Annotated in this window: 44 protein-coding genes (2 of these 44 running past the window's edge); 31 read left to right on the forward strand and 13 right to left on the reverse strand. The window is 69.3% G+C overall.

What is annotated here, in order from left to right; genetic code table 11:
- Both AB8810_RS03050 and AB8810_RS03055 read right to left on the reverse strand, forming a co-directional pair.
- On the reverse strand, positions 1 to 392 hold the 5' end (the start) of the coding sequence (locus AB8810_RS03050; protein ID WP_369915523.1) for a dipeptide epimerase. The gene continues 712 nt to the left of window position 1, outside the view; the window shows 392 of its 1,104 coding nt (coding positions 1-392); the start codon lies at positions 390 to 392; its stop codon lies beyond the left edge, outside the window.
- Positions 389 to 1,783, reverse strand: coding sequence for an SH3 domain-containing protein (locus tag AB8810_RS03055; protein WP_369915524.1), 1,395 nt, complete (start codon positions 1,781 to 1,783; stop codon positions 389 to 391). Before AB8810_RS03055 ends, AB8810_RS03050 begins: the two co-directional genes overlap by 4 nt.
- A gap of 386 nt (positions 1,784 to 2,169) precedes the next feature.
- On the opposite strand from AB8810_RS03055, the gene AB8810_RS03060 reads away from it, so the two are divergent.
- The 8 genes from AB8810_RS03060 to AB8810_RS03095 all read left to right on the forward strand — a co-directional run bounded on the left by AB8810_RS03060 (position 2,170) and on the right by AB8810_RS03095 (position 14,282).
- Positions 2,170 to 4,962 (forward strand): TonB-dependent receptor plug domain-containing protein, encoded by a 2,793-nt coding sequence (locus tag AB8810_RS03060; protein ID WP_369915525.1) that lies wholly within the window; start codon positions 2,170 to 2,172, stop codon positions 4,960 to 4,962.
- 95 nt (positions 4,963 to 5,057) lie between these two features.
- Positions 5,058 to 6,665, forward strand: a complete 1,608-nt coding sequence (locus tag AB8810_RS03065; RefSeq protein ID WP_255432699.1) for a serine hydrolase — start codon at positions 5,058 to 5,060, stop codon at positions 6,663 to 6,665.
- Positions 6,666 to 6,761: 96 nt separating this feature from the next.
- On the forward strand, positions 6,762 to 7,571 hold the full coding sequence (locus tag AB8810_RS03070) for an N-acetylmuramoyl-L-alanine amidase (protein ID WP_179567818.1): 810 nt from the start codon (positions 6,762 to 6,764) through the stop codon (positions 7,569 to 7,571).
- A 131-nt stretch (positions 7,572 to 7,702) separates the two neighbouring features.
- On the forward strand, positions 7,703 to 8,620 hold the full coding sequence (locus tag AB8810_RS03075; protein ID WP_179567816.1) for a hypothetical protein: 918 nt from the start codon (positions 7,703 to 7,705) through the stop codon (positions 8,618 to 8,620).
- 403 nt (positions 8,621 to 9,023) lie between these two features.
- Positions 9,024 to 9,809, forward strand: a complete 786-nt coding sequence (locus tag AB8810_RS03080) for a hypothetical protein (RefSeq protein WP_369915526.1) — start codon at positions 9,024 to 9,026, stop codon at positions 9,807 to 9,809.
- A gap of 167 nt (positions 9,810 to 9,976) precedes the next feature.
- Positions 9,977 to 11,953 carry a peptidoglycan-binding protein gene (locus AB8810_RS03085; protein ID WP_179567812.1) on the forward strand — a complete coding sequence of 659 codons (1,977 nt, stop codon included), beginning with the start codon at positions 9,977 to 9,979 and terminating at the stop codon, positions 11,951 to 11,953.
- A 354-nt stretch (positions 11,954 to 12,307) separates the two neighbouring features.
- Positions 12,308 to 12,847: a lysozyme inhibitor LprI family protein gene (locus AB8810_RS03090; protein WP_369915527.1), complete on the forward strand. Its 540-nt coding sequence runs from the start codon at positions 12,308 to 12,310 to the stop codon at positions 12,845 to 12,847.
- A gap of 49 nt (positions 12,848 to 12,896) precedes the next feature.
- Positions 12,897 to 14,282 carry a peptidoglycan-binding domain-containing protein gene (locus AB8810_RS03095; RefSeq protein WP_179567808.1) on the forward strand — a complete coding sequence of 462 codons (1,386 nt, stop codon included), beginning with the start codon at positions 12,897 to 12,899 and terminating at the stop codon, positions 14,280 to 14,282.
- Between the two features lie 293 nt (positions 14,283 to 14,575).
- Here AB8810_RS03095 and AB8810_RS03100 read toward each other — a convergent pair whose 3' ends face one another.
- Entirely contained in the window at positions 14,576 to 15,487 is a 912-nt protein-coding gene (locus AB8810_RS03100; protein WP_369915528.1) for a LysR substrate-binding domain-containing protein, read from the reverse strand.
- A 109-nt stretch (positions 15,488 to 15,596) separates the two neighbouring features.
- On the opposite strand from AB8810_RS03100, the gene AB8810_RS03105 reads away from it, so the two are divergent.
- The 9 genes from AB8810_RS03105 to AB8810_RS03145 all read left to right on the forward strand — a co-directional run bounded on the left by AB8810_RS03105 (position 15,597) and on the right by AB8810_RS03145 (position 23,666).
- Entirely contained in the window at positions 15,597 to 17,279 is a 1,683-nt protein-coding gene (locus tag AB8810_RS03105; RefSeq protein WP_369915529.1) for an MFS transporter, read from the forward strand.
- 91 nt (positions 17,280 to 17,370) lie between these two features.
- Entirely contained in the window at positions 17,371 to 18,150 is a 780-nt protein-coding gene (locus AB8810_RS03110) for a M15 family metallopeptidase (RefSeq protein WP_369915530.1), read from the forward strand.
- Positions 18,151 to 18,181: 31 nt separating this feature from the next.
- Entirely contained in the window at positions 18,182 to 18,379 is a 198-nt protein-coding gene (locus AB8810_RS03115) for a CPXCG motif-containing cysteine-rich protein (RefSeq protein ID WP_369915531.1), read from the forward strand.
- A 179-nt stretch (positions 18,380 to 18,558) separates the two neighbouring features.
- Complete coding sequence (locus AB8810_RS03120) at positions 18,559 to 18,948, forward strand: hypothetical protein (RefSeq protein WP_179567800.1); 390 nt, start codon at positions 18,559 to 18,561, stop codon at positions 18,946 to 18,948.
- A 225-nt stretch (positions 18,949 to 19,173) separates the two neighbouring features.
- Entirely contained in the window at positions 19,174 to 19,536 is a 363-nt protein-coding gene (locus AB8810_RS03125; RefSeq protein WP_179567798.1) for an EF-hand domain-containing protein, read from the forward strand.
- Between the two features lie 273 nt (positions 19,537 to 19,809).
- Positions 19,810 to 20,190: an EF-hand domain-containing protein gene (locus AB8810_RS03130; protein ID WP_369916608.1), complete on the forward strand. Its 381-nt coding sequence runs from the start codon at positions 19,810 to 19,812 to the stop codon at positions 20,188 to 20,190.
- A 22-nt stretch (positions 20,191 to 20,212) separates the two neighbouring features.
- Entirely contained in the window at positions 20,213 to 20,980 is a 768-nt protein-coding gene (locus tag AB8810_RS03135) for an HAD family hydrolase (RefSeq protein ID WP_369915532.1), read from the forward strand.
- Between the two features lie 320 nt (positions 20,981 to 21,300).
- Positions 21,301 to 21,843, forward strand: coding sequence for a hypothetical protein (locus AB8810_RS03140; protein ID WP_369915533.1), 543 nt, complete (start codon positions 21,301 to 21,303; stop codon positions 21,841 to 21,843).
- 461 nt (positions 21,844 to 22,304) lie between these two features.
- Positions 22,305 to 23,666 (forward strand): VOC family protein, encoded by a 1,362-nt coding sequence (locus tag AB8810_RS03145; protein ID WP_369915534.1) that lies wholly within the window; start codon positions 22,305 to 22,307, stop codon positions 23,664 to 23,666.
- A 322-nt stretch (positions 23,667 to 23,988) separates the two neighbouring features.
- Here the strand turns inward: AB8810_RS03145 and AB8810_RS03150 are convergent, their stop codons facing one another.
- From AB8810_RS03150 to AB8810_RS03165, 4 genes are all read right to left on the reverse strand, one after another.
- Complete coding sequence (locus AB8810_RS03150) at positions 23,989 to 27,120, reverse strand: efflux RND transporter permease subunit (protein WP_179567788.1); 3,132 nt, start codon at positions 27,118 to 27,120, stop codon at positions 23,989 to 23,991.
- A gap of 148 nt (positions 27,121 to 27,268) precedes the next feature.
- A complete protein-coding gene (locus AB8810_RS03155) occupies positions 27,269 to 30,511 on the reverse strand; it encodes an efflux RND transporter permease subunit (protein WP_369915535.1) in 3,243 nt (1,080 codons plus the stop codon).
- 63 nt (positions 30,512 to 30,574) lie between these two features.
- A complete protein-coding gene (locus tag AB8810_RS03160) occupies positions 30,575 to 31,018 on the reverse strand; it encodes a hypothetical protein (RefSeq protein WP_369915536.1) in 444 nt (147 codons plus the stop codon).
- A gap of 112 nt (positions 31,019 to 31,130) precedes the next feature.
- Positions 31,131 to 32,375, reverse strand: coding sequence for an efflux RND transporter periplasmic adaptor subunit (locus tag AB8810_RS03165; RefSeq protein ID WP_179567782.1), 1,245 nt, complete (start codon positions 32,373 to 32,375; stop codon positions 31,131 to 31,133).
- A gap of 288 nt (positions 32,376 to 32,663) precedes the next feature.
- On the opposite strand from AB8810_RS03165, the gene AB8810_RS03170 reads away from it, so the two are divergent.
- The 7 genes from AB8810_RS03170 to AB8810_RS03200 all read left to right on the forward strand — a co-directional run bounded on the left by AB8810_RS03170 (position 32,664) and on the right by AB8810_RS03200 (position 41,716).
- Positions 32,664 to 33,974 carry a M20 family metallopeptidase gene (locus AB8810_RS03170; RefSeq protein WP_179567780.1) on the forward strand — a complete coding sequence of 437 codons (1,311 nt, stop codon included), beginning with the start codon at positions 32,664 to 32,666 and terminating at the stop codon, positions 33,972 to 33,974.
- A gap of 201 nt (positions 33,975 to 34,175) precedes the next feature.
- Entirely contained in the window at positions 34,176 to 34,994 is an 819-nt protein-coding gene (queF, locus tag AB8810_RS03175) for an NADPH-dependent 7-cyano-7-deazaguanine reductase QueF (protein WP_206229819.1), read from the forward strand.
- Between the two features lie 105 nt (positions 34,995 to 35,099).
- Positions 35,100 to 35,393 carry a LysM peptidoglycan-binding domain-containing protein gene (locus AB8810_RS03180; RefSeq protein ID WP_369915537.1) on the forward strand — a complete coding sequence of 98 codons (294 nt, stop codon included), beginning with the start codon at positions 35,100 to 35,102 and terminating at the stop codon, positions 35,391 to 35,393.
- A 51-nt stretch (positions 35,394 to 35,444) separates the two neighbouring features.
- The gene (locus AB8810_RS03185) at positions 35,445 to 35,954 is read left to right on the forward strand and encodes a hypothetical protein (protein ID WP_369915538.1); all 510 of its coding nucleotides are present in this window, start codon (positions 35,445 to 35,447) and stop codon (positions 35,952 to 35,954) included.
- A 604-nt stretch (positions 35,955 to 36,558) separates the two neighbouring features.
- The gene (locus AB8810_RS03190; protein WP_369915539.1) at positions 36,559 to 38,790 is read left to right on the forward strand and encodes an NADP-dependent isocitrate dehydrogenase; all 2,232 of its coding nucleotides are present in this window, start codon (positions 36,559 to 36,561) and stop codon (positions 38,788 to 38,790) included.
- A gap of 216 nt (positions 38,791 to 39,006) precedes the next feature.
- Entirely contained in the window at positions 39,007 to 40,749 is a 1,743-nt protein-coding gene (gene aceK, locus AB8810_RS03195; protein ID WP_179567770.1) for a bifunctional isocitrate dehydrogenase kinase/phosphatase, read from the forward strand.
- Positions 40,750 to 40,822: 73 nt separating this feature from the next.
- Entirely contained in the window at positions 40,823 to 41,716 is an 894-nt protein-coding gene (locus tag AB8810_RS03200) for an energy transducer TonB (protein ID WP_369915540.1), read from the forward strand.
- Between the two features lie 87 nt (positions 41,717 to 41,803).
- Here the strand turns inward: AB8810_RS03200 and AB8810_RS03205 are convergent, their stop codons facing one another.
- The 3 genes from AB8810_RS03205 to trxA all read right to left on the reverse strand — a co-directional run bounded on the left by AB8810_RS03205 (position 41,804) and on the right by trxA (position 45,150).
- Positions 41,804 to 42,556 (reverse strand): hypothetical protein, encoded by a 753-nt coding sequence (locus AB8810_RS03205; protein ID WP_369915541.1) that lies wholly within the window; start codon positions 42,554 to 42,556, stop codon positions 41,804 to 41,806.
- 166 nt (positions 42,557 to 42,722) lie between these two features.
- Complete coding sequence (gene rho / locus AB8810_RS03210) at positions 42,723 to 44,570, reverse strand: transcription termination factor Rho (RefSeq protein WP_369915542.1); 1,848 nt, start codon at positions 44,568 to 44,570, stop codon at positions 42,723 to 42,725.
- 238 nt (positions 44,571 to 44,808) lie between these two features.
- Complete coding sequence (gene trxA / locus AB8810_RS03215; RefSeq protein WP_003465432.1) at positions 44,809 to 45,150, reverse strand: thioredoxin TrxA; 342 nt, start codon at positions 45,148 to 45,150, stop codon at positions 44,809 to 44,811.
- Between the two features lie 201 nt (positions 45,151 to 45,351).
- Here trxA and rhlB point away from each other — a divergent pair, with 201 nt between their 5' ends.
- The 6 genes from rhlB (at position 45,352) to rpoH (ending at position 51,532) form a co-directional block, all read left to right on the forward strand.
- Positions 45,352 to 47,133, forward strand: coding sequence for an ATP-dependent RNA helicase RhlB (gene rhlB, locus AB8810_RS03220; RefSeq protein WP_369915543.1), 1,782 nt, complete (start codon positions 45,352 to 45,354; stop codon positions 47,131 to 47,133).
- Positions 47,134 to 47,206: 73 nt separating this feature from the next.
- Complete coding sequence (ftsE, locus tag AB8810_RS03225; RefSeq protein ID WP_047324490.1) at positions 47,207 to 47,893, forward strand: cell division ATP-binding protein FtsE; 687 nt, start codon at positions 47,207 to 47,209, stop codon at positions 47,891 to 47,893.
- The gene (gene ftsX / locus AB8810_RS03230) at positions 47,890 to 48,837 is read left to right on the forward strand and encodes a permease-like cell division protein FtsX (RefSeq protein WP_179567760.1); all 948 of its coding nucleotides are present in this window, start codon (positions 47,890 to 47,892) and stop codon (positions 48,835 to 48,837) included. Before ftsE ends, ftsX begins: the two co-directional genes overlap by 4 nt.
- 7 nt (positions 48,838 to 48,844) lie before the next feature.
- Entirely contained in the window at positions 48,845 to 49,687 is an 843-nt protein-coding gene (locus AB8810_RS03235) for a response regulator (RefSeq protein WP_179567758.1), read from the forward strand.
- A gap of 18 nt (positions 49,688 to 49,705) precedes the next feature.
- Positions 49,706 to 50,434 carry a uracil-DNA glycosylase gene (gene ung / locus AB8810_RS03240; RefSeq protein ID WP_191825120.1) on the forward strand — a complete coding sequence of 243 codons (729 nt, stop codon included), beginning with the start codon at positions 49,706 to 49,708 and terminating at the stop codon, positions 50,432 to 50,434.
- A gap of 219 nt (positions 50,435 to 50,653) precedes the next feature.
- Complete coding sequence (gene rpoH, locus AB8810_RS03245; protein ID WP_003469114.1) at positions 50,654 to 51,532, forward strand: RNA polymerase sigma factor RpoH; 879 nt, start codon at positions 50,654 to 50,656, stop codon at positions 51,530 to 51,532.
- Between the two features lie 129 nt (positions 51,533 to 51,661).
- Here the strand turns inward: rpoH and AB8810_RS03250 are convergent, their stop codons facing one another.
- Positions 51,662 to 52,282: a trimeric intracellular cation channel family protein gene (locus AB8810_RS03250; RefSeq protein ID WP_191825121.1), complete on the reverse strand. Its 621-nt coding sequence runs from the start codon at positions 52,280 to 52,282 to the stop codon at positions 51,662 to 51,664.
- 55 nt (positions 52,283 to 52,337) lie between these two features.
- Positions 52,338 to 53,645 carry an NAD(P)/FAD-dependent oxidoreductase gene (locus AB8810_RS03255; protein WP_369915544.1) on the reverse strand — a complete coding sequence of 436 codons (1,308 nt, stop codon included), beginning with the start codon at positions 53,643 to 53,645 and terminating at the stop codon, positions 52,338 to 52,340.
- Positions 53,646 to 53,908: 263 nt separating this feature from the next.
- Here AB8810_RS03255 and AB8810_RS03260 point away from each other — a divergent pair, with 263 nt between their 5' ends.
- On the forward strand, positions 53,909 to 55,564 hold the full coding sequence (locus tag AB8810_RS03260; RefSeq protein WP_369915545.1) for a VanW family protein: 1,656 nt from the start codon (positions 53,909 to 53,911) through the stop codon (positions 55,562 to 55,564).
- A 28-nt stretch (positions 55,565 to 55,592) separates the two neighbouring features.
- On the opposite strand, the gene AB8810_RS03265 is transcribed toward AB8810_RS03260, so the two are convergent.
- Positions 55,593 to 57,671 carry the 3' portion of a primosomal protein N' gene (locus AB8810_RS03265; RefSeq protein ID WP_369915546.1) on the reverse strand. It continues 111 nt past the right edge of the window, so only the last 2,079 of its 2,190 coding nucleotides appear in the window; the start codon falls outside the window, past its right edge; its stop codon occupies positions 55,593 to 55,595.

Raw genomic sequence — 57,671 nt, forward strand, 5'->3', positions numbered from 1 at the left:
GTGATGGCCGGCGTACCGCCGCCGAGCATCCTGTACAGCGGTGCGCCGTACAGCTGCGCCCACAGGTCGTAGACCGCGATCTCCACCGCGGCCTTGGCGCTGCTGTTGCGCTCCAGCGCGCCCTGGATCCGCCCGGTGATCCGGTTGAGGTCGGCCACGTCCTCGCCGATCAGGCGCGGTGTGATGAAGCGGTCGATCGCCGCGATGATCGAACCGTGGGTGTCGCCGGTGATCGGCGCCGTGGCCGGCGCTTCGCCATAGCCGATGTGGCCGCTGTCGGTATGCACCAGCACCACCACGTCTTCGACCGTCTCCACGGTCCGCAACGCGGTCTTGAACGGAGTCTTCAGCGGCACGCGCAGCATGCCCAGTTGGATGTCGGTGATCTTCATTCGATAGATAACGGGCGGACGCGTTGGATGCGGGTGATGCGGTCGATGAAGGGCGTGCCGTCGCCCAGCAGCATCGGCTCCAGCGGCGTCACCGAGACGCCGTTGAGGCGCACGCGCTGCAACTGTCCGGACGCGTCGCGGTAGCCGGCGCCGGCCACGTCGTGGATCACCCAGGTGTGGCCGCGGTCGTGGCCGATCACCATCATCACGTGGCCGGGGATGTACACCAGATCGCCGACCTGCAGCCGCGCCAGCGTTCGCTGCCGTTGCGCCAGCGGCGCGTCAGCGACGTAGGACACGCTGGCGAGAGTGGGGCTGCGCGCCTGGTCGCCGGTATTGCGCGGCAACGCGATGCCCAGGCTGCGGTAGACGTCGGAGACGAAGCCGCTGCAGTCGCGCGCGTCGTAGTCGTTGCCCCAGCCGTAGCGTTCGCCGAGGAACTTGAAGGCCTGCCGCAGTAGGTTGCGTTGCGTCGCCGCCAGCGGCGCGGCGGCGACGTCGGCACCGCGCGGCACCAGCGCAGGCGCCAGCCGCAGTCGGCCATCGTCGTCGCGCAAGGGCAGTTGCACCACGTAGGCGGCCAGCGGCGACTGGCCGTTGACCGCCTGTTGCGCCGGCCAGTCCTGCAGCAGCGGCAGGCTGCTGCCCATGTCCAGCGACAGGTGCGACGCTGCGGGCAATTCCGGGGTGAAGGCGGTCAGCGTGCGCGCGCCGGTCGCCACCAGCCGCGGCGTGCGCTGCGCGTAGTCCAGCACCGTGGCGCGATCGCCTTCGGCCACGCGTTCGCGTGCGATCCACGCCGCGTAGTTCGGCGCCAGCACGAACAGCCACTGGCCGTCGCGGCTGGCATGCAGGATCGCCACCGCGGTGCCGGGATACAGCGCCGATTCCTGGAAGCGATCGATGTCGTGGTCGTCGCGGGTGCTGAAAACGCGTTGCCGGGTCGGGAAGGTACGCAGATCGGCGCGGCGCACCACCAGCGCGTAGCGCGGCGCGACCTGCGCGGGAATCGCATCCAGGGCGAGCGCCGATTGCAGGGCGTCCAGCTGCGCGGCGTCGAGCGCGGCGCCGTGCGCGTCGTAGAGCGTGCGCGTCGGCGGTGCCGACAGCGCCAGTACTTGCGCGCGCACCTGCGCTGCGCTGTAGCGCTCGGGCAGCGCCTGCAGGTCGTGCATCGAGGCATCGTGGCGCAGCAGGTGCGCGTTGAAGGCCTGCACCTGCGCCGCGTCGAGCAGCGGGCGCGGCGCATCGGGCAAACGCGCGATCCAGTACTCCGCCTGCAGTTGGCTGGCCTGCAACTGGAACGGCGCCTCGCTGGCGACGCTGGCCGCGGCGATGGGCGCGCTGAATGCGGCGGCCAGTAACAGGCACAGGCCACGCATCGTATTCATCGGACCCCGGGTGGTGGAAAGAATGCCGGACCGCTGCGCGCCGGCTTCCGAATAGTCTTTTCCTCGATGGGGCTTGTCAAGAATGCGCGATTGACATGCGATTTCGCAGCGTGCTACACCCGAAACGCAGGGGCGAGGAAGCGGAGGCGACAGGCGCCGTTCCCGTCAGCAGCGAGGCGCTGGCCTGGGGATCACGGGCGTACGTCGCAGGGGGCGCTGTTGGGCATCCGCACCTGGGGAAAGTAGCGATTGCAGAGAAAGGCGCCGTGCTACGGCCGTGCGCCATGTTGTCCGCGTGGGTGCCCAGGGAAGGCGGCCGGCTGCCGGCCTGCGTCGACTTGGGGCGCCGTTGTCAGCGTCCGTCGTCGATTGCAGGAGAGAGCCGCATGCCCATCCGAGTCCAGCATTCCCGTTGTCACGTCCGACCGTCCCGCCTCGCGCTCGCGCTGCTGGCCGGATGCGCATTGCCGCCGCTCGCCGCGGCACAGGACACCGCCGTCGCCACGCGCGACCTGGACAAGGTCACCGTCACCGGTTCGCGCATCGCGCGCTCGCAGGTGGAAGGGCCGGCGCCGGTGACCGTCATCACCGCGCAGGACATCCAGAAGCAGGGCTTCAGCACGGTGTGGGAATCGCTCGGCACGCTGACCCAGTTCAGCGGCAGCGCCTTCAACGAAAGCGACCAGACCGGCAGTTCGCCCAACGGCCAGTACCTCAACCTGCGCGGCCTGGGGCCCGGCTACCAGTTGATCCTGCTCAACGGCAAGCGCATGGCCGACTACCCGCAGTCCTACAACGCCAACGGCACCGCGGTCAGCCTGGGCAGCATTCCGGCGGCGGCGGTGGAGCGCATCGAGGTGATGAGCGGCGGCGCCTCGGCGATCTACGGTTCCGACGCGGTGGCCGGCGTGGTCAACATCATCACCAAGCGCGATTTCAGCGGCGACACGCTGCGCCTGCGCGGCGGCACCACCACGCGCGGCGGCGGCGACAGCGGCCAGCTGCAATGGAGCGGCGGGCGTACCGGCGATCGCTGGAGCCTGACCTACGCGTTCGAACGGCTGGACCGCGAAGCCATCGTCGCCAGCCAGCGCGACTTCCTGGATTCGTACGACGACCACCCCGGCAACAAGGCCGATCCGTCCAGCCCCAATGCCTCGATTTCCGGCGTCTACCTGCGTCGCGGCAATACCTATCTGTGGCCCAGCGGCGGCGCGCTGTCCACGTCGGCCGGGGCGCTGGACGCGGCGTGTGCGGCGACCAACCCGGCATTCAGGCCGTACAAGACCGCCGACAGCCTGGCCGCGGCCAACCGCTGCGGTGCGTTCGGCTACTACGAAGGCCGCTCGGTGCAGAACGGCTACGGCAAGACGTCCGCGTATCTGTCCGGCAGTTTCGATTTCAGCGAAGAAGTCACCGGCTATGCGCAGGTGCTGGCCAACCGCTCCAAGGACGAAAGCTCCAGCCAGACCCACTACTACATCGGCGAAGGCGCGTTCACCGTCTACGATCCGGACCTGGGCCTGGTCACCGCGCAGCGCATCTTCCTGCCCTCGGAAGTGGGCGGCATCAAGAACATCGAGTACGACGAGAAATCCTGGAACCTCAACGCCGGCGTGCGCGGCAAGCTGTTCGACGGCCGCTTCGACTGGGACGCGAGCGTGTCGATGTCGCGCTACGACATCACCACGCGGCGCCCGCGCTTCCTCACCAACGCGGTGCGCGACTACTACATGGGGCCGCTGCTCGGCTATCGGCCCGACGGCACCGAGATCCGCGAGTTCTACGCCGACAAACTGTTCGCGCCGGGCAGCGCGGCGTTGTACGACCAGCTCACCACCGAGGTGGTGAGCCGCGGCGAATCCAGCACCGACCAGGCCCAGTTCGTGTTCAGCGGCGACCTGTTCGCCCTGCCGGCCGGCATGGTGCAGATCGCCACCGTGCTGGAGGCGGCGCGGCAGAAGTACGACCTCGCGCCGGATCCGCGCACCACCGTGGACTACATCGGCAGCGAGCGCATCTACAACCTGACCCAGACCCCGGGCGGCGGCCCGCGCGACCGCTACGCCGCAGGCCTGGAACTGCGCGTGCCGATCTTCCGCCGGCTCAGTGCGACGCTGGCCGCGCGTTACGACAAGTACGACGACATCACCGCGGTCGACGATGCCGCGACCTGGCAGGCGGGATTGGAGTGGCGGCCGTTCGACAGCCTGCTGCTGCGCGGCAGCCACGCCACCAGTTTCCGCGCGCCGGACCTACTGTGGATCTACGCCGGCACCAGCGCCAACAATCCCACCGTCACCGACGAATACCTGTGCCGCCGCGACGGCCTGGATCCGCTGTCCGACGCCTGTTCGGCCGCGCACGAATACCAGACCTTCTCCACCCAGTCGTCCAATCCGCTGCTGGAAGAGGAGAAGGGCAAGTCGACCACGCTGGGTTTCGTGTGGGACGTGCTGCCGACGCTGTCGCTGAGCGCGGACTACTACCGCATCGAACTGGAAGGCCGGGTCGAGTCGATTTCCAGCGAGACCCTGCTGGAGAACAACGCCAACTGCCTGCTCGGCAGCGACCGCGCCGGCAATGCGGTCGATACCGCATCGGCGGCCTGCCAGTTCTACATCCAGTCGGTGACCCGCAGCCCGGGTACCGACCTCACCGCCGAAGGTCAGATCACCGCGTTCGAGACCTTCCCGATCAACCAGTCGCTGATGCGGACCGACGGCGTGGACGCCAACCTGCGCTACAGCTTCGACCTCGGCGACTGGGGCGCGTTCGGGTTGCAGGCCGGCTATACCCGCGTGCTGAAGATGGAAGTGGCGCAGTTCGCCGGGGCCAGGCCGGTGGACGTGATGAACGACGTCGACTACCTGGCGTTCCGCACCCGCGCCAACTGGCGTGCGAACTGGAGCGTCGGCGACTGGTCGACCAGCCTGTACGGCTACCGCTACGGCTCGCGTCCCAACTACGCCGAGAGCGGACGCGTGGCGCCGTACGTGATCTGGAACGCGGACATCGCCAAGCGGATCACCGACAAGGCCACGCTCGGCATCAGCGTGCTCAACGTGTTCGACAAGATCCATCCGCGCGACGACACCTACACCGCCTGGCCGTACTTCCCGCGCGTGTACAGTGCGATCGGGCGGCAGTTGTACGCCAATTTCACCTACACCTTTTGAGGACGCGCGTGCGAGGCGAGGCTGCCACGCTGGAGTCGACGAGACCGGGGACGCCGTCGCGCAGCGTTGCAAGCGCGGGACGCCTGCGCAGCGCGTTGCTCGCGGTCTGCCTGGTGTTGCCGGCGTTGGCGGCGGCCGCGCCTGGCGCTGCGGACACGCCGCCGCCGCGCGCCGAGCTCGACCGCCTGTTCGAGCAGGCCATGACCCGCTACCGGCTGCCGGGGTTGGCAGTCGGCGTGATCGACAACGGCGAAGTGGTCTACACGCGCAGCGCCGGCGAGCTGCGTGCCGGCAGCGGCGAGCGCATCGATGGCGCGACGCTGTTCAAGATCGCCTCCAACAGCAAGGCGATGACCACCGCATTGCTGGCGCGGCTGGTCGATGCCGGCAAGCTGCGCTGGGACGATCCGGTGACCCGGTATGTGCCGGAATTCCGCATGTACGATCCGTGGGTCACGCGCAACATCCAGGTGCGCGACCTGCTGATCCACAACAGCGGCCTGGGCCTGGGCGCCGGCGATCTGATGCTGTGGCCGGAACCCAACGCGTTCGCCCGCGCCGACATCATCGCCGGGCTGGCCTACCTGAAGCCGACCCACAGCTTCCGCGCGCACTACGCCTACGACAACCTGCTGTACGTGGTCGCGGGCGAAGTGGCCGCGCGCGCCGGCGGCAAGCCCTACGAGCAACTGCTGCGCGAGCAGGTGTTCGCGCCGCTGGGCATGCGCCGCTGCCAGGTCGGCGCCTGGGAGCGCGACGCGGTCGGCAACGTCGCCCAGCCGCATATGCGCCAGGGCGAGGCCAACGTCGTGGTGCGCGCGGACCCGGCGCGGATCGCGGATACGCCGTCGATGGCGGCTGGCGGCGTGCGCTGCAGTCTCGACGACATGCTGACCTGGATGCGCGCCTGGCTGTCGCCCGACACCGGCACTGCGCCCTGGCTGTCGCCGGCGCAGCGCCAGGCGCTGTGGACGCTGCACACGCCGATGCCGATCTCGGCGCAGATGCGCGACTGGGACGGCACGCGCCTGTACGGCTATGGCTACGGCTGGCGCCTGTCCGACGTGGACGGGCAGTGGCAGGTCGCGCACACCGGCACCCTGATGGGCATGTATTCGGCGCTGGTGCTGCTGCCGGATCGGCGCAGCGGCTTCGTCATCCTCAGCAACGGCGAGGGCGGCGAGATGCGGACCGTGTTGAGCGAAGCGCTGCTCAAGCAGTTCACCCGTCCCGGCGAGCGTGCGCTGGATGTCGTGCACTACGCCACGTTGCTCGAACGCGCGCGTGCGCAGGCCGACAAGGCGGCGCCTGCCGCAGTGGATACGTCTGCGCGCACACCGGTCGCCAGCGCCGCCTCGCGCGATCGGCAAGGCGTGTGGCGCGATCCGTGGTTCGGCGAGGTCGTGCTCTGCCCGCAGCAGGGACTGCTGCGCTTCCAGGCGCGCAAGTCGCCGCTGCTGCGCGGCCGGGTCATGCAGGCCGGCGCGCGCTGGCTGGTGGACTGGGACGACGCCAGCGTCGATGCCGAGCCGTGGCTGGACTTCGCTGTCGGTGCCGACGGCGTGCAACGGATGCAACTGGCGCATGTCGATCCGAACGCGGATTTCAGCTACGACTATGCCGACCTGGCGTTCGTGCGGGTGGGATCCTGTCCTGAGGGACTTCAGTCCCGACGCTTTAGCGGTAAGGCCCGTCGGGACTGAAGTCCCTCCCACAACAAGCATCTCGTTCACCAAATTTCCAGATACTGCTATTGCTTGCGCTTGCCGCTCACTGTCAGATGCCCCGGAATCTTCTCCATGACCCGACGCTTTCCCCCTCCCGCATCGCCCCGCATCCGCTGGCTGGCACCGCTGGCGCTGGTCGCCCTGCTCGGCGCCTGCGCGCACGCGCCGCAGCGCAATCCGCTGGCCGAGTGGGTGCCGTCGCCGAACCAGGATCTGCGCCGGCCGATCCTGATCGTGATCCATTACACCGACCAGGACTCGGTGCAGCGCAGCCTGGACACGCTGCGTTCGCACAACAGCAAGGGCAAGGTCAGCGCGCATTACCTGATCGGTCGCGACGGCAAGCGCTACCAGCTGGTCAGCGACGAGCGCCGCGCCTGGCATGGCGGCGCCGGGCGCTGGGGCACGATCACCGACATCAACTCCGCCTCGATCGGCATCGAGCTGGACAACGACGGCAAGACTCCGTTCGCCGCCGCGCAGATCGACAGCCTGCTGCTGTTGCTGGAGGACCTGTGCACGCGGCTGCGCATCCCGCGCACGCAGGTGGTCGGGCACGAGGACTTCGCACCCACGCGCAAGGTCGATCCGGGTCCGCTGTTTCCGTGGAAGCGCCTCGCCGACGCCGGTTTCGGCCGCTGGCCCGCCGCGGACACGCCGCCGGCGCCGCCCGGCTTCGACCCGTGGCAGGCGCTGGCGCTGATCGGCTATCCGATCGACGACCGCGCGGCCACGCTGCGCGCCTTCCACCACCATTACCGCGGCAACGACGCCACCGCGTTCGATGCCGAGGACCTGCGCATTCTCTATGCGCTGACCCAGCCGGCGCAGGCGCGACCGCAGCCGCAGCCGACTCCGGCGCAGGAGCAGGACGTGCCGTAGCGCTGCCGGGTCGTCCGGCACTGCATGCAGGCGACCACGCCTGTGGCGCCGCGCCGACCTGGCGCGGCATCCATTGGAGCCAACGCGTTCTTGGTAGCATGAGCGCGCCAAGAACTCCAAAGGACGCAGTGATGAGGCTCGCAAAGACAGCCCTGTGGGCGGCAACGCTCCTGTTGATCGGCGGTTGCACGGACAAGCCCGCCGACCCCGCGCCGGCGGGCACGCAGGCGCAACCCGCGGCGACCGCTGCCGCCGCGCCTGCACCCGCGTCCGCGGCCGCGCAACCCGAGCCGGTCGGCGTCGAGGTGCCGGCGCCCGGGCAGGTGCTCGCCGATATCTATGGCATGAAGGGCGACGGCTCGGCGTCCTACACGATCGACAACAACGCCCTGGCCAGCTTCTGGTACGGCTATCGCTTCGACCTCGGCGGCAAGCACTACTACACCGGCTTCGCCAATGCGGGTCCGGAGAAGTACGGCAAGTCGGAGGAAGAGAACACCCCGGATCCCGCCGTCGGCGTGAGCATCAGCCAGGCCACCTATGTGCTCGACAGCACGGACGGCAAGCCGACCTGGACGCTGTTCCATGCGCAACGCTGGGTTGGCGATTTCGGCGGCAACGAGAAGGCCGATACGCTGGACCAGAAGCGCAAGCCGCAGAGCACCGAGACCAAGGACGGCCACTTGCTGCTGGCGCTGCCGACCACGCGCTTCGCCGACGGCATCACCAGCTCCGGCTTCGCCGTGTTCACCTTCGACCCGAACAAGAACGACCTGGGCGACTACAAGGGTTGGGTCTACCTGGGCACCGTGGCCACCGGCGAAGACAACGGCGCGGCGTGCGACGATCAGGGCACGATGAAGTGCGCGTCCAGCACCGGCACGCTGAGCTTCGAACCCGGCACCGGGCCGCTGCCGAGCCTGCGCGTGGCCATGAGCGGCACCGCCATCGCCGGTCCCGGCAAGGTCCGTCCCCTGGGCGCCGGCGACGTGGCGACCTACACCTACGACCAAGCCGCCGGCAAGTACGTGCCGCCGCTGGATCGCTGAACAGCCGCCGACCGGCCCGCGCCAGGGCCGGCCGGCGGTGGGCGCGGAGGGGGCTTGCCCGCTGGTCGCCGGCACTGGAACTGGGTAAGATGCCGCCACGGGGCCTGATGATCAGGCGAGTCATTCGCGAGCGGCAATGGATGCTGCACTCGCCCGAAATGCCGGAGTGGATCGCCGGCTTGCGGTTCGCCATGCGCGAACGCCATCACCGCCCCTGCTTTGGGGCCGGATTGCAATCCACCGTTCTCTGTCCGAAGCCGCGCCTGCGAGGAGTTCTTCATCCGCGTAGGTCGCGCTGTGTCTGCGATGCGCAAGAGGGCGGCATCCGGATACGGCGGCGTGGCGTGTCGGGATTTTCAGGAGTGTTTTTCGGCTTCTTCAACGAATACAGGATGTTCTGCACATGTCCAATGACAACAAGCTCGCCGTCGCCACCGAAGCGCCGCCCTATCCGGGCAGCGTGCTGTATCTGATCTACGGGATCGACGGCGATGGCGCCCTCTCGTACGAAATCGACAACGGCGCCGTGGCCAGCTTCTGGTGCGGCCAGCATTTCGATCTGGGCGGCAAGCACTATTACACCGGTTTCGCCTACGCAACGCGCGGCAGGTACGGCAACGACGACGAGGAAACCTTTCCCGGTCCGGACGACAGCGTTTCGCTCAGCCAGGCGACCTTCGTCCTGACCGACCCCGGCAGCGAGCGGCCGTGGATGGTCTTCCACGCACAGCGCTACGTCGGCGCCTTCGGCAGTTACGAGCGCGCCGATGCGCTCGACGAGACGCGCAAGCCGCAGCAGCACGTGCTGGACAACGGCCACCTGCTGCTGGCGGTGCCGACTTCCAGCTTCGCCAACGGCGTCACCAGCGCCGGCTTCGCGCTATTCACCTTCGACCCGAACAAGAACGAGCTGGGCGACTACCAGGGCTGGGTGTACCGGGGAACGGTCGCGGCCGGCGAGGACAACGAGGCCAGCAGCGACGAAGAAGGCGTCGTCCCTCACGTTTCCAGCGTCGGCACGCTGCGTTTCGAGACGATACCGGGCGAACCCATGCCTGCTCTGCGCGTGGCGCTGAGCGGCACCGCGATCGCAGGTCCCGGCAGGGCGCGCATGCTCGATGCATCCGACGCGGTGGTCTATGCGTACGACCAGGCGAGCGGACAGTACCTGCCGAAAGATGGCCCATGAATCCACCGGCGCGCCGATCCGCCGATCGACGCACCGGCAGCAGCAAGAACGCATTCCCCGCAGTACCCGAATTGTTTTGTTGACCGCGCACTAACAAGCTCACGGACGAGCTCGGTTGACCTTGTCGGCGCACGCCGCCGTATATCAACCTCAAGGAGTAACACGAGATGGCACGCGATTACACGAAGGCCGAGAACCTCGACATCATCGAGCGTGAGGCCAAGGAACGCCACATTCCGGTCGACGATTTCATGCGTTTCGCCTATATCGAAACCGGCGGCAAGTTCAACGAGCAGGCCAGCCGCGGCCCGAACAGCGCCAAGGGCCTGTTCCAGTTCACCCCCGGCACCGCAGCGGCCTACGGCATCAGCGGCCGCGAACTGGATGCAGTGGCCAATACCGACGCCGCGGCGCGTCTTTACCAGGACAACCAGCATTCGCTGACCCGGCAGCACGACAAGGACCACCGTCCGTACCTGTCCGGCAAGCCGCAGCCCGATGGCCTGGACATGTACATGGCGCACCAGCAGGGCGCCGGCGGCTACCGCTCGATCCAGGCCGCGGTCGCCACCGGCAGCTTCGCGCGCGAAGACACGCGTCCGAACATCCTCAACAACGTGCCGCGCGAAAAGGATGCGGCCGGGGCCAAGCAGTTCGAGGCCTACACCGGATCTTCGCTGGCCGAGTTCAAGAAGATGTCCGACCAGGACATGGCCAAGACGTTCCTGAAGTACTGGGACACCAAGTTCGACCACATCGCGATCCCGGAAAAGGGCATCAAGCCGGTCACCGAGGGTCATGCCCCGCAGCCGGTCCCGGCGGGTCGCATGCAGCCGCATGCGCCCGTGCATCCGGCCGCACATCCGGCCACGACCGCCAAGCAGGACGGCCACGACGGGATCAAGCTCACCGCCGCGTACGAGATGGGCATCAAGTACGACGACGTGAAGTACGCGATCAACATCAAGGACCACAAGCTTTCCCACCCCGGCGTGGACGGCAAGCATCTGGAGCAGGGCTACATCGACTGCTCCGGCTGGGTGACCGAGCTGCAGAACAAGACGATGCTGGAGATCAACCGGAAAGCCGGCCACGAGGTGTTCGGCCAAAAGGATCTGCTGACGCAAGGCATGGTCGGCTCCGGCGACATCGTCAAGAAGGCCTCCCTCAGTTCCGGCGCGCTGCTGCAGGGCCAGGACGTGTTCAAGCCCGGCGCGCTGAAGGAAGGCATGGTCATCGGCGTCGATGCCAAACACAAATCGGGCCATGACTACTGGCACGGCATCGACCACATCATGATGGTGGTGCGCGATCCCAAGAGCGGCGAACTGCTGATCAGCCAGTCCAGCGGCAGCAAGGGCGTCAACACCATGCCGTTGGATGACTATCTGGCCAGCCACAAGAACGCCAAGCTGTTCGCGGCCGATCCGCTGGCCAAGGCACGCGACCTGCTGCAGGACAGGCAGCAGACGCAGTCGCAGACGCACGGCCAAGGCCATGACGCGCGCACCTCGCTGAAGCCGGGCGAGCAGGGCCCCGACGTGAAGGCGATGCAGCAGAGCCTGATCGAACTCGGCATCAAGGACAACAGCGGCAAGTTGCTGACCGGCACCGGCTACTACGGCGACAAGACCAAGGAAGTGGTGGCCAACCTGCAGCGCGAGAAGGGCATCGAACCGACCGGCATCGCCGACAAGGTCACCCTCGATGCGCTGAGCAAGCTGCAGACGCAGGGCAAGACCGACGCCAAGCTCAACCCGGCCGCCGCCGAGGCGCAGCGTGCCGACAATCCGCTGTTCACCCAGGCTCTGGAGAAGCTGCAGAAACAGGGCCCGAACGGCGGGTTCAATAGCCGCGAGGAAATGCAGCGCGCGGCCGGGCAGGTGGCGTTCGAAGCTAAGGTCGGCGGCATGTCGCGCATCGACGACGTGGTCCACAGCACCGACGGCAAGGGCCTGATCGCGGTGGAGCGCAACCCGAACAACCCGCACGACGTGAACCGCGCCTACGTGGACAAGCAACATGCCGCGACGGTGCCGCTGGAACAGAGCCAGCAGCAGCTGGTAGCGGAAACCCAGCGGCAGGCGCAGGAGCAGAGCCAGGATCAGCGCACCCAGACGCAGTCGCAGACACCGACGCGCTGATGCGCGTCGCGGGCATCGGCTGCCGCCGTCAGGCGTGTCGGATGGCAGCCGATGCCGGTTCGATCATCGATCGGACTGGCGTCCACGCGCGTTCGGAACTGCATGGCGTTCCTGCAGGGCGGCGCACGCGGCATCGAGCCGGTGCCGCGTGCGAAGCCTCGATCGTGCCCGTGAAGTGGACGTTGCCGATGCAAGACGCTTGCGGCTCGTCGAGACGTTGTCGGCAGACTGTCTGCGTTGTTTGAACGGCCGTGTAGCGGTGTCGTGGCAATCCGGCGATCCGATGGACACGGTTTCGACGATCGTTTAGAACTGCCCTCCCTTACACGCATCACCACAAGGCGAATTCCAACAGTGGCCATCGTCAAGGTTCTTCCTCTTTCCTGCCTGCTCGCGCTCTGCGGTCTGACCGCGGCGTGCAACGGCGGGTCTTCCGCGCCGGCGCCGGCTGCGACATCCGCCGCGCCAGCGCCAGCATCGGCACCGCCCGCGAGCGATGCGCCTGCGGCGAATCCGCAAGCGCCGAGCGCGCCGTCCACCCAGGCGGATGCCGCCGCCGCACCATCGAAACCTTCAGGAGAAAACGTCGTGCTGCGACCTTCCTATGACGCCTGCATCAGCGCCGCCGCAGGCGTGACCCCGACGATGCAGGACTGCATCGACACCGAATACGCGTACCAGGATGGCCGCCTGAACACGGTCTACAAGGCGCTGATGGCCAAGCTGGGCGACGCGGAAAAGAACGCGCTGCGCGAGCAGCAGCGCAAGTGGATCGCCGATCGCGACGAGAAGTGTTTCTACGATCCCGACAGCGGGCAGGCGGGGCGCGTGGATGCCGCCGAGTGCCGTCTCGACATGACCGCCAAGCGCGCGGACGAACTGGAAGCGCGCTGATTGCTGCAGTGGTTTTTGCGATGAACTTTTTTAGACAAGGAGATGGACGATGAGCGACAAGGATTGGGAACTGGGTCAGACCTCGAAGCATTACGAAACCGGCGGACGCGGCGCGAGCACGGTGTCCTCCGGCATCGACGATCCCGGCGGCGTGTCCTACGGTTCCTATCAGATGACCTCGCAGGTCAAGACCAAGGAAGGCACGGTCATCGTGGGCGGCACCGTCGCGGCCTTCGTGAAGGACAGCAAGTACGCCGACGACTTCGCCGGCCTGAAGCCCGGCTCGGCCGACTTCAGCGCGAAGTGGAAGGAGCTGGCCAGGACCGACGACAGCTTCGCGCAGGAACAGCACGACTACATCAAGCGCACGCACTACGACAAGCTGGTCGATCGGCTCAAGGACAAGGGACTGGACCTGTCCGACCGCGGTCCGGCGGTGCAGGACGCGCTGTGGAGCACGGCGGTCCAATACGGCCCCGGCAGCGACAAGAAGCCGGGCGGCTCGGGCGTGTTCCTGAAGGGGATGGAAGAGAAGTTCGGCAAGGACTACGACCTGTCCAAGCTCTCCGACAAGGACATCGTCGGCGCGGTGCAGGACTACAAGGCCGACCACGTCAAGGGGCTGTTCCCGCGGGTGGAGAAGCAGAAGACCCTGGATTCGCTGCAGAACCGCGCCGAGAACGAGAAGGCGGATCTGCTCAAGCTGGCCGACCAGGACAAGACGGTCACCCGGACCGGCGAGCAGCCGGCCAAGCATGAGCGCACCTCGCATGCGGACAAGGCGCATGGCGGCAATGGCCCGCATGCAGAAAACGGCGATGGCGTGCTCAAGCGCAACGAGCAGGGTGCTGCGGTGAAGGACATGCAGGAGAAGCTGTCCAAGCTCGGTTACCTGGACGCGAAGGACGCCATCGGCACCTACGGTCCGAAGACCGAAGCGGCGGTGGAGAAATTCCAGCAGGACAACCGGCTCAAGGGCGTGGACGGCAAGGCCGGCCCGGAGACGCTCGCCTCCATCGACAAGAGCCTGCAGCGGCAGCAGGGCGTGGACCAGTTGCGCCGCGACAATCCGATGTTCGACCAGGCGGTCAAGCAACTGGAGAAGCAGGGGCCGAACGGCGGCTTCGGCAGCCGCGAGGAGATGCAGCGCGCGGCCGGCCAGGTCGCGTTCGAGGCCAAGGTCAACGGCATGTCGCGCATCGACGACCTGGTGCACAGCACCGACGGCAAGGGCATGATCGCGGTGGAGCGCAACCCGAACAACCCGCACGACGTGAACCGCGCCTACGTGGACCGGCAGCAGGCCGCCACGGTGCCGCTGGAGCAGAGCCAGCAACAGCTGGCGGCCGAAACCCAGCGCCAGGCGCAGGTGCAGGAGCAGACCCAGGACCAGCAGCGCACCCAGGCGCAATCGGCACCGTCGCAAGGACGTTGAGGCCTATGGCGCCGGCGATTGTCGCCGGCGCCAACTGCGTTGCACCAGGCACCAGCTCGGGTTCACCGGGCTGGTGGCCAGTGTCTCTCGTGCAGCAGGGAGCCGCCGCGGCGCAGTCGCTTGTGGCTCGCACCGGCATTCGATTTCGCTTGTCCTGCCATGCAGCGCCGCGCATCGGAAGCTGCTGCATGTACGGGACATTTGCAGGAACGCTGCGCCAGCGTCTGCCTGGCTCGCGCAAGGACACAACGTTCGGGCGACATTGCTGACGCAAGCGGCAGCAATGCTCCAGCTCATCGCCCCGCGTGGTCGCCGCGCGTGCCCAGGCTGGCCGAGAGATGGTCGATCCACACGCGCAGTTTGGGCAGCACGTGGCGGTGCGAAGGCCACAGCATCCAGAACGTGCCGTCGACGACGTTGTAGTGCTCCAGCGCCGTCTGCAGCAGGCCCTGCTGCAGCGCGTCGTCCACTGCGAAATCGGGCAGGTAGGCGATTCCCATGCCGCCGATGGCCGCGCTCAGCGTGGCTTCGATACTGCCCAATGTCATGGTGGTGGGCACGCGCAGTTCGGCCAGGTCGGCACCCGCCTCGCTCAGGCGCCACTCCTGCAGCTTGCCGCTCGAGGGGTACTTGAAGCGCAGGCAGCGATGGGCGGCCAGGTCCTGCGGGTGCGCGGGCACGCCGTGGTTGGCGAAGTACTGCGGCGAGCCGCACAGCCTGAAGCGGAACGGGCATAGGCCGCGCGCCGAAAGCCGCGAGTCCGCCAGCGTGCCGCTGCGGATCGCCATGTCGAAGCCTTCGTCGACGACGTCCACCAGCCGGTCGCTGAAATCGATGTCGAGCTCCACCTCCGGATACGCCTGGACGAAAGCCGGCAACACCGGCATCAGCAGCCGGTGCCCCGCGGCGGGCACGCTGATGCGCAGGCGTCCGCGCGGCGCGCTCGCGTTCTTGCCGAGCGCAGCCTGCGCATCTTCCAGGTCTTCCAGGATCCGGCGGCAGCGCTCGAAGAACTGCATGCCTTCCTCGGTGAGGGCGATGCTGCGCGTGCTGCGATGGAACAGGCGCACGCCGAGCTTGGCTTCGAGCCGCGCGATGCTCTTGCCGATGGCCGAGGGCGACAGCCCCAGCACTCTGGATGCGGCGACGTAGCTGCGGGTCTCGGCGGCACGGACGAACGCGGTCAGCCCGCTCACATGGTCCATTTTTTTGGCCTTTTCGGGGAACGGATTGACGACTATTTGTCGTTTCTGTCGGGAATCATGGCTTGTTCCAAGCCGATTGGAGCCATCCTATCTTTTGTCGATCCATTTTGTGGATGCGCTCGACAAAGGATCCGACATGCATTTCCCCCACCCCACGCACGCTGCCAACGCGAAGAAATGGGTGCTTCTCGGCGCGGTCCTGCTCGCTGCCCTGTCCATGCCGCTGAGCTTCACCGGCCCGGCGGTGGCGCTGCCCGCCATCGGGCAAAGCCTGGGGGGCAGTCCCGTCGCCCTGAACTGGGTGACCAATGCCTTCATGCTGGGCTTCGGCGGCTGCCTGATGGCGGCCGGCGCGCTCGCCGACCAGTTCGGTCGCCGCCGCCTGTTCGTTCTCGGCGTGGGCGGGTTCGCCGCCGCCTCGCTGGCCCTGGTCTTCGTGCCGGACATCGTCTGGCTCGATGCGCTGCGCGCCGTGCAGGGCGTGGCCGGCGCGGCGGCCTTTGCCGGCGGCGCGGCAGCACTGGCCCAGGAATTCGACGGCCATGCGCGGGCGCGGGCCTTCAGCCTGCTGGGCACCACCTTCGGCGTCGGCCTGGCGTTCGGGCCGTTACTCTCCGGGTTCCTGATCGAGCGCCTGGGATGGCGTTCGGTCTTTTTGAGCGCCACCGTGCTCGGTGCGCTGGCGCTGTTCTGCGGCTGGCGCGGCATGCCCGAATCGCGCGACCCGGAGGCGCAAGGCTTGGACTGGCTCGGCGCCCTCGGCTTCACGGCGGCGTTGACGCTGTTCACCTATGCGCTGCTGCAGGTGCCGGAGCACGGCTGGGGCGACCGCAGGGTGGCCGGCCTGCTGGCTGCTGCGGCCGCGCTGCTGGCGGCCTTCGTGCTGATCGAGACCAGGGCGAAGCGGCCCATGCTGGACCTGTCCCTGTTCCGCTACCCGCGTTTCGTCGGCGTGCAGTTCCTGGCGGCGGCGCCGGCCTATTGCTACGTCGTGCTGCAGGTGCTGTTGCCTGCGCGCTTCATCGGCATCGAGGGGTACAGCGCGCTGGCGGCCGGACGCATGATGATCGCGCTGTCCGCACCGATGCTGATCGTGCCGATTCTGGCGAGCATGCTGACGCGCTGGCTGTCGGCCGGGCTGATCTCCGGCATCGGATTGCTGACCGCCGCCGGCGGCCTGGCGTGGCTGGCGCAGTGCACGCCGGGACAGCCTGCCGCGCATTGGCTGGCGCCGCTGCTGGTGATCGGCCTGGGTACCAGCCTGCCCTGGGGTCTGATGGATGGCTTGGCCGTGAGCGTGGTGCCCAAGGGGCGCGCCGGCATGGCCATGGGCATCTTCAGCACCACGCGCGTGGCCGGCGAAGGCGTGGCGCTGGCCGTGGTGGCGGCCATGCTCGCCGGCCTGGTGCAGTCACGCTTGCGCGATGTGGGTCCGGCGGATCTCGCGCACGCCCTGCCCGAGGCCGCGCAGCGCCTGGCGATGGGCGACCTGGCGCATGCGGGGAGCGTATTGCCCGGTATCGATCAGGCCTTGCTGGTGCACGGCTACGGCGATGCCTTTCGCATCCTGCTCTACATCCTCAGTGCAATCACGGTGCTGTCGACCGGCATGGTCTTCGGTTTGCTGACGCATCGCCCGGCCCAGGAAGCAGCATCGGAGCCTGCTCTGCAGCCGTGGCGCGACACGGCGGTGGGCGGCGGTCCTGCGCCGTCGCCCGCGCGCAAGGCCATGGGCGAGCCGGCGCCGCGTCGCGGGCGCCAGGAGGCGAGCACCATGAGCAACGACGTCTGAGCGGCAGACGGGCGATCGCCTCCATAATGTGCCCGTGAGCGAAGCGAATGGGGGAGAGCCGTCGTGTGGCGTGATGGCCTATGCTGAGCCCATGCCGTATTTCTGCTCCGTTGTGCTGCATCCCGTGCCGCATCAGCTGCGCCAGGCATTGCGCGCGCGCCGGGTCGCGCTCGTGCTGTTCGCCGCATGTGCGCTTGCCGGCCCGGGCAACGCGCTGAGCGCGGCGGCCACGCCGGCCGTATCGCCGGCGACCACGCCCGCGCAAGCCGGGTTGGTGGACGTGCACGACGTCGTGCCGGACATCGCGATGGACATCCGCTACGCCGGCCACGACAACTTCACCGGCCGCCCGGTGCCCGGCTACGACGCGCCGAAGTGCTATCTGCTGGCCCCGGCCGCGCAGGCGCTGGCGCGCGTGCAGCGCGCGTTGCGCGCCGAGGGCTACGGCCTGCAGGTGTTCGACTGCTACCGGCCGCAGCGTTCGGTGCGCGCCTTCGTGGCCTGGGCGGGCGACCTCGGCGACCAGGTCGCCAAGGCGCGCTACTACCCGCACCTGGACAAGCGCGTGCTGCTCGGCGACTACATCGCCGAGAGCTCCGGCCACAGCCGCGGCGCGACGGTGGACCTTGGCCTGCTCGACTGCCGCAGCGGCCATTGCGCGCCGCTGGACATGGGCACCGGCTTCGACTTCTTCGACCCGTTGGCGCACACCGACGCGGCAGGAATCGATGCGGCCCAGCGCGCGAACCGCCAGCGCCTGCTGCGCGCGATGGCGGCGCAGGGCTTCACCAACTACCCGCTGGAATGGTGGCATTACACCTTGCAGCCCGAACCCAGCCCCGGCACCGCCTACGACGTGCCGGTACGCTAGGGCGTCCCGTATCGCTTCATAGGCCAAACTCATGTCCGGCATGCAAAGCTTCATCGACCTGCAGTGCCCGTATTGCGGCGAATGGATCGACCTGGCGCTGGACCCGTCGGTCGAGGCGCAGCAATACGTGGAGGATTGCCAGGTGTGTTGCCGGCCGATGCTGGTGACGGTGCGCTGGGATGAGGACGGCGCGCCGGTGGTGAGCGCCACTGCCGAGAACGATGGCTGATGCGTGCCTGTCGGTCGATTGCCAGCGTGAGCGCGGCTCCCGGCGGCCTCGGGCAATAGTCACGGCAGACGCCGCCGACATCGCCCTTTGCGACGATGCCCGTATGCGCGGTGAGGACCGCACACCGGCCGCCACACCACCTAGACTGGCGCTCTCCCCGACAACCAGGAAGCACCGCAATGAACCTCCCGCTGCACTTCGGCCTGCTGGGCTCGCTCGAAGCCGGGCTGATCGCATTCGCGGTCGGGTTCCTCGTGTACGCGTTGTGGCACCGCCTGTGCCGCTGGCTGCAATGGTCCGAAGGCCATGCGCTGGGCTGGTCGTGCCTGATCGCGGTCGCGGTGTCGGCCGGGATCGATTGCTGGAACCTGTTCTACACCGGCATCGTGCGCCTGGAGTCGCCGTTGTATGCGCGGCTGGCGCTGGCCAGCATCCACGATCCGAACGAGTTGGGCTCGCGGGTGGTGCTGGAAGTCTCCGGTGCGCTTGCCGGTGTCGCCGCGGCCTGGGTCGCGTTCAGTTCGCGTTCAAGCGAAAAATCCGGCGAGCGCGACCGCGAAATCGTGTGAAACACACGGTTTTTTTCTGGTTTACAAACACCTCGAACGAATGGCTTACCGCACGCTCACCGCTTGCTAACCAAGCCGGTAACGCGTGTTTTCCACGCTGTGGTTAACGAAGCGTTGCCTGCGTTTTTTCGCAAGGGAATGGATTCAGCCTGGCACCGGCACGGTGTGGCCATGCACCGGATTCAACCGGGCATGCCACAACCGAGAGAGCACAGGAGACCACCCATGAACATTCGCAACCGCACGCCGCTGATCGGGACCGCCGCCATTCTCGCCGCCGCACTGGCCCTGCCGGCCTTCGCCCAGGATGCGCAGAGCGATGCCGCCACCCAGGCGCAGTCGCCGACCAGCGCGACCGGGCAGCCCGCACAATCCGGCGCTTCGGGCGGCGGCCAGACTTGGGCCGATGTCGATACGGATAGCGACGGCGCCATCAGCAAGCAGGAAGCGCAGGTCAATGCAGGCCTCAGCCAGATCTTTGCGCAGGCCGATGCCGATCACAACGGCAAGTTGACCCCGGACGAATACAAGGCGTACGTCGCCAAACAGCAGCAGGGCGGCGCCGCCGCCGGCAGCAACGGTCAGTAACGCCGACGGCGGCAAGGCGCCGCGGCCGGTACGCGCAGAGACGAGGGCGCGTGCCGACCGCGGCGCGGAGACGACGTAACAGCCCAATCGAACGTGACAGATGCATAGGAGGAAGGGCGGCTTGTGCCGCCCTTCCGCTTTTGCGCTGCTACCGAAGAATCGGCACGGCCGGGCATCGATGCGGACATCAGCAGCGCCGCAAGGAGTAGGGTGTCCATTCGCCGTTGGATGGGGCTGCCCATGAGTTCTTCACGCTATTCGCTGCGCCTGTGCATGGCGTCGTCGTTGGCGGCTGTTGCCGCAGCCGGCACGGCCGCGCCGCAGCAGGATCCTGCCGCACCCGTCCTGCCCATCCCTGTGCCGACACCTGCGCCCACCCCGGCGCCGGCCGCACTGCCGCCGCTGCCTGCGCCGCCGGCGTCGACCCTGCCGGTGCCGGCAGCGCCGGCCAGCGATGTCGGCGCCGCCGCAGGCGCCCGCAGTTTCGCCGCCCTGGACCTGGATCGCGATGGCCGCATCGGCCGTCCCGAGGCCGCCGCCGACCCGGTCCTGCGCGAAACCTTCGACACGTTCGACGCCGATGCCGACGGGGCGTTGTCGCGCGAGGAGTACGCGCACTACCAGCCCGGCCCCGGCGATCCTGCGTCGCAATAGGCGGCGCTGCTATGCTTGCGCGATGCCTATTCCTACCGCTCTGCGCTCCTCCGCCATCGCCCTGGTCGGCTTCGACGGCGACGACACGCTGTGGAAAAGCGAGGACTACTACCGCGACGCCGAAGCCGCGTTCGAAGCCATTCTCGGCCACTACCTGGACCTGCGCGACGTCGCCACCCAGCAGCATCTGCTGACGGTGGAGCGGCGCAACCTGAAGGTGTTCGGCTACGGCGCCAAGGGCATGACCCTGTCGATGATCGAGGCGGCGATCGAGCTGACCGAGGCGCGCATTTCCGCGCGCGATCTGCAGCGCATCGTCGAGATCGGCCGCGCCACGCTGCAGCATCCGGTGGAGGTGATCGCCGGCGTGCGCGAGGCGGTGGCGGCGATCGCCGCCGATTTCGAGGTGGTGCTGATCACCAAGGGCGATCTGTTCCACCAGGAAGCGAAGATCGCGCAATCCGGACTCGGCACGCTGTTCCCGCGCATCGAGATCGTGTCGGAAAAGGACCCCAAGACCTACGCCAAGGTGCTGGCCGAATTCGGCGTCGGTGCCGAGCGCTTCGCGATGATCGGCAACTCGCTGCGCTCGGACGTGGAACCGGTGATCGCGCTCGGCGGCTGGGGCATCCATACGCCCTATGCCACCACCTGGGCGCACGAGGCCGAGCATGGCGTGGCCGCCGACGAACCGCGTCTGCGCGAGGTGGCCACGGCGGCCGAGTGGCCGCAGGCGGTGGCCGACCTGAACCGGCATGCGGCGGCGCAAGGTGGCTTGCCGCCGGCTTGAGAGCGCTCGCGGCGCCTGTCCCCGAGGCCTCGATCGCCACGCTGCCAGTGCGTGCAGCGAGTACGAAAGCAGGCGCTGGTAGCGGCAGCACGTGAGCGCGCGCCTCGCGTTGGCCGGTGCGCCGCGGGAGCGGCCGAGCGGAGTGGCCGCGTGCCATCGGTGCCGGTGCTTCCTTATCGGAAGCGCGCTTGTGCGGGGCGGTAAGCCGAGCGTATTTGCCATGCCATGCCAGGCGGATGCGGCGCCTCGCGGGCCTTGCTTGACGACCGTACCGACCGCGCCACCCTGACAGCGATGCCGGCATCCGGCAGAATCGACGCATGCCGTCCCGCCTGCGCTCCGTCTGTCTGATCCTGCCGCTGGCGCTATGCATGGCGAGCGCCGCAGTGGCCCAGGAGGCGGCGGCGCCGAGCGCCGCAGTGGCGGATGCGGCCGAGCCCGGCAGCGGCGATGCCTGGGTCGACCGCCAACTGCTGGACATCGACCGCTATGCCGCGCGCTATCCGGACAGTTTCCTGGATGAGGTAGCGCGCTACGCGCAGTTGCCGCGCGGCTATGCCGAGGCGCTGCTGCGCGAGCGCCGCTGGCCGCCGCGCGACATCTACTTCGCCGGCTTCCTGGCCAAGGCGGCGGGGCTGCCGTACCGCGAGGTGGTGCGTGCGCGGGCCAGCGCCGGCCCGGACGCCAGCTGGGCGGACGTGGCGAACGCGTTGCAGGTCGAACCGGGTTCGCTGACCTACCGCGCGCTGCGCCATGCCATCGTCACCAGCTACGACCACTGGGACCGGCCGATCCAGCTGGATGCGCTGTTGCGCCGGCAGCTCGGCGACCGCGCGCAGCGCGATCAAGCGGCGGCGCAGTAGGCGCCGCCGACGCCTTACAGGAAGCGGTCGGCGGCGCGTGGCCGATGCGGAGGCTCTGCTCAAATGCCCGCAATACCAAGCCAATCCAGCGAAACCCCTTTGGGAGCGACTTCAGTCGCGCCGCGCCGATCTCGCCTCGCTTACCAAGCCTGGGTCGGTTGCCCCTGGAAACCGCCAGGCGCCGCTTGCTGGCGCGTCGCGACTGAAGTCGCTCCCACAAGAGGCTTGCGGCCAACTTGCAAGCCCTCACCGCGTGGCACCTGGCGGCAAGCGCGCCGATCTTGCTGCCGACCGCTTCCGGCTCGATTCCCGGTCAAGCCGCCCAGCCGGGACCTTCCGTGTCCACTGCACGCGTCATGGCGGCGATCCACGCGGACGACTGGCCGCGCCGCCGCCGCGGCGCGAGAATAGGCGTTCTGCCGGACCTGGTGCCCGGCGCTACCGCCGCTCCGGACCGTCCGATGACCACTGCTTTCGTTTCGCCCGATGCCATCCGCAGCCTGTTCGCGCAGGCCATGTCCGACATGTACCGCACCGAGGTGCCGCTGTACGGCGCGCTGATGGAGCTGGTGGCGCAGGTCAACGCGGCGACCCTGGCCGCCGATCCGGCGCTGGACGCGCAGCTGCAGCGCAATGACGAGCGCGCGCGGCTGGACCAGGAACGGCATGGCGCGATCCGCGTCGGCAGCGCCGAGGAACTGGCCACGCTGCGGCGCTTGTTCGCGGTGATGGGCATGCATCCGGTCGGCTATTACGACCTGTCGGTGGCCGGGGTGCCGGTGCATTCCACCGCGTTCCGCCCGCTCGACGCGGCGGCGCTGGCGCGCAATCCGTTCCGCGTGTTCACCTCGCTGCTGCGGCTGGAACTGATCGAAGATCCGGCGCTGCGCGCGCAGGCCGCGCAGATCCTCGCGCAGCGTCGCATCTTCACCGATGGCGCGCTGCAGCTGATCGAACGCTGCGAGCGCGACGGCGGCCTGGGCGAGGCCGACGCGCAGTGCTTCGTCGCCGAGGCGCTGGAGACCTTCCGCTGGCACAGCGACGCCACCGTGACGCTGCCGACCTATCGCGCGTTGAGCGATGCGCACAAGCTGATCGCCGACGTGGTCAGTTTCCACGGCCCGCACATCAACCACCTGACCCCGCGCACGCTGGACATCGACGCCGCGCAGGCGGAAATGCTGCGCCGGGGCATCGATGCCAAGGCGGTGATCGAAGGCCCGCCGCGGCGGCGCTGCCCGATCCTGCTGCGCCAGACCAGCTTCAAGGCGCTGGAGGAGACGGTGCGTTTTCCGGCCGGCGACGGCGCCGCCGAGGCCGGCACCCACACCGCGCGTTTCGGCGAGATCGAGCAGCGCGGTGTGGCCCTGACCCCGAAGGGCCGCGCGCTGTACGACGCCTTGCTGGAGCGCGCGCGCGCCGCCGACGGCAGCGCCGGCGGCGACTACGCCACACGCCTGCAGGCCGCGTTCGCCGAGTTCCCCGACGATTACGCCACGCTGCGCCGCGACGGCCTGGGCTATTTCCGCTATGCGCTGACCGAGGCCGGCCGCGCCGCTGGTGCCGCGGGCCTGGCCGGCCGGCCCGCCGAGTCGCTGATCGCTGACGGCCTGGCCAGCGCCGATCCGATCGTCTACGAGGACTTCCTGCCGGTCAGCGCCGCGGGCATCTTCCAGTCCAACCTGGGTGGCGGCGAACAGCGCGCCTATGCCGCGCACGCCAACCGTGCCGCATTTGAACAGGCGTTGGGCGCGGCGGTGCACGACGAATTCGCGATCTACGCCGGCATCGAGCGCGCCTCGCTGGAAGCGCTGCAGGGCTGAGAGGCCGAAAGCCCCTCTCCCCACGGGAGAGGGGTTGGGGTGAGGGTCCGGCGCGAAGCGTCTCGCGGTGTTTGGGCGCACGAGGCTGCGCCCGTACCCTCATCCGCCCCTTCGGGGCACCTTCTCCCGGTGGGAGAAGGAACAGCCGCTAGCCCCTCTCCCCTCGGGAGAGGGGTTGGGGTGAGGGTCCGGCGCGAAGCGTCTCGCGGAGTTTGGGCGCACGAGGCTGCCCCGTCCCCTCATCCCCCTGCGGGGCACCTTCTCCCGAAGGGAGAAGGGAACTGCCATGGCACCAGGCGCCGCGCGAGAGGGGCGACCTCGGCTAGCGCAATGCAGCCGCTTGCGGTGCGGTGCGCGCCAGGCGCCGCTCGCGCTTGCGTGCCCGCCGCGCGCGCCAACGCTCGCGCAGGCACGAGAAGATCACATACAGCGCCGGGGTGCTGAGCAGGGTCAGGCTCTGCGAGATCAGCAGGCCGCCGATCATCGCGATGCCCAGCGGGCGGCGCAGCTCCGAGCCTTCGCCCAGGCCCACCGCCAGCGGCACCGCCGCCAGGATCGCCACCATCGTGGTCATCATGATCGGGCGGAAGCGCACCACGCAGGCTTCGCGCACCGCCTCCAGCGGCGACTTGCCGTGCTGGCGCTCGGCCACCAGCGCGAAGTCGATCATCATGATCGCGTTCTTCTTGACGATGCCGATCAGCAGCACCAGCGCGATCATCGAGATCACCGACAGCTCGGTGTTGGTGACCCACAGCGCCAGCAGCGCGCCCATGCCCGCGGCCGGCAGCGTGGACAGGATCGTCACCGGGTGCACCAGGCTCTCGTACAGCATGCCCAGCACGATGTAGACCACCACGATCGCCGCCAGCACCAGGATCAGCATCGAGTTCGGCTGCAGCGCCACGCCGAAGCCGCCGCCGTCGGCGATGCGGATGTCGCCGGGCATGCGCAGGCCGGCAACGGTGGCGGCGATGATCGCGTCGCCTTCGCCGGTGCTCACCCCGGGCGCCAGGTTGTAGCTCAGATCCATCGTCGTGTACTGGTTCTGATGGGTGATCTGCGGCGGCGCCAGGCCCGGCACCTGGTGCGCCACCGCGGTGAGCGGCACCATCGCGCCGCTGCGCGTGGGCACGTAGATCCGGTCCAGCGCCGCCGGCGTGGCGGTCTGCTCGGGCAGCGCGTTGACCACCACGCTGTACTGGTTGAGATCCGAATAGATCGTGGAGATCTGGCGCTGGCCGAACGCGCCGTACAGCGCGCCGTCGATCGCGCCGATCGACACGCCCAGGCGCGCGGCCTGGGCGCGGTCGATGACGATGTTCTGGCGCAGGCCGGCGGTGTCCACGTCGGTGCCGACGTCGCGCAGCTTCGGATTCTGTTTCAGCGCGGCCTGCAGCTTGGGCAGCCATTCCTGCAACTGGGCGTTGTCGTTGCCCTGCAGCGAGACGCGGTATTGCGCGCCCTGGCTGGTGCCGCCGCCGCCGTCGCTGGGCAGGTCCTGGATCGCGCGCAGGCGCAGCTGCAGGTCCGGGTAGCGGTCGGCCTTGGCGCTGAGCCGCGACAGCACCTGCGCGGTGGTCTCGGTGCGGCCCTCGTCGTGGCGCTTGAGCTCGATGTTGAAGCTGGCGCTGGAACCCTGGCGGCTGCTGCCCAGGCGCGCGCCGACGATCTTCACCGCCGGATCGGACATCAGCATGTCGGTGATGCGGCGCTGGCGCTTGACCATGTCGGCGAAGGACACGGTGGCGCTGGAGCTGGCGCGGCCCCAGATCAGGCCGGTGTCCTGGGCCGGGAACGAGCCCTTCTTCACCGCGCCGGCCAGGAACACGGTGGCGGCGATCAGCAGCAGCGGGGTCAGCGCCAGCAGCAGCGCATGGCGCAGCGAGAAATCCAGCGCCACGGTGTACACGCGCAGCATGCCGGCATGCACGCGCTCCAGCCAGGCGCCGAAGCGGCTCGGCCGTTCCGGTTCGGCATGCGCGGACAGGAAGCGGCTGCACAGCGCCGGGGTCAGGGTCAGCGAGACCACCGCCGAGACGCAGATCGCCGCGACCAGGGTCACGGTGAACTCGCGGAAGAACGTGCCGATCATGCCGCTGGCGAACAGGATCGGGATGAACACCGCCACCAGCGAGGCGGTGATCGAGACGATGGTGAAGCCGATCTCGCGCGCGCCGGCCAGCGCCGCATCCAGCCGCGACATGCCTTCGTCGAGGTGGCGCATGATGTTCTCGATCACCACGATCGCATCGTCCACGACGAAGCCGATCGCGATCACCAGCGCCAGCAGGCTCAGGTTGTTCAGGGTGAAGCCCATGACGTACATCGCCAGCGCCGCGCCGGCCAGCGACAGCGGCACCGTGGCCGCGGCGATCAGCGTCGGCGCCAGCCGGCGCAGGAACAGCGCCATGGTCAGCACCACCATCGCCAGGCTGATCAGCAGCGTGGCCTGGACCTCGTTCAACGAGGCGCGGATGGTCGGCGTGCGGTCGAAGTAGGCGGACATCTTGGTGCCCGGCTGCAGGTAGCCGCGCAGCATCGGGATCTGCGCCTTGACCCGGTCCACCGTCTCCACGATGTTGGCGCCGGCGCGGGTGAACACGTACATCACCACCGCCGGCTTGCCGCCGAACCAGGCCGCCTGGTAGGCGTCCTGCTGGCCGTCGTAGACGTTGGCGATGTCGCGCAGGCGCACGGTGCGGCCGTCCTGCTGCGAGATCACCAGCTGGGCGAAGTCGGCGGCCTTGGCCACCGAATCGTTGGCCACGATCGCGGTGGTGGAGCTGCCGTCGCTGAGGAAGCCGGTGGGCGAGGTCACGTTGGCCGCGCGCACCGCGTTGCGCAGGTCGTCCGGGGTCAACCCCATCGCGTTGAGCGCGCGCAGGTTCACGTCCACCCGCACCGCCGGGGTCGAGGCGCCGCCGATGTCGACCGAGGCCACGCCGCTGATCTGGCGCAGGCGCTGCGCCAGCAGCGAGTCGGCGACGTTGTACAGCTCGTCGGCCGATTGAGTGTCGGAGGTCAGCGCGATGGCGATGACCGGATCGTCGTTGGGATTGGCCTTCTGGTAGCGCGGCGTGGACAGGCCCGAGGGCAGGTCCGCCTGCGCGGAATTGATCGCGGTCTGCACGTCCTGCGCGGCCGAATCGATGTTGCGGTCGCTCTGGAACATCATGAACACCTGGCTGTTCCCCTCCGAACTGGAGGAACGCATGGTGTCGATGCCGGGGATCTGGCCCAGGTGCCGTTCCAGCGGCGCGGTGACCGTGGACGCCATCGTCGAGGCATCGGCGCCGGCCTGGCTGGCCTGCACGAAGATCACCGGAATAGAGATGTTCGGCAGCGCCGCCACGCCCAGGCGCAGGTAGCACATCATGCCGATCACGAACAGGCCGATGGCCAACAGCGTGGTGCCGATCGGGCGGCGGATGAAGGGGCCGGAGATGTTCATTTTGCCGGGACTCGGGACTCGGGAATGGGGAATCGGAAAGCGCGGCGCTCATGCGCTTCTTGTTCGCGCACGCCATGGTGCGTTCCCGGAAACCGTAAGCGGCATGCGCCCCGCCATTCCCGATTCCCGATTCCCCATTCCCGGCAACTCATACCGTCCGCCCCGCCGCCGCCACTGCTGCCTCGCGCCGCGCGGCGCGGCGTTCGCGGTAGGCGCGCACCCGCTCGGAGGCGCGTTCCATGTACAGGTAGATCACCGGCGTGGTGTACAGGGTGACCAGCTGCGACAGCAGCAGGCCGCCGACGATGGCGATGCCCAGCGGGCGCCGCAGCTCCGAGCCGATGCCGTCGCCCAGCGCCAGCGGCAGCGCGCCGAGCATCGCCGCGGCGGTGGTCATCATGATCGGGCGGAAGCGCAGCAGGCAGGCGCGGCGGATCGCATCGTGCGCGTTGGCGCCCTCGCGGCGCGCGTCGATCGCGAAGTCGATCATCATGATCGCGTTCTTCTTGACGATGCCGATCAGCAGCACGATGCCGACGATGCCGTCCACCGACAGGCTCAGCCCGCACAGCATCAGCGCCAGCAGCGCGCCGACGCCGGCCGGCGGCAGCGTGGAGATGATCGTCAGCGGATGGATGTAGCTCTCGTAGAGCACGCCGAGCACGATGTAGATCAGCACCACCGAGGCCAGCAGCAGCCACACGATGTCGGTCTGGCTGCCGGTGTATTCGGCGGCCTTGCCGATGAATTCGGCATGCAGCTGCGGCGGCAGCTGCAGTTGCTCGTTGGTCTCCTCGATCGCCGCCACCGCCTGCGACAGCGAGTAGCCCGGCGCCAGGTTGAACGAGACGGTGATCGCCGGCAGCTGCTGCTGGTGGCTGACCACCAGCGGCGTGGTCGCGATCCTGGCCTCGGCCACCGCGGCCAGCGGCACGGTGCCGCCGCTGCCGACCGAGATGCCGGTGTTCTGGTTGCCGATGCCGGTGGCGGTGGACGAGTTGCTGGAGGTGGTCTGTCCGAAGTTGGTGGCGTTGCTGGCGGTCAGCGCGCCGCTGCCGTTGCTGGACACCGCCAGCTGGTGCAGCAGCGCGGTGCTGTTGCGGAACTGCGGCGCCACTTCCAGCACCACGCGGTACTGGTTGAGCTGGGTGAAGATGGTGGAGATCTGGCGCTGGCCGAAGGCGTCGTACAGGGTGTCGTCGATGGTCTGCATCGGCACGCCCAGCGCGCTGGCCTTGTCGCGGTCGACGGTCAGCTCCAGCGCGCGGCCCTGGTTGGCCAGGTTGTTGTCCACGTCGGCCAGTTCCGGGCGCTTGCGCAGCGCCTCGGTCAGGCGCGCGGCCTGGGTCGCCAGTTCGGCGCTGTCCACGTCCGACAGCGAGTACTGGTATTCGGTGGCCGCCACGCGCGTGTCCAGGGTCACGTCCTGCACCGGCTTCAGATACAGCGCCACGCCGGGCAGGCCGGCCACCGCCTTCTGCAGCCGCGGCAGCACCTCCTCCAGGCTGTCGCGGTCGCCGCGGGTCTTCAGCACGATGCTCAGCTGGCCCTGGTTGAGGGTGGGATTCATCGAGCCAGCGCCGATGAACGCGGCCACGCCGGTCACCGCCGGATCCCGGCGCAGCGCCTCGGCCACCGCCTGGGTGCGCTGCTGCATCTGCGGGAACGCCACGTTCTGGTCGGCCTGGACCACGCCGGTGATCAGCCCGGTGTCCTGCTCGGGCAGCAGGCCCTTGGGGATCACCACGTACAGCACCACGGTCAGCACCATCGTCGCCAGCGCGATCGCCAGGGTCAGCGGCTGGTGCCCGAGCACCCAGTCCAGCGAGCGCTCGTACAGCGCCACGGTGCGCGTCCACACGGTGGTCTTGCCGGCCGCGGCCGCCCGTTCGTGCGCGTCCTCGCCTTCGGGCAGCGCGTCGGGCTTGAGCAGGTAGGCGCACATCATCGGGGTCAGCGTCAGCGACACCAGCATCGAGATCGTCACCGCGATCGACAGCACCCAGGCGAACTCGTGGAACAGGCGCCCGGTGACGCCCGGCATCAGCAGCAGCGGCAGGAACACCGCCACCAGCGACACGGTCAGCGACAGCACGGTGAAACCGATCTGCTTGGCGCCGATCTCCGCCGCCTCCGGTCCGCTCTTGCCCTGTTCGATGTAGCGCACGATGTTCTCGATCATCACGATCGCATCGTCGACCACGAAGCCGGTGGCCACCACCAGCGCCATCAGCGACAGATTGTCCAGCGACATGCCGGCGAAGGCCATCACCGCGAAGGTGCCGGCCAGCGACAGCGGCACCGCCACCGACGGGATGATCGTGGCCCACAGGCGGCGCAGGAACACGAAGATCACCGCGACCACCAGGCCGATGGTCAGGATCAGGGTGAACTTGACCTCGTGCACCGAGGCGCGGATGGTCTCGGTGCGGTCGGAGAACACGTCCAGGTGCACGCCGCTGGGCAGCACCGCCTGCAGTTGCGGCAGGATCGTGCGGATCTGTTCCACCGTCTGCACGATGTTGGCGCCGGGCTGGCGGCGGATCTCCAGCAGCACCGCCGGCTTGCCGTCGGCCCAGGCCGCGAGCTGGTCGTTCTCCACCCCGTCCACCACCTGCGCCACGTCCGACAGCCGCACCGGCGCGCCGTTCTTGTAGCTGATGACGGTGTCGCGGTAGTCGGCGGCGCTGGACAGCTGGTCGTTGGTGCCGATGCTGTAGGACTGGGTCTTGCCGTTGAGCGAGCCCTTCGGCGCGTTGACGTTGGTCTCGGTCAGCGCGCTGCGCAGCGCCTCCATGGTCAGGCCCATGTTCGACAGCTGCGCCGGATTGACCTGGATGCGCACGGCCGGGCGCACGTTGCCGGCGATCGACACCAGGCCCACGCCGGGCACCTGCGACAGGCGCTGCGCCAGGATCGAGTCGGCGTAGTTGTTGACGTCGCGCAGCGGCAGTGTCTCGGAGCTGAGCTTGAGGGTGATGATCGCCGCGTCGGCCGGGTTCACCCGGTTGTAGACCGGCTGGTAGGGCAGCGACGAGGGCAGGGTGGACTGGCGGATCGCCGCCTGCACGTCCTGCGCGGCGATGTCGATGTCGCGGTCCATCGTGAACTGCAGGATGATCGTGGACAGGCCCGCCGACGAATCGGAGGTCATCATCTGCAGCCCGGAGATCTGCCCCAGCTGCCGCTCCAGCGGCGTGGTCACCAGCGAGGCCATGGTGCTGGCGTTGGCACCGGGGTACTGGGTGGTCACCACCAGGCTCGGCGAGTCGATCTCCGGCAGCGCCGACACCGGCAGCTGCCGGTAGCCGAGGATGCCGAGCAACAGCACGCCTGCCATCAGCAAGGTGGTGGCGATCGGGCGGCGGATGAAGATCGTCGAAAAGCCCACAGGAATATCCTTGCTGGTGAGGTCCCGGACCCGGACGGACCGGGGCCGGGGAAAGCCGTTGCGTCAGTCGTCGAGTGACATCTGGTCGAACAGGTTGGTCAGATCGCTGTTCGGGGCGACCGTGACGAAGTTGCCCTGGAACGCGTATCCGTGCGGCCCCCATTGCCCGTAGACGTCGGTGGTCGAGGCGATGACGGTGCGGCTCAACACGTTGGCGATCCGCTCGGCGGGCGTCAGCAGATTGCTGCCGAAGTTCAGGCTGCCGGCGCTGCACACGATCAGCACCACCTCGAACGCGACGTCCATCGGAAAGTCGGTGTGCTGCAGCAGCGCCTGCAGGAACGCGCTGCCGTCGCCCAGTTCGTTGTCGTGGGCGACGATCCACAGCTGGTTGCCGTTCTGCAGCGCGTCGAGCGGCGGACCGGCGACGAAGCCCTGCTGGTTGATCAGAAACGTCTGCAGACTCTGCGCAAGCGGGTCTTGGGAGGCGATGACGACATTGGTCATGATGGGATTCCTCTTGAGGGTGACGGGCGAGGAGCGAGTGCTCCGCCCGTCATCCAGACGCGCCGCCACCGCGGGTGTGAACCGCATGCCGCGCGTGCCGATGCCGGCCTGCTCAGCGCGGTCCGCCGCCGCGACGGCCGCCGCCGCCGTCCTTGCGCTGCTGCTTGCTCTCGGCGGCCTTCAGCTCGGCCTCGCTCGGCTGCGGCGGCGCCTCGCCCGGCTTCAGCGGGGCGACCTTGCTGCCCGGCTTGAGCCGGAACTGGCCTTCGGTCACCACCCGTTCGCCGGCCTTCAGGCCCTGCGCCAGCTGCACCTGGCTGTCGCCGACTTCCGCGCCCTGCTTGACCGTCTGCATCTTGACCGTGTTGTCGCCCTGCACCACGTACACGTAGTCGCCGTCGGGGCCGCGCTGCACCGCCTGGGTCGGCACCACCACGCCGCTGTCCAGCGTGCGCAGGGTCAGCCGCACGTTGACGAACTGGCCCGGCCACAGCGCGTTGCCGGGGTTGGGGAACACTGCGCGCACCTTGAAGGTGCCGGTGTCGCTGCTGATCTGGTTGTCGACCACGTCGACCTTGCCGTCGCCGGCGATCACGTGCGCATCGGTGCGGTCCAGCGCCGCCACCGTCAGCGGGCCGGCCGCCTGCGCCTCGCGCAGCCCCTGCAGCTCGCGCTCGGCCAGGTTGAAGACCACGTAGATCGGATGGATCTGGGTGATGGTGACGATGCTGCTGCTGGTGCTGACGATGTTGCCCACGTCCACGCCGCGCAGGCCGGTGATGCCGTCGATCGGGGCGAGGATGCGGGTGTACTGCAGTTGCACCTGCGCCGCGCGCATCGATGCGTCGTTGGCGGCCACCGCGGCCTCGTACTGCGCCACCTGGTTGCGCTGCGTGTCCAGGTCGGTCTTGGCCACGTACTGGCGGTAGGCCGGCGAATCGGAGCGCTGGAAGGTGGAGCGGGCGGTGGCCAGCAACGCCTGGTTCTGGCGCTTGCTCGCCGCCGCCTCGTCGTAGCTGGCCTGCAGCGAGCGCGGGTCGATCTGCGCCAGCACGTCGCCCTTCTTCACTTCCTGGCCTTCACGGAAGTTCAGGCTCATCAGCTGCCCGCCGACCTGCGGATTGACCGTGACCGTGGCCAGCGCGGTCACCGTGCCGGTGGAGGTGGCGTAGATCGGCACCGCCTGGCTGCTGGCGGCGACCACCGTCACCGGGATCGGCGTGCTGTCGTCGCCATCGCCGCCCGCCTCCGCGCCGCCGCGGCCATGGCCGTGACCGCTGCGCAGGAAGTGCGCGCCCACCAGCACCACGACCACCGCTGCGACGATCAGCAGCGCAATCTTCCAGAAACGCGACATCCGGGGGGAACTCCTGTGGCGAGGCGGGGTAGGGGACCCTCCCGCAATGGCTGGTGCGACAAGCGGTGAAGCATATCGCCGGCGCGTTGCGATTGGACCATGACTTAAGGGAGGGGGGAGGTGCGCCTGCGGCCATGGGCGCTGATAGCGGCAACGCACCGGCGGTGGATCGGTTGACACGGATTCCTAAGGGTTTTTTCGCCGTGGCGGCGCGCCGGCCGGTGCCGGCGCGCCGCGAATGCAATACATTGACTGAACGCCCTGCAAAGAACCGATCGGAGATTGCCCATGCCGCGCCTGTCCCGCCTGCTGTCCGCCCTGCTGCTCGCCGTCCCCGCGCTGGCCTGCGCCCAGTCCGCCGAACGCCCGGAAGTGGCGGCCGCCGCGGCCAAGCTGCAGGCCAAGGTGGTCGACTGGCGGCGCGATTTCCACCAGCACCCGGAGCTGTCCAACCGCGAGGAGCGCACCGCGGCCAAGGTCGCCGAGCGGCTGCGCGCGCTGGGCCTGAAGCCGCAGACCGGGATCGCCCACCACGGCGTGGTGGCGATCATCAAGGGCGCGCTGCCGGGGCCGAAGATCGCCCTGCGCGCGGACATGGACGCGCTGCCGGTGACCGAGCAGACCGGCCTGGCGTTCGCGTCCAAGGCCACCGGCGAGTACCGCGGCGAAACCGTCGGGGTCATGCACGCCTGTGGCCACGACGCCCACACCAGCATCCTGCTGGGCGTGGCCGAAGCGCTGGTGGCGATGCGCGCGCAGCTGCCGGGCGAGGTGATGCTGGTGTTCCAGCCTTCCGAGGAGGGCGCGCCGGGCAACGAGGAGGGCGGCGCCTCGCTGATGCTGAAGGAAGGCCTGTTCCGCGACTTCAAGCCCGACGCGATGTTCGGCCTGCACGTGTTCTCCAGCGTGCAGGCGGGCAAGATCGCGGTGCGCGGCGGCCCGCTGATGGCCGCCTCGGACCGCTTCAGCATCAAGGTGATCGGCCGCCAGACCCACGGCTCGGCGCCGTGGAACGGGATCGACCCGATCGTGGCCAGCGCCGACCTGATCGGTGCGGCGCAGACCGTGGTCAGCCGCCGCGCCAACATTTCCAGGCAGCCGGCGGTGCTCAGCTTCGGCGCGATCAAGGGCGGCATCCGCTACAACATCATTCCCGACGACGTGGAGATGGTCGGCACCATCCGCACCTTCGACGAAGGCATGCGCCAGCAGATCTTCGCCGACCTGAAGACCGTCGCCGAGCACACCGCCGCCGCGCACGGCGCCAAGGCCGAGGCGCACGTGCCCGACCAGGACGGCAACCCGGCCACGGTCAACGACCCGGCGCTGACTGCGAAGATGCTGCCCAGCCTGCAGGCGGTGGTCGGTGCCGACAACGTCTACGAGCCGCCGTTGCAGATGGGCGCGGAGGACTTCTCGTTCTACGCCCAGCAGGTGCCGTCGATGTTCTTCTTCGTCGGCGCCACCGGCCCCGGCATCGACCCGGCGACCGCGCCGAGCAACCACTCGCCGCAGTTCCTGCTCGACGAATCGGCGCTGGACGTAGGCCTGCGCGCGCTGCTGCAGGTCTCGCTGGACTATCTGGGGATGAAGCGGTGATTGGGGAGTCGGGATTGGGGATTCGTAGAAGCGGTTGCCCGGGGCGGAGATAGCGCCGCACACCCTGGCACTTTCTGGATCCGGATGGATTGGCCAAGCCGCAGCTCGCGCGGTGCGCTTTTACCAATCCCGACTCCCGACTCCCCAATCCCGGCCTCCCATACACCTTCCAGCCAGACCGCCAACGCTAGACTGGCCGGCATGAACACCCCCCAGGATTCCAGTCTCGGCCGCGAGGTCGCGTATCCCTCGCAGTACGACCCCGCGCTGCTGTTCCCGATCCCCCGCGCCGGGGGCCGCGCCGAGATCGGCCTGGACGCCGCGCCGCTGCCGTTCTTCGGCCTCGACCGCTGGCATGCCTACGAACTGGGCTGGCTGGACGCGCAGGGCAAGCCCTGCGTGGCCACCGCCACCTTGCAGGTGCCGTGCACCTCGCCGCAGCTGATCGAATCCAAGTCGCTCAAGCTCTACCTCAACTCGCTCAACGCGATGCGCTTCAACAGCGCCGAAGCGGTGCGCGCCTGCATCGTCACCGACCTGTCGGCGCGCGCCGGCGCCGACGTGACCATGGAGTTCGGCCTGCCGCCGGTGGATCCGCTGGGCGACGGCGAGTCGCTGGATGTGCTGGACATCGCCATCGACTGCTACGGCCCGCCACGTCCGCAGTTCCTGCTCGCCGCGGCCGACGACATCGTCGAGGAGACGCTGAGCAGCGAACTGCTCAAGTCCAACTGCCCGGTCACCGGCCAGCCGGACTGGGCCACGCTGTGCGTGCGCTATCGCGGCGGCCGCATCGACCGCGAAGGCCTGTTGCGCTACCTGATCAGCTTCCGCGAGCATGCCGGCTTCCACGAACAGTGCGTCGAGCAGATCTTCCACGACCTGCTGACGCGTTGCCGCCCGCAGTCGCTGCAGGTCGAGGCGCGCTACACGCGCCGCGGCGGCCTGGACATCAATCCCTGGCGCGCCACCCCCGACGTGGCCGAGCCGATCGCCTTCCACCGCGACCCGCGCCAGTAGCGCGGGGGCTGAATCGGGCCAACGCCGTTCACGGCTGCGCGATCCGCTTTTAACAAATCCTGTGCAACCGTGGCGGCATCCCATCCACGCACGGAGCCACATGCGATGAACAGCGACAAGCGCGCCGATTTTTCGGCAGTCACCGCCAAGGTGGACACCACCGCCGACGTCACGTCGAAGGCGGATTTCTCCGCAGTGCAGGCGCAGGTGGACACCACCGCCGAACAGGTGCAGCAGGTCTACGTGGTCAAGTCGGGCGATTCGTTGTCCAAGATCGCCAAGCTGCACTACGGCGACGGCAACGCCTGGACCCGCATCTTCGAAGCCAACCGCGACGTGCTCGACGATCCGGACAAGATCTATCCCGGGCAGACCTTGAAGCTGCCTGCCCGCGCCTGACGCGCCGAACCACGCGCGCGATCCATCATTCCATCCAAGGAGCACCACCTCATGAAGATCCATTCGAAGACATTCACCTCTCCGCTGCTGCTGGCGCTGGTCGGCACGCTGGCCCTGGCCGGTTGCAAGAAGCAGGAGCAGAGCCAGACCGCCACGCCGGATCCGACCTCGTCGGCCCCGACCGAGGCGATGCCGGGTCCGGCAGAGACGGCGCCCGCCGCGGCCAACGCCGGCGCGGTCACGGTCGCGTCGGTGACCGTTGGCAACACCGCCGGCGCCGACAAGACGGTGGCGCCGCTGACCACGCTGAGCAGCAAGGACACCATCATCGTCTCGGTGAAGACCGAGGGGTCCTCCACCAACACCGTGATCGGCGCCAAGCTGCTGTTCCAGGACGGCCAGACCGCCGGCGAGCAGAGCGCGACGCTGACCACGGCCGGTGCGGAAACCACCAATGTCTCGTTCACCAACGCCAAGGGTTGGCCGGCCGGCAAGTACAAGGCCGAGGTCACCGTGAACGGCCAGCCGGCCGGGACGGCGCAGGAATTCGAAGTCAAGTGATGCGCATCGCGTCCCGCTAGGGACACCGCAGTCACGGATCGCGCCAGCCGACTCTCTCCCGGCCGGCGCGGCACGCTGGGCGCAGTCGCGAGACTGCGCCCTTTTTTATGGGCGAACGTGCGTGCCGGGACACGCAAGGGCCTATTGCCGATGCCTGCATCGCGCGTGGCACCGCGCAAGCCGCACCGCATGCGCCGGCTGCGACCATGCGCCGGCGCACGGCGTGCCCGCGTCGCTGCGCCACCGATGGCATCGGCATGCGCTGCAGCGTGTTCCATACGCATGCGCAGGGAAGCCGCGCCGCCTTGCGCCGCAAGCGATGACGGAATTTGTCCTGCGAGCCAACGCAAGCCATCGCCGCAGCGCCACGCCGCACGCAGCGCAAGCGCATGCGCCGGTGCGGCGGCGGCGATCTCCACCGTTCCATGCAAGCGCTTTCTCCGGCCCGCAGAAAACGCGACAATCGGCGGCCGTCATGCCATCGCCGTCGCAGGGTTTCCTGCGTCGCAAGCGCTGCACTCCGCACGCCGTCCGCGCCGTGCCACCCGCAGTCTTGTTCGCGGCAACGTGTCCTTCCCGAATCGCAAGAGAGCCTACGTCACTCATGTCGAATACGCCCAAGATCCTGTACACGCTCACCGACGAAGCCCCGTACCTGGCGACGCAGTCGCTGTTGCCGATCGTCGCCGCCTTCGCCGGCACCGCCGGCATCGCCGTGGAAACCCGCGACATCTCGCTGGCCGGCCGTTTGATCTCGCAGTTCCCCGAATACCTGCGCGAGGATCAGCGCATCGCCGACGACCTGGCCGAGCTGGGCCAGCTGGCGACCACGCCGGAAGCCAACATCATCAAGCTGCCCAACATCAGCGCCTCGGTGCCGCAGCTCAAGGCCGCGATCAAGGAACTGCAGCAGCAGGGCTACGCGCTGCCGGACTATCTGGACGAGCCGCAGGACGACAAGCAGAAAGAGGCCAAGGCGCGCTACGACCGGGTCAAGGGCAGTGCGGTCAATCCGGTGCTGCGCGAGGGCAACTCCGATCGCCGCGCGCCGCTGTCGGTGAAGAACTACGCGCGCAAGCATCCGCACCGCATGGGCGCGTGGAGCGCCGACTCCAAGTCGCACGTGGCGCACATGGACGCCGGCGATTTCTACGGCAGCGAGCGCTCGGTGCTGATCGAGCAGGCCGGCAGCGTCAAAATCGAACTGGTCGGCAAGGACGGCGCGGTGACCGTGCTGAAGGAAAAGACCGCCGTGCAGGCCGGCGAGATCATCGACGCGGCAGTGATGAGCAAGCGCGCGCTGGCCAGCTTCGTGCAGGCGCAGATCGCCGATGCCAAGCAGCAGGACGTGCTGTTCTCGCTGCACCTGAAGGCGACGATGATGAAGGTCTCCGACCCGATCATGTTCGGCGTGGTGGTCGGCGCGTTCTACCAGGACGTGCTGGACAAGCATGCCGAGGCGCTGAAGCAGGTCGGCTTCGATCCGAACAACGGCATCGGCGATCTGTATGCGCGCATCGCCACCCTGCCGGACGCGCAGCGCGCGCAGATCGAAGCCGATCTGCAGGCGGTGTACGCGCAGCGCCCGGCGCTGGCGATGGTCAATTCCGACAAGGGCATCACCAACCTGCACGTGCCCAGCGACGTGATCGTCGATGCGTCGATGCCGGCGATGATCCGCGACTCCGGCAAGATGTGGAACGCCGAGGGCAAGCTGCAGGACACCAAGGCGCTTATCCCGGACCGCTGCTACGCCGGCGTGTACCAGGCGGTGATCGAGGACTGCAAGCGGCATGGCGCGTTCGATCCGGCGACGATGGGCAGCGTGCCCAATGTCGGCCTGATGGCGCAGAAGGCCGAGGAGTACGGTTCGCACGACAAGACCTTCCAGATCGCCGCCGACGGCGTGGTGCGGGTCAGCGATGCCGGCGGCAAGCTGCTGCTCGAGCATGCGGTCGAAGCCGGCGACATCTGGCGCATGTGCCAGGTCAAGGACGCGCCGATCCAGGATTGGGTCAAGCTGGCGGTCAGCCGCGCACGGCTGAGCGAGACCCCGGCCGTGTTCTGGCTGGATCCGCAGCGCGCGCACGATGCGCTGATGATCCAGAAGGTGGAGCGCTATCTGCAGGACCACGACACCAAGGGCCTGGACATCCGCATCCTGTCGCCGGTGGAAGCGACCGCGTTCTCGCTGCAGCGCATCCGCAAGGGCGAGGACACCATCTCGGTCACCGGCAACGTGCTGCGCGACTACCTCACCGACCTGTTCCCGATCATGGAGCTGGGCACCAGCGCCAAGATGCTGTCGATCGTGCCGCTGATGGCCGGTGGCGGCCTGTTCGAGACCGGTGCCGGCGGTTCGGCGCCCAAGCACGTGCAGCAGTTCGTCGAAGAGAACTACCTGCGCTGGGATTCGCTGGGCGAGTTCCTGGCCCTGGCCGCGTCGCTGGAGCATCTGGGCCAGCGCGAAGGCAGCGCGAGCATCGGCGTGCTGGCGCGGACCCTGGACCAGGCCAACGGCCAGTTCCTGGACAACGACAAGTCGCCCTCGCGCAAGGTCGGCGAACTCGACAACCGCGGCAGCCATTTCTACCTGGCCCTGTACTGGGCGCAGGCGCTGGCCGCGCAGGACGAGGACGCGGCGCTGAAGGCGCGCTTCGCACCGCTGGCCAAGCAGTTGGCCGAGCACGAGGCCGCCATCGTCGCCGAACTCAACGGCGTGCAGGGCAAGCCGGTCGACATCCAGGGCTACTACCGCCCGAACCTGGCCCTGGTCAGCGAAGCGATGCGGCCGAGCGCGACGTTCAACGCCGCGCTGGCGACGCTGACGGCGTAGTAGTCCGCTACAGCGAGACCGCCAACCGAACCCGGCCGGCGCGCATGCGTCGGCCGGGTTTTTTGTGCGCGTGCCGCCCGACTGCGTCGTCGCCTCAGCGCAATGGCGACAGCGCGGCCATCGTGCGGCGCAACAGCGCACGCGCGCGATGGTTCTCGTCTGTCGCACGTCTGTCGCACGCGCGTGCGCCGCCGCGCACGCGGGTAGACTGCGGCCATGACCGACACGCCCGCGCCGCCAATGCCCGCCGAACCCCGCGCCGACGCCGTGGCGCGCAGCATCCGCGACGCCTTCGAGGACTACCACGCGCGCTTCGCGCAGATCAGCCGCCGCGCCCGCCGCCGCTTCGAGAGCCGCGACTGGAACGCCGCGCGCAACGACGCGGTCGAGCGCATCGCGCTGTACGACCAGTGCATCGACGAATGCATGCTGCGCCTGCGCACGCTGCTGCTCGGCCAGACCCACGACCGCACGCTGTGGGCGCAGGTGCGCGACAGCTTCGCCGCGCAACTGCACGGGCTGATCGACCAGGAGCTGTACAAGACTTTCTACAACACCCTGACCCGGCGCTTCTTCCGTACCCAGGGCGTGGATGCGCGGATCGAGTTCGTGGCGTTGGACATCGAGCCCACCGACGCGATCACCCATCCGGTGGCGCGGCACAACTACGTGGTCTCCGAGACGCGACCGGTGGATGCGTTCGTGCGCGTGCTCGGCGACTACCCGTTCGACGTGCCGTACGCGCACCGCACCCGCTGTGCCGCGGCCATCGCGGTGCGCCTGCAGGACGACCTGGCGCACTGGGGCGAGCAACCGGTGCGCGGCATCGAGCTGCTGGAGACGGTGTTCTACCGCGAGCGCCGCGCCTACCTGGTCGGCCGCGTGTTCGGCGAACACCGCTTCTCGCCGTGCGTGATCGCGCTGGTCAACGACGCCGACGGCCTGCGTGCCGAGGCGGTGCTGACCAGGCGCAACGACGTGGCGCAGCTGTTCGGCATCTCGCGCAGCTATTTCCAGGCCGACCTGGCCACCGTCGGCGACGCGGTGGTGTTCCTGCGCAGCCTGCTGCCGCACAAGCCGATCGACGAGCTGTACACCATGCTCGGCCGCGCCAAGCAGGGCAAGACCGAGCGCTTCCGCACCTTCTTCCGCCACTTCCAGGCCCAGCCCAACGAGCAACTGGTGCACGCCGACGGCACGCCGGGCATGGTCATGGCGGTGTTCACCCTGCCCAGCTACCCGCTGGTGTTCAAGCTGATCCGCGACCGCTTCGCCTACCCGAAGACGATGAGCCGCGAGCAGGTCGAGGACAAGTACGCGCTGGTGTTCAACCTGGACCGCGTCGGCCGCCTGCTCGACGCGCAGCCCTACCGTTCGCTGCGCTTCCCGCGCGCGCGCTTCGCGCCGGCGCTGCTCGCCGAACTGCTGCAAGGTTGCGCGCGCAGCCTGCGCGAGGATGGCGACGATCTGATCTTCGAGCTGTGCTACGTGCAGCGGCGGCTGCGCCCGCTGAACCTGTACCTGCGCGAGCAGACCGCCGAGGCGGCGCGCGAGGCGGCGCTGGACTATGCGCAGGCGATCAAGGACATGGCGCGCAACAACATCTTCCCCGGCGACATGCTGCTGAAGAACTTCGGCGTGTCGCGGCAAGGGCGCGCCGTGTTCTACGACTACGACGAACTGTGCCTGGTCACCGATTGCACCTTCCGCGACTGGCCGCAGCCGCGCAACGACGAGGAAGCCATGTCCGCCGAACCCTGGTTCCACGTCGCCGCGCGCGACGTGTTCCCGGAGCGCTTCGCGCTGTTCATGGGGTTGCCCGCCGCGTCGCTGGAGGCGGTCAAGCGCGCGCACGGCGAACTGTTCGACCCGCAATGGTGGCGCGAGCTGCAGGCGCGGCTGCGCGAGGACGACTATCCGGACGCGCCGCCGTATCCGGAATCGCTGCGCCTGGCCTGACCTGCCGGCCTGACTTGTCTGTGTCAGCCGGCTGCGTTGTAATCGGCGCCTCATCCATGCAAAGGACAGCGCGATGCACCGCAAGTCAGGAATCTCGATGTGGCGTTGGGGCGGCCTGCTGTTGGCGTTGTTCGCCGCCACCGCGTTCGCCGCCGGCGCCGGGCCGGGCGCGGTGCGCAAGCAGGTCGAAAACAGCCTGCTGGTGACCGGCAAGATCGACATCGAGCCCGACGGCGCGGTCTCGGCGCTGGCGATCGATCGGGAAGACAGGTTGCCCGAGGGCGTGATCCGCTTCGTGCGCGATTCGGTGAAACAGTGGAAATTCGAGCCGGCGCTGCGCGACGGCAAGCCGGTGCCGGCGCGCGCGCCGATGACGCTGCGCATCGTGGCCAAGCGCCAGCAGGGCGACAGCTATCAGGTGGAGATCCGCCATGCCAGCTTCGCCACCTACGATCCCAAGGATCCGCGCGCGGTGACGTCGCTGAAGATGGCGCCGCCGTCCTATCCGGAAGCGGCGTACCGGGTGGGCGCGTCGGGCTCGGCGTACCTGGTGCTCAAGGTGGCGCGCGACGGCAGCGTCGCCGATGCCGCGGTCGAGCAGGTCAATCTGCGCATCGTCGGCTCGGAGAGCGAGATGAAGAAGCTGCGCGAGATCTTCGCCCAGAGCGCACTGGCGGCGGCGCGCAAGTGGACGTTCCGCCCGCCGACCGAAGGCGAGGACGTGTCGAAGCCGTACTGGGCGGTGCGCGTTCCGGTCAACTATTCGCTGCGCGACCAGCCCAACGAAGGCATGGACAGCAGCTACGGGCATTGGATCAGCTATGTCCCCGGTCCGCGCGCGCGGGCGCCCTGGGACACCGGCAAGGACGCGTCGGGTTTCTCGCCCGACACGCTGTCGGCCGGCGGCGTGTACATGGTCGACAACAACGGCCCGCGCCTGCTGACGCCGCTGCAGCAGGGCGGCTGAACGCGCCGGGCGGCGCTCCCGGCGCCGGTGTCCGGTTTCGATGGAACATGCCCCGCGTCGCGGGGCGTTTTCCTGCAGCGCCGAGAGCTACCTGGTGGTCGCAGCGATCGCGCGATGGCGAGTGCTGGCATACAGCACCGCGACCAGGATCCCAGCCAGCACCAGCGACGCGCCGACAGTGCCCAGATCCAGTCCGCCCTGCGCCGTCGGCTTGGTCAGCAGATCGCCGAGCGTAGCGCCGAACGGTCGGGTCAGCACGAAGGCGGCCCAGAACAGCGCCACGCGGTCGATGCGGGTGAACGCGCCGGCCAGCGCGATCGCAGCCAGCGTCGCCCCGATCAGCGATGCGCCGCCGAGGAAGCCCAGCCCCGAGTCGTCGGCGAGGTAATCGCCCAGCGCGGTGCCGAGGGTGTTGGAGAACAGGATCGCCACCCAATAGAAGACTTCCGCGCGGCCGCCATCGATCCGCTCGACCGACAGGCTGCGTTCGCTCAGCCACCACGCGCCGAGGGTCAATGCCAGGCCGACGCTCAGGAGCAGCGCGCCCTGCGCATAGCCCAGCCCCAGGCTGCGATCCATGTAGTCCGACACGGTGGTGCCGGCGGTGCTGGTGGTCAGGATCACCCACCAGTACAGCCACGGGCGGAAACGGCGCGCGCGCAACTGCGCCCACAGCGACAGCGCGAACACGCCGAGCAGCACGGCGCTGCTGAGCGCATAGCCGATCTCCCACGTCATCGACAGCAGGTCGCCAGCGGTCTCGCCGAGCGTGGTGGCGCAGATCTTCATCGCCCAGAACGCCAGGGTGACCGGTGCGACTTTGGCGACAGTGGACTGCATGGGGCGGCACGCCGGATCGGGACCGGGCCAGCATCGCCAGCGGCATGTCGAAAACCGGTCGGATCGCGCGATGCCGGAGCGCCGCGGCCGCGGCTCGCGCAGATGGCCCCGCACAAACGCAGACGCCCCGCCGAAGCGGGGCGTCCAGGTCGCGCCGGCGCTGGACTCAGCGCTTCATCGAACCGAAGAACTCGTCGTTGGACTTGGTGTTCTTCATCTTGTCCAGCAGGAATTCCATCGCCGCGATCTCGTCCATCGGATGCAGCAGCTTGCGCAGGATCCAGATCTTCTGCAGCAGCTCCGGCTCGATCAGCAGGTCTTCGCGGCGGGTGCCGGAACGATTGATGTCGATCGCCGGGTACACGCGCTTCTCGGCGATACGGCGGTTCAGGTGCACTTCGCTGTTGCCGGTGCCCTTGAACTCTTCGTAGATCACCTCGTCCATCTTGCTGCCGGTTTCCACCAGCGCCGTGGCGATGATGGTCAGCGAGCCGCCTTCCTCGACGTTGCGCGCCGCGCCGAAGAAACGCTTCGGGCGGTGCAGCGCATTGGCGTCCACGCCGCCGCTGAGCACCTTGCCGGAGGACGGCACCACGTTGTTGTAGGCGCGGGCCAGGCGGGTGATCGAGTCGAGCAGGATCACCACGTCCTTCTTGTGCTCGACCAGGCGCTTGGCGCGCTCGATCACCATCTCGGCGACCTGCACGTGGCGCGCGGCCGGTTCGTCGAAGGTGGAGGAGATGACCTCGCCGCGCACGGTGCGCTGCATTTCGGTCACTTCTTCCGGCCGCTCGTCGATCAGCAGCACGATCATGTGCACGTCGGGATGGTTGGTGGTGATCGCCGTGGCCACCTGCTGCATCAGCATGGTCTTGCCGGCCTTGGGCGGGGACACGATCAGCGCGCGCTGGCCCTTGCCCTGCGGCGCCATCAGATCGAGGATGCGCCCGGAAATGTCTTCCGAGGAACCGTTGCCGCGTTCCAGGGTGAAGCGCTTGCGCGGGAACAGCGCGGTCAGGTTCTCGAACAGGACCTTGTTCTTGCTCGCTTCCAGCGGCTCGCCGTTGATCGTGTCGACGATCGACAGCGCGAAGTAGCGTTCGCCGTCCTTCGGGAAGCGGATGCGGCCGGACAGGTGGTCGCCGGTGCGCAGGTTGAAGCGGCGGATCTGGCTGGGCGAGATGTAGGTGTCGTCCGGGCCGGCCAGGTAGCTGGCCTCGGCCGCGCGCAGGAAGCCGAAGCCGTCCGGCAGGATTTCCAGCACGCCGTCGGCGGCGACGCCTTCGCCGTGGCGGGTCAGCACCTTCAGCAGCGCGAAGATCACGTCCTGCTTGCGCGCGCGGGCCACGCCGTCCTGGATGTTGAGCTGCTCGGCGATGTCCAGCAGCTTCTGCGCCGGCATCCGCTTCAGGTCGCTCAGCGAGTAGATCGGGAAGCCTTCCGGCACGTTGGCGTGCGGGCGCGGCACGAACACTTCGTTGGCGCCGTTGTCGTTGGGCAGGCCGTTGTCCGGAAAGCGACCGCCGCCACCACCACCGCCACCGCCACCACCGTTGCGATCGCGATCGCGGCGATTGCGGAAGCGGTCGCGGCGATTGCCCTGCTGGTTGTTCTGGTTGTTCTGGTTCTGCGGATTCTGGTTGTTGAAGCGCGGGTTGCCGCCTTCGCGCGGCTCGCCGCCGTCGTTCTGGTTGCCGCCGCCCTGGCCCTGGGCATCGCCGCCGGAGGCGGGAGCGGGCTGGGACTGGGGCTGGGGCTGGGACTGCTGCGACGGGGCCTGCGCGTGTTCCTGCGGCGCGGCGCGCTCCTGGCGTTCCTGGCGTTCCTGCGGCGCCGGACGCGGCGCGTCGGCCTGGGCCGGCGCCGGGTTCAGCGGCAGATTCGGCTGCGCCGGCGCGCCGTGCTCGGCTCCGCCGTCAGCGCCGGCGACGGCCTTGCTGACACGCGGCTTGCGCGCGCGCTTCTCGGCGGGGGCGTCGACGCTCCCGGGTTCGGTGGTGGTGTTATCGGACAAGTGGTGATTCCTCGCTATGAGTGCGAGCGCCCAGCGTGGGGGCAAACGGGTTGGGAAGGGGTCTAGAAGAGAATCTTCCAGAGGGGGTGCGGTGCGCGAATGCCACCGGATGCGCCGACACTATCATCGCCACGCAACCACGGCAAGCAGGCGTTACCGGGCGATTCAGCCGGCCGGCAGCGTCGCTGCAGGCCGGTATCACAGCGGCCGCTCCGATCCGGAACGGCCGGCGACAGACTCAGGCCGCGGCGCCGCCCAGGGTCTTGTCGATCATCTGGGTCAGCTGGCCCTTGCCGACCGCGCCGATCTGGGTGGCCTGGACCTTGCCGTCCTTGAACAGCAGCAGCATCGGGATCGAGCGCACGTGGTACTTGATCGCGGTGGCGCGGTTCTCGTCCACGTTGACCTTGGCCACCTTGAGCTTGCCGTCGTAGGTGTCGGCCAGGTCGTCCAGCACCGGGGCGATCATCTTGCACGGGCCGCACCATTCCGCCCAGAAGTCCACCAGGACCGGCTCGCCGGATTGCAGCACGGCGGTATCGAAATCGGCGTCGCCGACGTGTAGGACCTTATCGCTCACTAGGGGTATCTCCTGGGCCAATGCGACCGGCCGGACCGGGTGGCCGCCGCATTGCGGTAAACTGGGGCATTGCGCGGCGAAATCAAGGGATTCCCCCTGTCGCGCGACCCGGCATGGAAGTAGCCAGTGTGCGACGCTGCCGGGGCCGATGCAAGCCGCGACCTTACGCTTCGGGCGGGGTGGCCTGACGAAGATGGAATGATGAGCGACAAACCGCTGACCGATGTGACTTTTTCCGCGTTCGAGCTGCAACCGGCGCTGCTGGCCGGCCTCGAAGGCGCCGGCTTCACCCGCTGCACGCCGATCCAGGCGCTGACCCTGCCGGTGGCCCTGCCGGGCCGCGACGTGGCCGGCCAGGCCCAGACCGGCACCGGCAAGACCCTGGCGTTCCTGGTGACGGTGATGAACCGCCTGCTCAGCCGCCCGGCGCTGGCCGACCGCAAGCCCGAGGATCCGCGCGCGCTGATCCTGGCCCCGACCCGCGAACTGGCGATCCAGATCCACAAGGACGCGGTCAAGTTCGGCGCCGACCTGGGCCTGCGCTTCGCGCTGGTCTACGGCGGCGTGGACTACGACAAGCAGCGCGAACTGCTGCAGCAGGGCGTGGACGTGATCATCGCCACCCCGGGGCGGCTGATCGACTACGTCAAGCAGCACAAAGTGGTGTCGCTGCACGCTTGCGAGATCTGCGTGCTCGACGAAGCCGACCGCATGTTCGACCTGGGCTTCATCAAGGACATCCGCTTCCTGCTGCGGCGCATGCCCGAGCGCGGCACCCGGCAGACCCTGCTGTTCTCGGCCACGCTCAGCCACCGCGTGCTGGAGCTGGCCTACGAGCACATGAACGAGCCGGAAAAGCTCGTGGTCGAGACCGAGAGCATCACCGCCGCGCGCGTGCGCCAGCGCATCTACTTCCCCTCCGACGAGGAGAAGCTGACCCTGCTGCTGGGCCTGCTGTCGCGCAGCGAGGGCGCGCGCACCATGGTGTTCGTCAACACCAAGGCCTTCGTCGAACGCGTGGCGCGTTCGCTGGAGCGCAACGGCTACCGGGTCGGCGTGCTGTCCGGCGACGTGCCGCAGAAGAAGCGCGAGACCCTGCTCAACCGCTTCCAGAAGGGCCAGCTGGAGATCCTGGTCGCCACCGACGTGGCCGCGCGCGGCCTGCACATCGACGGCGTCAAGTACGTCTACAACTACGACCTGCCGTTCGACGCCGAAGACTATGTGCACCGCATCGGCCGCACCGCGCGGCTGGGCGAGGAAGGCGACGCGATCAGCTTCGCCTGCGAGCGCTATGCGATGAGCCTGCCGGACATCGAGGCCTACATCGAGCAGAAGATCCCGGTCGAGCCGGTCACCGCCGAATTGCTGGTGGCGCTGCCGCGCACTCCGCGCGCTGTGGTCGAAGGCGAAGCGGTCGAGGTCGATGCGGATGCCGACGAGAGCATCGGCGACATCTTCCGCGAGGCGCGTGCGCAGCGCGAGGCCGACGAACAGCGTCGCGGCGGCGGCAGCAGCCGCGGCAAGCCTGGCGGCGGCCGCAGCGGTCCTGGCGGTGCCGGCGGCCGCGGCGAAGCGCGCGGTGCCGACGGCAAGCCGCGGCGCCCGCGTACTCCGCGCCCGGCCGACGCCGCGGCAGCGCCCGCAGCCGTTGCGGAAGCGCCGGCTGCGGGCGCCACCGAGGCGGCCGCAGTGGTCGCGGCGCCCACGCCCAAGCCGGCCCGCCCCGCCGTCGACGGCGCGCCTGCGGCGGACGGCGAGCGCGCGCCGCGCAAGCGCCGGCGTCGTCGCGGCGGCCGTCCGCTGGAAGGCGCCGAGGGTGCGGCGACTGCCACCGTCGCGACCAGCGACGCGCCGGCCAAGCCGGTGCAGGTCAGGGCCGCGCGCCAGGGCGAGCGCGCCGCCGCGCCGGCCGCCGCGGCGAACGATTCGTTCCTGACCCGCCTCGGCCGCAAGCTGCGTTCGCTGGTCTCCAGCTCCTGATGAACCGGTCCTCCACCGTTCGCGGCGCGCGCACGGTGGACGAAAACCCGGGCCGCTCCGGCATAATCGCCGGATGAGCGTTCTGCGGTTCGACAATGTCAGCAAACAGTACGCCGGTGGCCACGAGGCGCTGGTGGACGTCAGCTTCCAGGTGGAGGAGGGCGAGATGCTGTTCGTCACCGGCCATTCCGGGGCGGGCAAGAGCACCTTGCTCAAGTTGATCCACCTCAGCGAGCGCCCGTCGCGCGGTGCGGTGCTGTTCGGCGAGCGCAACCTGCTGAAGGTGCGCGGGCGGCGCGTGCCGCTGCACCGGCGCGAGGTCGGCGTCGTGTACCAGGACCACCGCCTGCTGATGGACCGCAGCATCGCCGAGAACGTGGCGCTGCCGCTGATCCTGCGCGGCACCCGCCGCGCCGAGATCGGCAAGCGCGTGCGTTCGGTGCTGGAGCGGATGGGCCTGGGCCATCGCGAGAAGGCGCTGCCGTCGCAGCTGTCGGCCGGCGAGCAGCAGCGCGTCGGCATCGCCCGGGCGATGGTCGCCGAACCGCGCCTGCTGGTCGCCGACGAGCCCACCGGCAACCTCGACCCGACCCTGGCCGCCGAGATCATGCAACTGTTCGCCGAATTGCCGGCGCGCGGCACCAGCGTGCTGGTGGTCAGCCACGACCTGGCGCTGCTCAAGCAGATGCGCAAGCGTGTGCTGATTCTGGACCACGGCCGCCTGGCCGACGACATCTCCCCGCAGGACCTGGCCGAATGAGCGCACGCAATGCCGGCGGCGCCGCCGCGCCCTCGCGCCTGGGCGTGTGGTGGGACCACCACCTGCACAGCATCGTCTACAGCCTCGGCCGGGCCATGCGCAAGCCGTGGGCGACGCTGCTGACGATGGCGGTGATGGCCCTGGCCCTGGCGTTGCCGCTGGGGCTGTCGATCGCGCTGGACAACCTCAAGCAGTTCGCCGGCAGCGTGCAGCAGTCGCGCGACATCAACGTGTTCCTGAAGACCGACATCGATGCCGCCGCGGCCAACGCGCTGGCCGCGACCCTGCGCGGCCGCGCCGACGTCGCCGCGGTGGCGCTGCGCACGCCCGAGCAGGGCATGGCCGAGCTGCGCGACAGCGCCGGGCTCGGCGAGGCGCTGGACGCGCTCGACGACAACCCGCTGCCGACGCTGCTGATCGTCACCCCGGCCGCGGCCGACGACGCGCAGCTGGCCGCCTCGCTGAGCGCGCTGCCGCAGGCCGACCTGGTCCAGCACGACGCGTTGTGGCGCAAGCGCCTGGACGGCTGGCTGCGCTTCGGCGAGCGCCTGGTACAGGTGCTGTCGGTGCTGCTCGGCGCCGGCGCGGCCTTGGTGGTCGGCAACACCGTGCGCCTGGACATCCAGTCGCGACGCGAGGAAATCGGCGTGCTGCAGTTGCTCGGCGCCAGCGACGGTTTCATCCGCCGCCCGTTCCTGTACCTGGGCGCCTGGTACGGCTTCGGCGCCGGGGTGCTGGCGCTGGGCCTGATCGCCGCTTCCGGGCTGGCGCTGGGGCCGCCGCTGGCGGAACTGGCCGACAGCTACGGCAGCCATTTCGCACTGCACGGGCTGGACGCCTTGCACTCGGCGTTCGTGCTGCTCGGCACCCTGCTGCTGGGCTGGCTCGGCGCCTGGCTGGTGACCGGCCACTTCCTGCGCCAGACGCGTCCCACCGATACCTGAGGCGCGCATGTCCCGGCACGAGCTCAAGCACCTGATCAGCGACGCCCCGCGGGTGATGGTCGTGGACGGCTCCAAGCTGGTGCGCAAGCTGATCGCCGACGTGCTGCACCGCGAGCTGCCGGATGTGGAAGTGGTCGGCTGCGCCAGCATCGCCGAGGCGCGCGCCGCGCTGGAGGCCGGCCCGGTGAACCTGGTCACCACCTCGCTGGCGCTGCCCGACGGCGACGGCCTGGCCCTGGCGCGCAGCGTGCGCGAGGCCGCCGGCCAGGCCTACGTGCCGGTGATCGTGGTCTCCGGCGATGCGCAGCAGCACCTGGTCGAACGCCGCTTCACCGAATACGTCACCGACTACTTCGACAAGGCGCTGGGCCACGAGGCGCTGGCGACCTTCATCCGCGGCTACGTGCAACCGCAGCCGGTGGTCGGCGCCACCATCCTCTATGTCGAGGACAGCCGCGTGGTGGCCGAGGCGACCAAGCGCATGCTCGAGCGGCAGGAGTTGCACGTGGTGCACGTGCTGACCGCCGAGGACGCGTTCGCGCTGCTCACCGCCGAATCGCTGGGCCGCACCACCCGCCGCATCGACCTGGTGCTGACCGACGTCACCCTGAAGGGCGAACTCAACGGCCGCGACGTGGTGCAGCGCATCCGCATCGACTTCGCCTACGGCAAGCGGCGCATGCCGGTGCTGGTGATGACCGGCGACAGCAATCCGCACAACCAGTCCGAACTGCTGCGCGCCGGCGCCAACGATCTGGTGCAGAAGCCGATCGAGGAGCGCCTGCTGGTCACCAAGGTGCTGTTCCAGCTGCGCCTGGCCAAGCTCAACGACACTGCCGTGACCTTCTGACCGATCTGCCGAACCTGCATGAGTAGCGAAGACGACACCCGGATCCAACTTGAACCCTCGTGGAAGGCGCGGGTCGGCGACTGGCTGCTGCGCCCGGAGATGCGCGAGCTCGCCGCGTTCCTGCGCCAGCGCAAGGCCGCCGGCGCACGCGTGTTCCCGCCCGGGCGGCAGATCTTCGCCGCGTTCGACGCGACCCCGTTCGACCAGGTCGAGGTGGTGATCCTCGGCCAGGATCCGTACCACGGCTACGGCCAGGCGCACGGGCTGTGCTTCTCGGTGCTGCCCGGGGTGCCGGTGCCGCCGTCGCTGCTGAACATCTACAAGGAGATCGAGGACGACCTGGGCATCCGCCGTCCCGATCACGGCTGCCTGTTGCCGTGGGCGCAGCGCGGCGTGCTGCTGCTCAACGCGGTGCTGACGGTCGAGGAAGGCCGCGCCGGCGCGCACCAGGGCAAGGGCTGGGAGGGCTTCACCGACCACGTCGTGGAGACCTTGAACCGCGAGCGCGAAGGCCTGGTGTTCCTGCTGTGGGGCAGCTATGCCCAGGCCAAGGGCAAGGTCATCGACACCCGCCGCCACCGCGTGCTGAAGGCGCCGCATCCCTCGCCGCTGTCGGCGCACCGCGGCTTCCTGGGCTGCAAGCATTTCTCCGCGGCCAACGAGTACCTGCGTCGCCGCGGCGCCACGCCGATCGACTGGAGCCTGCCGCCGCGCGCGGCGCTGGACCCGGCCTTGGCCGGCGGCTGAACCGTGGTTCGACGGCGTCGCCCGGAGCGCGCCGCGTGTACGCAAATTTCGCAGCCCGGGTGCTAGTTTTGGCGCTCGTAAGCGGTTACGCCCGTCTTTCCCAGCGTTCCAGTGGCTTCTGTCACAGTCCGTTTCCTGATTCGAATGTTCCATAAACGGAACGCAGGAACTTTTTACTGTACCCAGCAGTCTAGTTAGTTGACTGCTAAGATGAGCCCTATGAGCCAGACCATACCTGCCACCGCGCTGGTGGCCAACAACCTCCCGATCCCCAGTCCGCTCGGTTCGCTGGATGCCTATATCGGCGCCGTGCACCAGATCCCGGTGCTGACGTCCGAAGAGGAACGCGCGCTGGCGGTGCGCTACCGCGACCAGGAAGACCTGGATGCGGCGCGCGAACTGGTGCACTCCCATCTGCGCTTCGTGGTCCACGTCGCCCGCGGCTACAACGGCTACGGCCTGCCGCTGGGCGACCTGATCCAGGAAGGCAACATCGGCCTGATGAAGGCGGTCAAGCGCTTCGACCCGGAAATGGGCGTGCGCCTGGTCAGCTTCGCGGTGCACTGGATCCGTGCCGAGATGCACGAGTACATCCTGAAGAACTGGCGCATCGTCAAGGTCGCCACGACCAAGGCGCAGCGCAAGCTGTTCTTCAACCTGCGCAAGTCCAAGACCCGCCTGGGCTGGATGAACGCGGCGGAAGTGACCGCGGTCGCCAAGGACCTCAACGTGTCCGAGCGCGAGGTGCTGGAGATGGAGTCGCGCCTGTCCGGCCGCGACATCGGCTTCGATGCGCCGTCCGACGACGACGACGACCATGCGCCGCCGTCGCCGGCCGCCTACCTGATGGCTGCCGAGGAAGATCCCTCGCAGGCCTACGAGCGCGCCGACAGCGAGGACAACCAGCTGCAGCTGCTGCGCGAAGGCCTGGCCGAACTGGATGCGCGTTCGCGCGACATCATCAAGCGCCGCTGGCTGGATGCCGACAGCAAGATCACGCTGCAGGAGCTGGCCGACGAGTACGGCGTGTCGGCCGAGCGCATCCGCCAGATCGAAGCCAACGCGCTGAAGAAGATGAAGGCGTTGTTCGTGGCGTGAGTGGTGCGCCCAGCTGCGGATGATCGATCCGCCAAGCAAGAAGGCCCGGTTTTCCGGGCCTTTTTCGTTGCGCCAACGCGAGCGAAGACCGGCGCTGGCGAGCCGCATTGCGGCCGCCAGGGTTGCGGGTTACGGCTCCGGCGGCGGCCGCGCCACCGGCAGGTGCCAGCCATAGCGGATCGCCATGAAGCGCAGGCCGAAGCACAGCGTGGCGCCGATCGCCAATCCCCAGGGCTGCGGCAGGTGCAGCGCGTGCGCCGCGGCGACCACGCCGCCGCCGAGCAAGGCCGCCACCGCGTACAGCTCGGCCTGCAGCACCACCGGCGTGCGCGCCACCAGCAGGTCGCGGACGATGCCGCCGCCGATGCCGCTGAGCATGCCGAGCAGGGTCGCGCTGAGCGGACCCAGGCCGAACGCCAGCGCCTTGCTGGTGCCGTACACCGCGAACAGCGCCAGGCCGAGCGCGTCGAAGATCTGCACCGGGTTGCGCAGGCGCTCGACCGTGTTGTGGCTGTAGAAGGTCAGCAGCCCGGCCAGGCAGGCGACGCCGAGGTAGCGCGCGTCGCCGAGCGCAGCCGGCGGGGTGGCGCCGATCAGCACGTCGCGGGCGATGCCGCCGGAGACCGCGGCCGCGCACGACAGCACCAGCACGCCGAACAGGTCCAGGCGGTGGCGCACGCCGACGGTGGCGCCGCTGATCGCGAACACGAAGGTGCCGAGCAGGTCGAGCAGGAACAGAAAGGTCGCCAAGACGGCACTGCGCAGCGGCAAAGGGCGGCTAGGATCGCAGCCCCGCCGCAGGGTGTCACGCGGCCGCTGGCGGTTCCGCTGGCGCGGGCGCAGGCTCGGCCGGGCGTTCGTCGTCGCCGAGGATGATGCGCGCCGCGCGCTGGTAGCTCCAGTACGCCCAGGCCCAGTTGAGCAGCACCACCAGGCGGTTGCGGAAGCCGATCAGGAAGAACACGTGCGCCGCCAGCCAGAACCACCAGGCCAGCAGGCCGGACAGCTGCAGGCGGCCCAGGTGCACGATCGCGGCCATGCGCCCGATGGTGGCCAGGTTGCCGTAGTCGGCATAGCGGAACGGCGCGTCGCCGGGTTCGCCGCGCAGCCGTTTCGACAGATTTTCGGCGACGTGCCGGCCCATCTGCTTGGCCGCCGGCGCCACCCCGGGCACCGGCTTGCCGTCGGCCTGCTGCAGGGCGGCCAGGTCGCCGGCCACGAACACTTCCGGATGCCCGGGGATGCTCAGGTCCGGCTGCACCTGCACGCGGCCGCTGCGGTCCAGCGGCACGTCCAGGGTCCGCGCCAGCGGCGAGGCGGCCACGCCGGCGGCCCAGACCACGGTGCGTGCGGGCACGAAGGTACTGCCCAGTCGATAGCCGCTGGCGTCGATGTCGGCCACCGGCACGCCGGTCAGCACTTCCACGCCGAGCTTTTCCAACTGCCGTTGCGCCTTGGCCGACAGCCGCTCCGGGAACGAGGCGAGCACGCGCGGGCCGGCTTCGATCAGCCGCACCTTGGCCTCGGCGGGATCGATGCGGCGGAATTCGTGCTTGAGCGTATGCCGCGCGATCTCGGCCAGGGTGCCGGCCAGTTCCACCCCGGTCGGGCCGCCGCCGACGATGGCGAAGCTGAGCCAGGCCGCGCGCGCGGCGGGGTCGCTCTCGGCTTCGGCGCGTTCGAACGCCAGCAGCAGGTGGCGGCGCAGGTGCAGCGCGTCGTCCAGGGTCTTCAGGCCGGGCGCGTGCCTGGCCCATTCGTCGTGGCCGAAGTAGGCATGGGTGGCGCCGGTGGCGACCAGCAGGTAGTCGTAGTCCAGCGTCTCGCCGCCGGCCAGCTGCACCTGCCGTGCCTGCTTGTCCAGGCGCACCACTTCGCCCAGGCGCACTTCCACGTTGTCCTGCTTGCGCAGGATCTGCCGCAGCGGCGCGGCGATGTCCGGCGACGACAGGCCGGCGGTGGCGACCTGGTACAGCAGCGGCTGGAACAGGTGGTGGTTGCGGCGGTCGATCAGGGTGATGCGCAGCGGCGCCTTGGCCAGCGCGCGCGTGGCCCACAGCCCGGCGAAACCGCCGCCGACCACGATCAGGTGCGGCACGGGCGGGCTAGCCATGCAGGACTCCAGGGACAGGCAAAGACGAGGCGCAAGCGGCTGTCGGCACGCTGGCGACGGCTGCGGACGCTGCACGCACGCGGTGCGGCGCGGCGCCGTGATGCACGCAGCGGTCGAGGCGCCGTGCAGGAACTGGGGGCTGGAACGGCATGGCCCTATAGTAGCGCGATGGCAGGCGCAGGCAGGGATGCGGAGGGCGCGTGGAGATGCGAGCGACAGCAACGGATCGGCCTCTGGTTTCGCCCGCGGCAACGCCGTCGCGGGTGGGCGGCCTGCTGTTCGCGCTGAAGACCCGCGTGCTGCAACTGCGCCGCGCGCTGCGCGATCTGCGCGGCGGGCCGCGCCGGCATCGCCGCGATGCGGGACTGCCGATCGCCGCCGCGGCGGTGTCCGAGTCGGTCACCGCGCTATGGCCGGAGTCGGAGGAGACCTCGCCGCTGCTGGTCGCCGGCAAGATCCACAACCTGCGCGTGGCCGCGCGTGCGCTGCACGGGATCGAAGTGCCGGCCGGCGCCACCTTCAGTTTCTGGCGGCAGCTGGGCCGGGCCACGCGCCGGCGCGGCTTCGCCGCCGGGCGCGAACTGCGCGAAGGCTGCCTGGTGCCGTCGATCGGCGGCGGCCTGTGCCAGTTGTCCAATGCGATCTACGACGCGGCGTTGCGCCAGGGCCTGGAGATCGTCGAGCGGCATCGGCATACCCAGGTGATCGCCGGCTCGCTGGCCGAGCGCGACCGCGACGCGGTGGTGTTCTGGAACTACGTGGATCTGCGCCTGCGCGCGGAGTCGGCATGGCGCCTGGAAGTGTGGCTGGATGGCGATGACCTGCACGTGCGCATCCTCGGCGGCGCGCCGGCCGTCGCCGCGTTGCCGTTGCTGCCGCTGCGGCGCGCGCCGGCAGCGACGGCGGCGAACGACTGCACGCGTTGCGGCCGCGAGGAATGCCATCGGCATGTGCCGGCGAGCGCGCAGGGCCTCCGCCGCACCTGGCTGGTGGACGAGGACTGGCCGGAATTCGCCGACGACCGCCGGCGCCGCATGCAGCCGGGCGATCGGGTGCTGGCGCTGCGCCGGAGCAGCGTCGCCGCGGTGCAGGCGGCGTTGCTGCAACGCTGGTGGCTGCGCCGCGGGCTGCCGTTGCCGCAGGTGCGGCAGCGCGCGCAGCGCATCCGCCTGCGCGCGCTGCAGCGCCTGCTCGGCGCGCAGGATGTCGAACTGGTGGTGCCGCAGAGCCTGTTGCCGGGCCTGTGGCTGGCCGGCGAACTGCAGGGCCGGCGCTGGGACGTGTGCATGACCGCGCTGCCGATGCACCTGCTGCAGGCGCGCCTGGACGTGGCGGCGCAGCGCCATCCCGACAGCGCCACGCTGCGCGATTTCCGCGCCGATCCGCGGCTGGTCGAGGCCGAGCGCGCGGCGCTGGCGCAGGCGCGGCACTGGATCACCCCGCATCGCGAGCTATTGGCGTTGGCCGGCAGCCGCGGCATCGCCTTGCAATGGCGGCAGCCGTTGCCGCCCGCAGCGCCATCGCCCAGCGGCGATGGCGCTGCCGCGCAGGTGCTGCTGGCGGCGTCGGCGCTGGCGCGCAAGGGGGCGTTCGAACTGCGCGAGGCGTTGCGCGGTTTGCCGGTGCAGTTGCTGTTGCCGCCAGGCGCGCAGGAGACGCCGCAGTTCTGGAGCGGTTTCGATGTGCGCCGGGTCGCGTCGATGGCCGCGGGCGTGCAGGCGGCCGCGGTGGTGGTGCTGCCGGCCTGGGTCGAGCAACAGCCGCGTGGCGTGCTGCTGGCCTTGGCGCTGGGCAAGCCGGTGATCGCCACCGCCGCCTGCGGTCTGGGCGCTGACGACGGCGCGTGGCGCTGCGTGGAAGCCGGCGACAGTGCCGCGCTGCGCGCGCAGCTGGTCGCCGTGCTGGGCTTGCCGGGCTGAGACGGCGCGTCGCGAACGACGCGCTGTCTCAGTACAGATCCTGCGGATCCACATCCAGCGACCAGCGCACCCGCCGCGCCTGCGGCAGCGCATGGATCGCCGGCACCGCCGCGTCCAGCACCGCATGCAGCGCGCGCCGCGTCGGCGCCGACAACAGCAACTGGGTGCGCTGGAAACCGGCGCGGCGCGGCATCGGCGCCGGCATCGGCCCGAAACGCTGCACCTCGGCCTGCTCCGGCAGCAGCGCGCGCACCGCGCCGAGGAAGGCGTTGGCGTGTTCGACCTGCTTGGCTTCGGCGCGCAGCAGCGCCAGGTACGCGAACGGCGGGAAGCCGGCCGCCTCGCGCTGCGCCAGTTCGGCCTCGGCGAAGGCGTGGTAGCCGCCGTGCACCAGGGTCTCCAGCAGCGCATGGCCGGGATGGTGGGTCTGCAGCCACACCTCGCCCGGGCGCGCGGCGCGGCCGGCGCGGCCGGCGACCTGGATCAGCTGCTGCGCCAGTTTCTCGCTGGCGCGGAAGTCGGCCGAAAACAGGCCTTCGTCGATGCCGACCACCACCACCCGGGTCAGCTGCGGCAGGTCGTGGCCCTTGGCCAGGATCTGCGTGCCGACCAGGATGCCGGGCTGCGTGCCGAGCGTGGCCAGTTGCGTCTCCAGCGCATCGCGGCGCTGGGTGGTGCCGCGGTCGATGCGCAGCACCGGCACGTCGGGGAAGGCCTGCAGCAGGCGTTCTTCCAGGCGCTCGGTGCCGATGCCCTGCGGCTGCAGCGCCAGGCTGCCGCAATCCGGGCAGGCCAGCGGCGCCGGCTGCCGCGCGCCGCAGTGGTGGCATTGCAGGCGCCGGCCGCCGGCATGCACGGTCATCGGCGTGGCGTGCAGCGGGGTGCTGCAGCGCTGGCACGGCGCGGTCCAGCCGCAGTCGTGGCACAGCAGCACCGGCGCGTAGCCGCGGCGGTTCTTGAACACCAGCACCTGGCCGCCGTCGGCCAGCGCGCTGCCGATGCCGGCCAAGACCTCCGGCGACAGGCCGTCCTGCAGCGGCCGCTTGCGCACGTCGAGCACGCGGACCGTCGGCGGCCGCGCATCGCCGGCGCGGCGGGTCAGGCGCAGGTGCGCGTAGCGGCCGCTGGCGGCGTTGTGCAGGCTTTCCAGCGACGGCGTGGCGCTGCCGAGCAGCACCGGCACGTCCAGCGCCTTGCCGCGCACCAGGGCGAAATCGCGGGCGTGGTAGCGGATGCCGTCCTGCTGCTTGTAGCTGCCGTCGTGTTCCTCGTCGATCACGATCAGCCCGGCCTGCGGCAGCGGCACGAACACCGCCGAACGGGTGCCGACCACCACCCGCGCCTCGCCGCGCCAGGCCGCAGCCCAGACCCGCGCGCGCTCGTTGTCGGTGAGTCCGGAATGCAGCGCGTGCACCGGCACGCCCAGGCGCGCGCGGAACCGCGCCAGGGTCTGCGGGGTCAGGCCGATCTCCGGCACCAGTACCAGCGCCTGGCGGCCGCGCGCCAGGCAGGCGGCGATGGCCTGCAGGTAGACCTCGGTCTTGCCGCTGCCGGTGACCCCGTCGAGCAGGAACGGGGCGAAGCCCGGGGCGGCGACGATGGCGTCGATCGCGGCCTGCTGTTCGTCGTTCGGGGTGGGGCCGGGCTGCGGCTGCGGTGCCGCGGTGCTGGCCGGCACCGCGATGCGTTCGGCGAAGTCGCGCTTGGCCAGGCTGCGCGCGGCGCTGCGCCAGTCGTCCATGGCCTGGTCCAGGCGGTCCTCGTCCAGCGGCGCGGCCCGCAGCAATTCGGCGAAGCGGTGCGGGCGGGTGCCGGGGCGGGCGCGGTGGCTGGCGCCGGCCTCGGTCAGGCGCCAGGCCCAGGCGTGGGTGTCGGGCAGCGCCTCGCCGCGGCGCAGGGTCACCGGCAGCGCGGTCGCCAGCACCTCGCCCAGCGGCGCATGGCTGTAGCGGGCCAGCCAGTGCAGCGAGTCGGCCAGCTCGCCATGCAGTAGCGGCACCGGGTCCAGCCAGGCCAGCGCCGCGCGCAGGCCCTCGCTGTCCTCGACCTGGCCGAGTGCGGCGACCACCCCGCTCAACTCGCGATTGCCGAACGGCACCCGCAGCCG

This window comes from Xanthomonas sp. NCPPB 3005, assembly GCF_041228095.2.
In the GTDB taxonomy this organism is placed as follows: Bacteria; Pseudomonadota; Gammaproteobacteria; order Xanthomonadales; family Xanthomonadaceae; genus Xanthomonas_A; species Xanthomonas_A bonasiae.

Excerpts from the sequence above, each read along its gene's own strand:
- aceK (WP_179567770.1), top strand. The coding sequence starts at position 39,007 with ATGACCGACACGCCCGCGCCGCCAATGCCCGCCGAACCCCGCGCCGAC.
- AB8810_RS03190 (WP_369915539.1), top strand. The coding sequence starts at position 36,559 with ATGTCGAATACGCCCAAGATCCTGTACACGCTCACCGACGAAGCCCCG.
- AB8810_RS03205 (WP_369915541.1), bottom strand. The coding sequence starts at position 42,556 with ATGCAGTCCACTGTCGCCAAAGTCGCACCGGTCACCCTGGCGTTCTGG.
- AB8810_RS03110 (WP_369915530.1), top strand. The coding sequence starts at position 17,371 with ATGCCGTATTTCTGCTCCGTTGTGCTGCATCCCGTGCCGCATCAGCTG.
- AB8810_RS03115 (WP_369915531.1), top strand. The coding sequence starts at position 18,182 with ATGTCCGGCATGCAAAGCTTCATCGACCTGCAGTGCCCGTATTGCGGC.
- AB8810_RS03235 (WP_179567758.1), top strand. The coding sequence starts at position 48,845 with ATGTCCCGGCACGAGCTCAAGCACCTGATCAGCGACGCCCCGCGGGTG.
- AB8810_RS03060 (WP_369915525.1), top strand. The coding sequence starts at position 2,170 with ATGCCCATCCGAGTCCAGCATTCCCGTTGTCACGTCCGACCGTCCCGC.
- AB8810_RS03255 (WP_369915544.1), bottom strand. The coding sequence starts at position 53,645 with ATGGCTAGCCCGCCCGTGCCGCACCTGATCGTGGTCGGCGGCGGTTTC.
- ftsE (WP_047324490.1), top strand. The coding sequence starts at position 47,207 with ATGAGCGTTCTGCGGTTCGACAATGTCAGCAAACAGTACGCCGGTGGC.
- AB8810_RS03185 (WP_369915538.1), top strand. The coding sequence starts at position 35,445 with ATGAAGATCCATTCGAAGACATTCACCTCTCCGCTGCTGCTGGCGCTG.
- AB8810_RS03125 (WP_179567798.1), top strand. The coding sequence starts at position 19,174 with ATGAACATTCGCAACCGCACGCCGCTGATCGGGACCGCCGCCATTCTC.
- AB8810_RS03080 (WP_369915526.1), top strand. The coding sequence starts at position 9,024 with ATGTCCAATGACAACAAGCTCGCCGTCGCCACCGAAGCGCCGCCCTAT.
- AB8810_RS03145 (WP_369915534.1), top strand. The coding sequence starts at position 22,305 with ATGACCACTGCTTTCGTTTCGCCCGATGCCATCCGCAGCCTGTTCGCG.
- AB8810_RS03140 (WP_369915533.1), top strand. The coding sequence starts at position 21,301 with ATGCCGTCCCGCCTGCGCTCCGTCTGTCTGATCCTGCCGCTGGCGCTA.
- AB8810_RS03165 (WP_179567782.1), bottom strand. The coding sequence starts at position 32,375 with ATGTCGCGTTTCTGGAAGATTGCGCTGCTGATCGTCGCAGCGGTGGTC.
- AB8810_RS03150 (WP_179567788.1), bottom strand. The coding sequence starts at position 27,120 with ATGAACATCTCCGGCCCCTTCATCCGCCGCCCGATCGGCACCACGCTG.
- AB8810_RS03095 (WP_179567808.1), top strand. The coding sequence starts at position 12,897 with ATGAGCGACAAGGATTGGGAACTGGGTCAGACCTCGAAGCATTACGAA.
- AB8810_RS03075 (WP_179567816.1), top strand. The coding sequence starts at position 7,703 with ATGAGGCTCGCAAAGACAGCCCTGTGGGCGGCAACGCTCCTGTTGATC.
- AB8810_RS03100 (WP_369915528.1), bottom strand. The coding sequence starts at position 15,487 with ATGGACCATGTGAGCGGGCTGACCGCGTTCGTCCGTGCCGCCGAGACC.
- AB8810_RS03120 (WP_179567800.1), top strand. The coding sequence starts at position 18,559 with ATGAACCTCCCGCTGCACTTCGGCCTGCTGGGCTCGCTCGAAGCCGGG.
- AB8810_RS03160 (WP_369915536.1), bottom strand. The coding sequence starts at position 31,018 with ATGACCAATGTCGTCATCGCCTCCCAAGACCCGCTTGCGCAGAGTCTG.
- AB8810_RS03055 (WP_369915524.1), bottom strand. The coding sequence starts at position 1,783 with ATGAATACGATGCGTGGCCTGTGCCTGTTACTGGCCGCCGCATTCAGC.
- AB8810_RS03170 (WP_179567780.1), top strand. The coding sequence starts at position 32,664 with ATGCCGCGCCTGTCCCGCCTGCTGTCCGCCCTGCTGCTCGCCGTCCCC.
- ftsX (WP_179567760.1), top strand. The coding sequence starts at position 47,890 with ATGAGCGCACGCAATGCCGGCGGCGCCGCCGCGCCCTCGCGCCTGGGC.
- AB8810_RS03200 (WP_369915540.1), top strand. The coding sequence starts at position 40,823 with ATGCACCGCAAGTCAGGAATCTCGATGTGGCGTTGGGGCGGCCTGCTG.
- AB8810_RS03085 (WP_179567812.1), top strand. The coding sequence starts at position 9,977 with ATGGCACGCGATTACACGAAGGCCGAGAACCTCGACATCATCGAGCGT.
- AB8810_RS03130 (WP_369916608.1), top strand. The coding sequence starts at position 19,810 with ATGGCGTCGTCGTTGGCGGCTGTTGCCGCAGCCGGCACGGCCGCGCCG.
- rhlB (WP_369915543.1), top strand. The coding sequence starts at position 45,352 with ATGAGCGACAAACCGCTGACCGATGTGACTTTTTCCGCGTTCGAGCTG.
- AB8810_RS03070 (WP_179567818.1), top strand. The coding sequence starts at position 6,762 with ATGACCCGACGCTTTCCCCCTCCCGCATCGCCCCGCATCCGCTGGCTG.
- queF (WP_206229819.1), top strand. The coding sequence starts at position 34,176 with ATGAACACCCCCCAGGATTCCAGTCTCGGCCGCGAGGTCGCGTATCCC.
- AB8810_RS03180 (WP_369915537.1), top strand. The coding sequence starts at position 35,100 with ATGAACAGCGACAAGCGCGCCGATTTTTCGGCAGTCACCGCCAAGGTG.
- rpoH (WP_003469114.1), top strand. The coding sequence starts at position 50,654 with ATGAGCCAGACCATACCTGCCACCGCGCTGGTGGCCAACAACCTCCCG.
- ung (WP_191825120.1), top strand. The coding sequence starts at position 49,706 with ATGAGTAGCGAAGACGACACCCGGATCCAACTTGAACCCTCGTGGAAG.
- AB8810_RS03135 (WP_369915532.1), top strand. The coding sequence starts at position 20,213 with ATGCCTATTCCTACCGCTCTGCGCTCCTCCGCCATCGCCCTGGTCGGC.